Source organism: Nocardia yamanashiensis NBRC 100130 (assembly GCF_001613325.1).
In the GTDB taxonomy this organism is placed as follows: domain Bacteria; phylum Actinomycetota; class Actinomycetes; order Mycobacteriales; family Mycobacteriaceae; genus Nocardia; species Nocardia yamanashiensis.
In genome coordinates this window covers 335,078-392,153 of sequence record NZ_BDCD01000014.1, presented here as the reverse complement: position 1 = coordinate 392,153, position 57,076 = coordinate 335,078, and the positions used below count along the sequence as shown (strand labels likewise).

Annotated in this window: 54 protein-coding genes (2 of these 54 cut by a window edge); 35 read left to right on the top strand and 19 right to left on the bottom strand. The window is 69.1% G+C overall.

Going from position 1 to position 57,076, the window contains the following annotated elements; translation table 11 throughout:
- Window positions 1–290, top strand: the 3' portion of a protein-coding gene (locus tag NY1_RS16500; RefSeq protein ID WP_067713406.1) for an LppU/SCO3897 family protein. 256 nt of this gene lie to the left of the window's left edge; only the last 290 of its 546 coding nucleotides appear in the window; the start codon falls outside the window, past its left edge; its stop codon occupies window positions 288–290.
- A gap of 44 nt (window positions 291–334) precedes the next feature.
- Here NY1_RS16500 and NY1_RS16495 read toward each other — a convergent pair whose 3' ends face one another.
- On the bottom strand, window positions 335–1,303 hold the full coding sequence (locus tag NY1_RS16495; protein ID WP_067713404.1) for a quinone oxidoreductase family protein: 969 nt from the start codon (window positions 1,301–1,303) through the stop codon (window positions 335–337).
- Between the two features lie 83 nt (window positions 1,304–1,386).
- Between NY1_RS16495 and NY1_RS16490 the strand changes: the two genes are divergently transcribed.
- A complete protein-coding gene (locus NY1_RS16490; protein WP_067713401.1) occupies window positions 1,387–1,959 on the top strand; it encodes a TetR/AcrR family transcriptional regulator in 573 nt (190 codons plus the stop codon).
- 65 nt (window positions 1,960–2,024) lie between these two features.
- On the opposite strand, the gene NY1_RS16485 is transcribed toward NY1_RS16490, so the two are convergent.
- Window positions 2,025–2,429, bottom strand: a complete 405-nt coding sequence (locus tag NY1_RS16485) for a winged helix-turn-helix transcriptional regulator (RefSeq protein ID WP_067713399.1) — start codon at window positions 2,427–2,429, stop codon at window positions 2,025–2,027.
- A 112-nt stretch (window positions 2,430–2,541) separates the two neighbouring features.
- Here NY1_RS16485 and NY1_RS16480 point away from each other — a divergent pair, with 112 nt between their 5' ends.
- Window positions 2,542–3,690, top strand: coding sequence for an NADP-dependent oxidoreductase (locus NY1_RS16480; protein WP_067713396.1), 1,149 nt, complete (start codon window positions 2,542–2,544; stop codon window positions 3,688–3,690).
- Between the two features lie 259 nt (window positions 3,691–3,949).
- Here NY1_RS16480 and NY1_RS16475 read toward each other — a convergent pair whose 3' ends face one another.
- From NY1_RS16475 to NY1_RS16460, 4 genes are read right to left on the bottom strand one after another with little or no spacing between them, the layout of a single operon-like run.
- Window positions 3,950–4,582 carry an NUDIX hydrolase gene (locus NY1_RS16475; RefSeq protein WP_233434354.1) on the bottom strand — a complete coding sequence of 211 codons (633 nt, stop codon included), beginning with the start codon at window positions 4,580–4,582 and terminating at the stop codon, window positions 3,950–3,952.
- 28 nt (window positions 4,583–4,610) lie between these two features.
- Entirely contained in the window at window positions 4,611–6,017 is a 1,407-nt protein-coding gene (locus NY1_RS16470) for an adenylosuccinate synthetase (protein WP_084535019.1), read from the bottom strand.
- Window positions 6,018–6,065: 48 nt separating this feature from the next.
- Entirely contained in the window at window positions 6,066–7,055 is a 990-nt protein-coding gene (locus tag NY1_RS16465) for a hypothetical protein (RefSeq protein ID WP_067713391.1), read from the bottom strand.
- 5 nt (window positions 7,056–7,060) lie between these two features.
- Window positions 7,061–8,080: a hypothetical protein gene (locus tag NY1_RS16460; protein WP_067713388.1), complete on the bottom strand. Its 1,020-nt coding sequence runs from the start codon at window positions 8,078–8,080 to the stop codon at window positions 7,061–7,063.
- Window positions 8,081–8,244: 164 nt separating this feature from the next.
- Between NY1_RS16460 and NY1_RS16455 the strand changes: the two genes are divergently transcribed.
- Window positions 8,245–8,808, top strand: coding sequence for a DUF4334 domain-containing protein (locus tag NY1_RS16455; protein ID WP_067713670.1), 564 nt, complete (start codon window positions 8,245–8,247; stop codon window positions 8,806–8,808).
- Window positions 8,809–8,894: 86 nt separating this feature from the next.
- Window positions 8,895–10,154, top strand: coding sequence for an FAD-dependent oxidoreductase (locus NY1_RS16450; protein ID WP_067713385.1), 1,260 nt, complete (start codon window positions 8,895–8,897; stop codon window positions 10,152–10,154).
- Window positions 10,155–10,188: 34 nt separating this feature from the next.
- Here NY1_RS16450 and NY1_RS16445 read toward each other — a convergent pair whose 3' ends face one another.
- Window positions 10,189–10,815, bottom strand: a complete 627-nt coding sequence (locus NY1_RS16445) for an alpha-ketoglutarate-dependent dioxygenase AlkB (RefSeq protein WP_067713383.1) — start codon at window positions 10,813–10,815, stop codon at window positions 10,189–10,191.
- Window positions 10,816–10,981: 166 nt separating this feature from the next.
- On the opposite strand from NY1_RS16445, the gene NY1_RS16440 reads away from it, so the two are divergent.
- The gene (locus tag NY1_RS16440) at window positions 10,982–11,584 is read left to right on the top strand and encodes a TetR/AcrR family transcriptional regulator (RefSeq protein WP_067713380.1); all 603 of its coding nucleotides are present in this window, start codon (window positions 10,982–10,984) and stop codon (window positions 11,582–11,584) included.
- Between the two features lie 3 nt (window positions 11,585–11,587).
- Here the strand turns inward: NY1_RS16440 and NY1_RS16435 are convergent, their stop codons facing one another.
- From NY1_RS16435 to NY1_RS16425, 3 genes are all read right to left on the bottom strand, one after another.
- Complete coding sequence (locus NY1_RS16435) at window positions 11,588–12,484, bottom strand: alpha/beta fold hydrolase (RefSeq protein WP_067713377.1); 897 nt, start codon at window positions 12,482–12,484, stop codon at window positions 11,588–11,590.
- A gap of 6 nt (window positions 12,485–12,490) precedes the next feature.
- Entirely contained in the window at window positions 12,491–13,552 is a 1,062-nt protein-coding gene (locus tag NY1_RS16430) for a mechanosensitive ion channel family protein (RefSeq protein WP_067713375.1), read from the bottom strand.
- A gap of 107 nt (window positions 13,553–13,659) precedes the next feature.
- The gene (locus tag NY1_RS16425; protein WP_067713372.1) at window positions 13,660–15,111 is read right to left on the bottom strand and encodes an APC family permease; all 1,452 of its coding nucleotides are present in this window, start codon (window positions 15,109–15,111) and stop codon (window positions 13,660–13,662) included.
- Window positions 15,112–15,240: 129 nt separating this feature from the next.
- Between NY1_RS16425 and NY1_RS16420 the strand changes: the two genes are divergently transcribed.
- The 16 genes from NY1_RS16420 (at window position 15,241) to NY1_RS44560 (ending at window position 34,384) form a co-directional block, all read left to right on the top strand.
- Window positions 15,241–16,425: an ROK family transcriptional regulator gene (locus NY1_RS16420; protein ID WP_067713369.1), complete on the top strand. Its 1,185-nt coding sequence runs from the start codon at window positions 15,241–15,243 to the stop codon at window positions 16,423–16,425.
- Window positions 16,426–16,833: 408 nt separating this feature from the next.
- Window positions 16,834–17,469: a bifunctional pyr operon transcriptional regulator/uracil phosphoribosyltransferase PyrR gene (gene pyrR, locus NY1_RS16415; protein WP_084535017.1), complete on the top strand. Its 636-nt coding sequence runs from the start codon at window positions 16,834–16,836 to the stop codon at window positions 17,467–17,469.
- Window positions 17,466–18,431 carry an aspartate carbamoyltransferase catalytic subunit gene (locus tag NY1_RS16410; RefSeq protein ID WP_067713366.1) on the top strand — a complete coding sequence of 322 codons (966 nt, stop codon included), beginning with the start codon at window positions 17,466–17,468 and terminating at the stop codon, window positions 18,429–18,431. Before pyrR ends, NY1_RS16410 begins: the two co-directional genes overlap by 4 nt.
- A 70-nt stretch (window positions 18,432–18,501) precedes the next feature.
- The gene (locus NY1_RS16405) at window positions 18,502–19,857 is read left to right on the top strand and encodes a dihydroorotase (protein ID WP_067713363.1); all 1,356 of its coding nucleotides are present in this window, start codon (window positions 18,502–18,504) and stop codon (window positions 19,855–19,857) included.
- Window positions 19,857–20,357, top strand: coding sequence for a PH-like domain-containing protein (locus tag NY1_RS16400; protein WP_067713361.1), 501 nt, complete (start codon window positions 19,857–19,859; stop codon window positions 20,355–20,357). The genes NY1_RS16405 and NY1_RS16400 overlap by 1 nt, the downstream gene beginning before the upstream one ends.
- Window positions 20,354–21,469, top strand: coding sequence for a glutamine-hydrolyzing carbamoyl-phosphate synthase small subunit (gene carA / locus NY1_RS16395; protein ID WP_067713358.1), 1,116 nt, complete (start codon window positions 20,354–20,356; stop codon window positions 21,467–21,469). The genes NY1_RS16400 and carA overlap by 4 nt, the downstream gene beginning before the upstream one ends.
- A complete protein-coding gene (carB, locus tag NY1_RS16390; protein WP_067713355.1) occupies window positions 21,469–24,780 on the top strand; it encodes a carbamoyl-phosphate synthase large subunit in 3,312 nt (1,103 codons plus the stop codon). Before carA ends, carB begins: the two co-directional genes overlap by 1 nt.
- Window positions 24,781–24,782: 2 nt before the next feature.
- Window positions 24,783–25,607, top strand: coding sequence for an orotidine-5'-phosphate decarboxylase (gene pyrF, locus NY1_RS16385; protein WP_067713352.1), 825 nt, complete (start codon window positions 24,783–24,785; stop codon window positions 25,605–25,607).
- A 215-nt stretch (window positions 25,608–25,822) separates the two neighbouring features.
- On the top strand, window positions 25,823–26,656 hold the full coding sequence (locus NY1_RS16380) for a patatin-like phospholipase family protein (RefSeq protein WP_084535016.1): 834 nt from the start codon (window positions 25,823–25,825) through the stop codon (window positions 26,654–26,656).
- An 86-nt stretch (window positions 26,657–26,742) separates the two neighbouring features.
- Window positions 26,743–27,168 carry a VOC family protein gene (locus tag NY1_RS16375; protein WP_067713349.1) on the top strand — a complete coding sequence of 142 codons (426 nt, stop codon included), beginning with the start codon at window positions 26,743–26,745 and terminating at the stop codon, window positions 27,166–27,168.
- Between the two features lie 560 nt (window positions 27,169–27,728).
- Complete coding sequence (gene mihF / locus NY1_RS16370; RefSeq protein WP_033086940.1) at window positions 27,729–28,052, top strand: integration host factor, actinobacterial type; 324 nt, start codon at window positions 27,729–27,731, stop codon at window positions 28,050–28,052.
- 7 nt (window positions 28,053–28,059) lie between these two features.
- A complete protein-coding gene (gene gmk / locus NY1_RS16365; protein WP_067713347.1) occupies window positions 28,060–28,644 on the top strand; it encodes a guanylate kinase in 585 nt (194 codons plus the stop codon).
- 40 nt (window positions 28,645–28,684) lie between these two features.
- On the top strand, window positions 28,685–28,963 hold the full coding sequence (gene rpoZ, locus NY1_RS16360; protein WP_067713345.1) for a DNA-directed RNA polymerase subunit omega: 279 nt from the start codon (window positions 28,685–28,687) through the stop codon (window positions 28,961–28,963).
- Window positions 28,964–28,970: 7 nt separating this feature from the next.
- Window positions 28,971–30,191 (top strand): bifunctional phosphopantothenoylcysteine decarboxylase/phosphopantothenate--cysteine ligase CoaBC, encoded by a 1,221-nt coding sequence (gene coaBC, locus NY1_RS16355; RefSeq protein WP_067713344.1) that lies wholly within the window; start codon window positions 28,971–28,973, stop codon window positions 30,189–30,191.
- Window positions 30,192–30,391: 200 nt separating this feature from the next.
- Window positions 30,392–31,606 carry a methionine adenosyltransferase gene (metK, locus tag NY1_RS16350; protein ID WP_067713341.1) on the top strand — a complete coding sequence of 405 codons (1,215 nt, stop codon included), beginning with the start codon at window positions 30,392–30,394 and terminating at the stop codon, window positions 31,604–31,606.
- 105 nt (window positions 31,607–31,711) lie between these two features.
- On the top strand, window positions 31,712–34,384 hold the full coding sequence (locus tag NY1_RS44560; protein ID WP_157762279.1) for a primosomal protein N': 2,673 nt from the start codon (window positions 31,712–31,714) through the stop codon (window positions 34,382–34,384).
- A gap of 45 nt (window positions 34,385–34,429) precedes the next feature.
- Here NY1_RS44560 and NY1_RS16330 read toward each other — a convergent pair whose 3' ends face one another.
- Window positions 34,430–35,275 (bottom strand): SDR family oxidoreductase, encoded by an 846-nt coding sequence (locus tag NY1_RS16330; RefSeq protein WP_067713336.1) that lies wholly within the window; start codon window positions 35,273–35,275, stop codon window positions 34,430–34,432.
- Window positions 35,276–35,353: 78 nt separating this feature from the next.
- On the opposite strand from NY1_RS16330, the gene NY1_RS16325 reads away from it, so the two are divergent.
- A complete protein-coding gene (locus NY1_RS16325; RefSeq protein WP_067713333.1) occupies window positions 35,354–35,938 on the top strand; it encodes a TetR/AcrR family transcriptional regulator in 585 nt (194 codons plus the stop codon).
- A gap of 3 nt (window positions 35,939–35,941) precedes the next feature.
- Here NY1_RS16325 and NY1_RS16320 read toward each other — a convergent pair whose 3' ends face one another.
- Window positions 35,942–36,742, bottom strand: coding sequence for an ABC transporter ATP-binding protein (locus NY1_RS16320; RefSeq protein WP_067713330.1), 801 nt, complete (start codon window positions 36,740–36,742; stop codon window positions 35,942–35,944).
- An 89-nt stretch (window positions 36,743–36,831) separates the two neighbouring features.
- On the opposite strand from NY1_RS16320, the gene NY1_RS16315 reads away from it, so the two are divergent.
- The 6 genes from NY1_RS16315 to NY1_RS16285 all read left to right on the top strand — a co-directional run bounded on the left by NY1_RS16315 (window position 36,832) and on the right by NY1_RS16285 (window position 43,527).
- Window positions 36,832–37,518, top strand: coding sequence for an HAD family hydrolase (locus tag NY1_RS16315; protein WP_067713327.1), 687 nt, complete (start codon window positions 36,832–36,834; stop codon window positions 37,516–37,518).
- A gap of 119 nt (window positions 37,519–37,637) precedes the next feature.
- Window positions 37,638–38,324: a PadR family transcriptional regulator gene (locus NY1_RS16310; RefSeq protein ID WP_067713662.1), complete on the top strand. Its 687-nt coding sequence runs from the start codon at window positions 37,638–37,640 to the stop codon at window positions 38,322–38,324.
- Window positions 38,325–38,484: 160 nt separating this feature from the next.
- On the top strand, window positions 38,485–39,450 hold the full coding sequence (locus tag NY1_RS16305; RefSeq protein WP_439956014.1) for an esterase/lipase family protein: 966 nt from the start codon (window positions 38,485–38,487) through the stop codon (window positions 39,448–39,450).
- A 64-nt stretch (window positions 39,451–39,514) separates the two neighbouring features.
- The gene (gene def / locus NY1_RS16300; protein ID WP_067713321.1) at window positions 39,515–40,081 is read left to right on the top strand and encodes a peptide deformylase; all 567 of its coding nucleotides are present in this window, start codon (window positions 39,515–39,517) and stop codon (window positions 40,079–40,081) included.
- Window positions 40,081–41,004, top strand: a complete 924-nt coding sequence (fmt, locus tag NY1_RS16295; RefSeq protein WP_067713317.1) for a methionyl-tRNA formyltransferase — start codon at window positions 40,081–40,083, stop codon at window positions 41,002–41,004. Before def ends, fmt begins: the two co-directional genes overlap by 1 nt.
- Window positions 41,005–42,042: 1,038 nt before the next feature.
- Complete coding sequence (locus NY1_RS16285; RefSeq protein ID WP_084535015.1) at window positions 42,043–43,527, top strand: RsmB/NOP family class I SAM-dependent RNA methyltransferase; 1,485 nt, start codon at window positions 42,043–42,045, stop codon at window positions 43,525–43,527.
- Between the two features lie 65 nt (window positions 43,528–43,592).
- Here NY1_RS16285 and NY1_RS16280 read toward each other — a convergent pair whose 3' ends face one another.
- From NY1_RS16280 to NY1_RS16260, 5 genes are all read right to left on the bottom strand, one after another.
- Window positions 43,593–44,069, bottom strand: coding sequence for a GNAT family N-acetyltransferase (locus NY1_RS16280; RefSeq protein ID WP_067713311.1), 477 nt, complete (start codon window positions 44,067–44,069; stop codon window positions 43,593–43,595).
- 35 nt (window positions 44,070–44,104) lie between these two features.
- Window positions 44,105–45,670, bottom strand: a complete 1,566-nt coding sequence (locus NY1_RS16275) for a TROVE domain-containing protein (RefSeq protein WP_067713308.1) — start codon at window positions 45,668–45,670, stop codon at window positions 44,105–44,107.
- A gap of 367 nt (window positions 45,671–46,037) precedes the next feature.
- Window positions 46,038–48,116, bottom strand: coding sequence for an NAD(+) synthase (locus tag NY1_RS16270; RefSeq protein ID WP_067713660.1), 2,079 nt, complete (start codon window positions 48,114–48,116; stop codon window positions 46,038–46,040).
- Between the two features lie 104 nt (window positions 48,117–48,220).
- Window positions 48,221–49,012, bottom strand: a complete 792-nt coding sequence (locus NY1_RS16265) for a SigB/SigF/SigG family RNA polymerase sigma factor (RefSeq protein ID WP_067713657.1) — start codon at window positions 49,010–49,012, stop codon at window positions 48,221–48,223.
- A gap of 203 nt (window positions 49,013–49,215) precedes the next feature.
- Complete coding sequence (locus NY1_RS16260) at window positions 49,216–49,638, bottom strand: ATP-binding protein (protein ID WP_067713305.1); 423 nt, start codon at window positions 49,636–49,638, stop codon at window positions 49,216–49,218.
- A 136-nt stretch (window positions 49,639–49,774) separates the two neighbouring features.
- Between NY1_RS16260 and rpe the strand changes: the two genes are divergently transcribed.
- The gene (rpe, locus tag NY1_RS16255) at window positions 49,775–50,440 is read left to right on the top strand and encodes a ribulose-phosphate 3-epimerase (RefSeq protein WP_067713655.1); all 666 of its coding nucleotides are present in this window, start codon (window positions 49,775–49,777) and stop codon (window positions 50,438–50,440) included.
- 12 nt (window positions 50,441–50,452) lie between these two features.
- Here the strand turns inward: rpe and NY1_RS16250 are convergent, their stop codons facing one another.
- A complete protein-coding gene (locus NY1_RS16250; RefSeq protein ID WP_067713303.1) occupies window positions 50,453–50,899 on the bottom strand; it encodes a hypothetical protein in 447 nt (148 codons plus the stop codon).
- 461 nt (window positions 50,900–51,360) lie between these two features.
- Here NY1_RS16250 and NY1_RS16245 point away from each other — a divergent pair, with 461 nt between their 5' ends.
- The 5 genes from NY1_RS16245 to NY1_RS16225 all read left to right on the top strand — a co-directional run bounded on the left by NY1_RS16245 (window position 51,361) and on the right by NY1_RS16225 (window position 55,282).
- Complete coding sequence (locus NY1_RS16245) at window positions 51,361–51,987, top strand: riboflavin synthase (RefSeq protein WP_067713300.1); 627 nt, start codon at window positions 51,361–51,363, stop codon at window positions 51,985–51,987.
- Between the two features lie 89 nt (window positions 51,988–52,076).
- The gene (locus NY1_RS16240) at window positions 52,077–53,336 is read left to right on the top strand and encodes a bifunctional 3,4-dihydroxy-2-butanone-4-phosphate synthase/GTP cyclohydrolase II (RefSeq protein WP_067713297.1); all 1,260 of its coding nucleotides are present in this window, start codon (window positions 52,077–52,079) and stop codon (window positions 53,334–53,336) included.
- A gap of 37 nt (window positions 53,337–53,373) precedes the next feature.
- Entirely contained in the window at window positions 53,374–53,853 is a 480-nt protein-coding gene (gene ribH / locus NY1_RS16235) for a 6,7-dimethyl-8-ribityllumazine synthase (RefSeq protein ID WP_067713295.1), read from the top strand.
- 92 nt (window positions 53,854–53,945) lie between these two features.
- Window positions 53,946–54,449 (top strand): PH domain-containing protein, encoded by a 504-nt coding sequence (locus NY1_RS16230; protein ID WP_084535038.1) that lies wholly within the window; start codon window positions 53,946–53,948, stop codon window positions 54,447–54,449.
- An 89-nt stretch (window positions 54,450–54,538) separates the two neighbouring features.
- A complete protein-coding gene (locus NY1_RS16225; RefSeq protein ID WP_067713293.1) occupies window positions 54,539–55,282 on the top strand; it encodes a class I SAM-dependent methyltransferase in 744 nt (247 codons plus the stop codon).
- 6 nt (window positions 55,283–55,288) lie between these two features.
- On the opposite strand, the gene NY1_RS16220 is transcribed toward NY1_RS16225, so the two are convergent.
- On the bottom strand, window positions 55,289–57,076 hold the 3' portion of the coding sequence (locus NY1_RS16220; protein ID WP_067713290.1) for a gamma-glutamyltransferase family protein. Its footprint extends 180 nt past the window's final position; 1,788 of the gene's 1,968 nt are visible here — the last part of the coding sequence; the start codon falls outside the window, past its right edge; its stop codon occupies window positions 55,289–55,291.

Sequence of the window (57,076 nt, the reverse complement as noted above, 5' to 3'; positions counted from 1 at the left end):
ACAGCAAGGCCGACTGCGCCGCCGACTACACCTCCTACGAGGAGACCCTCAACGGCGGCACCACCGCCTTCCTCTGCCTGGCCCCGAACTTCAAGCAGGACAGCTGCTATCACGAGTCCATGCTCACCGGCTACCAGTTCGCCGAATGCGCCTCCAGTGAGGCCAGCTTCCGCGTCCTCACCCGCGTGGACGGTCAGGCCGACGAAAACCTCTGCGGCCCCGACACCGACAGCGTGATCACCCTCGCCGACCGCCCCACCACCTTCTGCCTGGGCAAACCGCAAGCCTGACGCACCGGCCGGACGTCGTCGCGACGGCGTCCGGCCCCCGGTGCCTAGGGGCGCAGCACGATGGTGCCCAGTGCCGCCCGCTCGCCCAGCCGGCGATGCGCCTCGGCCGCCTGCTCGAGCGGCAGTCGCAGGTCGGACAGCACGGTGATCCCACCGGTCGCCGCCCGTTCCAGCACCGCGCCCCGCGCCGCCGCGACCCCCGCGAGCCAGGCCGGACCGGCGCAGCCCACCAGCGTCAGGCCGCGGCCGATCACATCCATGGCGCTGAGCTGCGCGGGCGCCCCCGACAGCCAGCCGTAGCTGAGCATGCGCCCGCGCAGGGGCGTCATGAGATCCAGTAGCGCCGAAGCGGATTCGCCGCCGATCGAATCGAACACCACATCCACGGTCGTGCCCGCCAGTACTTCGGCGAGCCGCTGCGGCCAGTCGGCGGCGCGGTGGTCGATCACCTCGTCGGCCCCCAATTCCCGTGCCCGGTCGCCCTTTTCCGGCCCGCCCGCGGTGGCGATGACCCGCGCGGCCCCGAACTCCTTGGCCAGCTGCACCAGGTACCCGCCGATCCCGGTCGCCCCGGCTTCGACGAGCACCGTTTCGGTACCGGTCAGCGCGGCGCGTTCCAGCAATGGCAGAGCCACCGAGCCGCTCATGCTCACCGCGGCGGCATCCTCGGGCGAAACTGCCTGCGGCACCGCGACGATACCGTCCACCGGCACGCACACCAGTTCGGCATAGGTCCCGAAGGTGTTGCTGCCCAGCATGACTCGCTGCCCGATCCACGCCGAATCCACGCCCGCACCGATTTCGGCCACGATGCCCACCGCCTGCGTGCCGAAAACGAACGGCTTGTCCAAAGGAATCGGAAACGCCCCGGACCGCAGCATCGTCTCGGGATACAACACCGGGATCGCCTCGCTGCGAACCAGCACCTCACCGGCTCCCGGCCGCGGTGCGGGCACCTCACCGGGCACCAGCACATCGGGCCCACCGGTCGCGGTCAATAGGATTGCACGCATAGAAACCTCATAAGTTGACTAACGGTCAAGTTGTGCTCGCCAACATATTGACCGTCGGTCATGTTGTCAATGAAAGTGGTGCCATGGACCGCCCCAAGGAACGCGCCGACGCGGCCCGCAATCGCCAGGCAATCCTGCTGGCAACCCGCGCCCTGCTCGTCGAACACGGCGCCGAGGCGGTCACCATGGACCGCATCGCCGCCGCCGCGGGAGTCGCGAAGGGCACCCTGTTCAGCCGCTTCGGCAGCCGCGCCGGCCTCCTGCACGAACTCATCGCCGAAGGCGCGTTCGGCCTGATGGCCGCCATCGAATCCGGCCCACCCCCACTCGGCCCCGGCGCCCCCGCCGCCGACCGCCTACTCGCCTACTTCGACGCCATGACCCGCCTCATCGCCGACGACGTCGAACTGGTCGTCGCCTACCAGGCCATCCCCCCGCACCCTCGCCGCGACGAACTCCACGCCTTCTGGGCCACCCACATCGGCACCCTCCTCCGCGAAGCCCGCCCCGACCTCGACGCCGACACCGTAGGCGCCCTCCTGCTCGCCCCCCTCGGCGGCGAACTGGTACCCCGCATGGTCCGCGCGGGACAGAAGGAGCAGCTATTCGACGGAGTCCGCCAACTCGTGGAATCGGTCCTGCGACAACCGGGTTAACGGGTAGGTCGCCGTCCAGGATCCGCTGACAAGCCGCCGCGTTGTGTGCCGGTGGGTCGCGGATGTCAGTGCGCGGCTGCGTCGTCGTATGCCGTGCGTGCCGAAAGTACTTCTTCGATATGGGTTTCGGCCCAGGCTTTGATGGCCTGCATCACCGGCAGCAGGCTGCGGCCCAGTGGGGTCAGGTCGTAGTCCACCCGGACCGGCACGGTGGCGGTGACGGTTCGGGTGACGAGGCCGTCGCGTTCGAGGGTGCGGAGGGTTTGGGTGAGCATTTTCTGGCTGACGCCGGCGATGCGGCGGGACAGGTCGCCGTAGCGTTGGGGGCCGTCGGCGAGGGCGTTGAGCAGGAGGCTGACCCACTTGTCGCTGATGCGGTCGAGGAGGTGACGGGCCGGGCACTCGCGGAGGTAGGCGTCGTAGGCATTGCGGGCGTCGAGGCGCTGCTGGGCGGCGGTCTTGGTGGCCATGGCTCTCCTCGTCGTGCGATACGCACTCCGAAGTGCGTACTTCCCGCCGGAGAGTAGCACTCCCTAGGTTCGTTCGAGTAGTCGAAAGAATCCGTCGCGGAGGAGAATTCACGTGCGTGCCGTCATCATCCGGACCTTCGGTGGGCCCGAGGTCTTGGAGATCACCGAAGTCCCAGTTCCCGATCCCGGCCCGGGTCAGCTCCGGATTCGCGTCACCGCAGCCGCCGTCAACCCCGTCGATCTACACACCCGCTCCGGCGGACTGACCGCCGCCGGCCTGCTCCCCGCTCGCGACGTGATCGGCATCGGGTGGGACGTGGCGGGCATCGTCGATGCGATCGGCCCCGCGCTGCTCGACCCCGTCAGCGAGATTGGCGCGGTCGGTGAGATTGGCGCGGTCGGTGAGGGCAGCAGGGTCGGCGAGGCCCCAGCAGGCGGCGAGGCCCCAGCAGGCGGTGAGATCCCAGCAGGCGGTGAGATACCGGCGGGCGGCAAAACCTGGGCGGGTGGCGAAACCCGCACGGGCGGGACGGGATTCGCGGGTGATGAACCCACGATCGGCGGAACGGGATTCGCGGTTGGTGATGAGGTGATCGGCCTGTCGGACCGCCTCGATGTGCCGCTCGGTACCCAGGCCGAATATGTCGTGCTGGATGCCGCCGCTGTCGCACGGGCGCCACGGTCGGTCACCGCGCAGCAGGCCGCGACCATCCCGCTCAATGCCCTCACCGCCGCCCAGTCGCTGGATCTGCTCGCGCTCGAACCCGGTCGGTCGGTACTGATTACCGGCGCGGCGGGTGCGGTCGGCGGGTTCGCGGTCGAGCTCGCGGCGGCGCGCGGGCTGCGGGTGGTCGCGACCGCCGGTGCGGCGGACGAGGAGTCGGTGCGGTCGCTCGGGGCCGAATTCTTCGTGCCCCGCGGTGCGCGATTGGGTGAGGCGGTGCGCGCGCTGGTGCCGGGCGGCGTGGACGGAGCCGTGGACGCGGCGGTACTGGGTGCCGAGGCACTCGATGCGGTCCGCAATCGTGGTGCGTTCTCGGCAGTGGTCGGTGGCGCAGAACCGGTCGGATTGCGCGGAATCCGGGTGGCGAACACCTGGATTCGCGCCGACGCCACCCAGCTCGCCGACCTAGTCCACCTGGTCGACACCGGCGCGCTCACACCGCGCGTCGCCGACATCCTGCCCCTGGACCGGGTCGCCGACGCGCACAAGCGCGTCGCGGAAGGCGGGATGCGTGGCCGGATCGTTCTGGTGCCGTGAGCGAGTCAAGGGAGCGAGTGCCGTGACAAGTGCAGCGGGCGAGTGCCGTGTACAAGTGCAGTGAACTTGCGCCGGGAGTGCGCGCTGAGAAGGAGTCCCAGGAACGAACGCCGTGAACGAGCCATGGGAGCGAGTGCCGGGGAACCGGCCGCGCGCTTCTAGGCGATGCCGCTTCCCGGTTTCAGGCTTTCACGTCGGATGTAGCAGCCGGTTCTCGGTTTCGGTTGTCCACATCGGATGGTGCAGCCAGTTCCCGGTTTCAGCTGTCCAGTTCGGATGCTGGTGCGTTGGGTGGAGCGAAGGCCCAGACTGCTGCGGGGCGGCCGGTTGCCTTGACGCGGAGGCGGTCTCCGGTGCGGTCGAGGCCGGGGATTGCGGCGAGGGTGCGGTTGAGGTTGCCGGGGTCGGGGCGGGTGCCGTGCAGGGCGGTGCTGAGTTCTACCGCGCGGGTGGCGGGGAATTGGTCGCCGATGAGGGGGCGGGTGAAACCGAGGTCTTTCCAGAGCATTTCGGCGAGCCGGGTGCGGGCAGCGGTGACGATCTGGTTGTGGTCGAAGGCCAGGTGGGGGAGTTGGTCGAAGGGGATCCAGCTGGCGTCGCCGGGCTGGGTCACCACCGCCCACATGGCGATGGACAGGGTGGGGCCGCGCGGGTCGCGGTGCGGTTCGTCGAAGGTGGCGACCTGGCCGACCGCCGCGATGGCGTTCTCCGGCACGCCGAGTTTGGTGTGCACGGCGCGCCGGGCGGCGGCGGCCAGGCGTTCGCCGCGGTGGAGCAGGACGCCGGGCAGGGCGAGGTCGCCGGCGAACGGCTCCCATTGCCGGGGGGCGATGCCGACGGTGACGGTCGGGTCGTCGCCCCCGTAGCGCAGGGCGATCACATCGATGGACACGGCGGATTGTTGCTCCACAAGTAGTCGATCATGCCGTAGCCCGGGTCCGGATGGTGCGATCGGCCCGGTCCGGGCCGTGTCCGGTGAGCACCACCGGCACCCCCAGTGCATCTTCCAGGTAGGCCGGCACATCGTCCGGGAGATCCGCCAGCACCGGCGTCGCCCCGGCCAGCATGCCGGTGAGGCGCGCCTGGTGTTCCAGATCCCGCCACGGCCCGCACGCCAGCCGATCCACATAGCCGTCAGCGGTGAGATAGCCGACGGCCGTGCGGATTTCGCCGGGCGCAGCGACCGGCTCGGCAACGCGTTCGCTGGATCCCGCTCGGCCGGAGCGATTTCCGCAGCAGCCAGGCCGTGCCGGACGATCCAGGCCTGCCCCGTCGGTCCGTGGCGGACTCGCGTTCGCCGCTCCCGTGCCGACCATGTCGAGGTGATTGACCGCCAGTCCGTCGATCCCGCCGCACGCCTCGATCGCGTAGCGCAGCAGGATCGGGTCCAGGTGGCCCACCCGGAACGCTCCCTGGTATTCGCCGGTTCCATTGTGCCGCTCGGGAATTGCGAGCTCGGTGTCCTCGGTCGGGAACGGTCCTGCTCCGTGGCGGGTGAAGTAGGCCCGGGTGACGCCGAGGACGTAAGCGGGTGCGCCGATTCGCGCGAGCATGGCGCGCGCATTGCGCGGTTCGACGGTCGACCAGGTGGTGTAGGGGTGCAGCCCGCGCCATTCGTCCAGGAGCGCCCCCTGCGCGCCCTCGAACACCAGCCGGCCGTCGGTCGCGATCCGCCCGAGCTGATCGCCGGGCAGGATCGCGACCGCCCGCGCGAACTCGGTGTACACCTCGACCAGATCATCGATCGAATCGTGCCGGTGCCCGCTGCCCGCGAGCAGTGGCCGATAGTGCTCGGCGAGCGCGATCAGCTTGCGCCGCAGCACATCCGGGTGGCGGCAGTCGGCGACCCGTGGTGCGTCGTGTTCGAGTGCGTAGCTCGCCGTCTCTCCGATCCCGATACCGCACGAACCGTGCCGGGAAGCACCCCTCGCGTCCTCCCGGCAACGGTTGGCGGCCCCGTGGATGGGGGTGGTCAGCAGCGCCCGCTCGTCCACGGACAGCAGGGACAGCGGATCGGCGACGCCGAGCGCCGCCAGGGCGCGCGCCTCGGCGGCCAGGGCGATGGGCTCGACCAGCATGTGCCGCGACAGCAGCGTCGGCACCCCGGAGAACGTCCCGGACCCGAACTGCCGGAAGGTGTGATGCCGCCCGCCCGCGACCACATTGTGGGCCGCCTGCGCGCCGCCGTTGAATCGCACCACCGCGGCCACGTCCAGGCCCGCTTCGGGTGAGCACAACCAATCCACGGTCGCGCCCTTGCCCGCATCGCCGAAGCCCAGATCCACCACGATGAGGTGGCGGTCGCCGAACTCGTTGTCGCCGAGCATGCTGTATCCCTTCAAGATTCGCACGGGGGAGCGGATGTCGCCGCGTACCTAGTTCCCGAAATCGACGTCGTCGTCCACGTCCGCTGCGGCGGGCAACGCACCGGTGCTGCGGGTCCGCCGCGCCGCCCCGATGGGTGCGAGCGCCTTGCCGACCGCATCGGCTTCGCTGGTGGACCCGATATCGCGCAGATCCGCCAGCCCGGCCCCGAGATCGATCCGGTCCTCCCCGATGCCGATGGTCAGTGCGATGAGCTCGCACACCGCCGCCGGATCGTCGAGCCGCAGGAACCGTTCCCCGAGCAGCCCCTGCCAATGCTCGGCGATCTCCGGATCCCCGTAGTAGCTGGACTGATTGGGCAGGATGTAGTGCACGTGCCAGCGGTCGCCCAGTTCCCGGTACACCGATTCGACCGAAACATCCTGGCGCACATCGTCTCCGATGACGTCGCGAATGTGCCGGGCGCTCAGCCGCGGCTTGTTCAGTTCGTCGCCGACCAGGAACAGATATCCCTTGCGCCCGCGCTTGTCCCAGGCATCGGTGGCGGTGTGCCGGGCCATGAAATACGCGGCCAGCTCATAACTTTCGGACTTCTGCCCGCCCCCGCCGCCTTCCAGGAGGATCAGCCGCAGCTGCTCGTCCATCCGATTGTCGGATTCGAACTGCCCGACCTGCAACGGCACCCGGTCGCTGTCGGCATCGCCGATACCGCCGAACAGGATCTGCGGATCGTCGGCATAACCCTTGCGCCGCAACAGCCCGTGCAGCTTGCCCAGCTTCTCCTGCATGATCCGCGGCACCGCGCCCATCGACCCGGTGACGTCGAACAGCACCGCGATGGGCAGTGAATTCCCGTGGTCGTCGGAGTCGCGCGATTCCCGCATCGTCACCCCCTTGGGGTCGAGCGAGGGGTGCGCCTTCCACTTCTCCCACGGCACCGATCGCATATCGGCGGTGTAGCCGAAATCGTCGAGGCCGCGGGCGGCGCGGAAGGTGCGGGCGGCGTCGTAGGCGCTGTCGTCCCAATTGCCGTAACCCATTGCTATCACTGTCCTTTCGGGAGCTCGAAGGGCCGGAAGCGGCGCTGTCCGTAGAGCCGGTCGAGCAGGTCGTCGAATTCACCGAGCAGGTCCGCGGCCTCGGGCCGCAGGCTCGGATCGGATTGGGTGCAGCCCGCCGCGAAGGTGCGCATAGCCGCGGGCGCGCGGTCGCCGAGCATGGTGAGCAGCAGGCGATGCGCCTGGTACACGTCGGTGGCGGGGGAGACCGCGGTGCGGATCTCCGGTGGATAGTCGAGGGAGCCGAGCGTGGCGGCGGCGGGCCGGCCGGGGCGGGTCGCGAATGACCAGCCGGCCAGGACGACACCGTGCAGGCGCGGATGGATCAGCACGTTGGCCGGGCTGACGGCGGTGTGCACCCACCCCGCGAGCTGGGCTCCGGCGAGGCAGCGCAGCAGGCGGCGATGCATCCAGGCGTAGTCGCGCGGGTCCAGGCCATCGGGGTAGGCGGCTCGGATCTCCTCCAGGGTCACGAATTCCGTGGTGAGCGCGCCCAGCACATTGACCGTGCGCGGCTCGCCCGAATCCGCGTCGTGGTGATCGACGGTGTCCACCAGTTCGGGGAAGTACGGCAGCAGCCAGCCGTGCTCCCGGCCGACTTCCGCGATGTCCCGCAGGGCATTTCGCTCCCCGGCCAGCAGCCGGTTGGCCGCCGCCCGGCGCGGGATCTTGACGATCAGCCCGGCCCCGCTGCGGTACAGATCAGCGACGGACCCGCGGGCGTGCAGCCCGCCGACCGGATAGACCCCGCGAGTGCCTGTCACCCGCAGCGCGCCGCTCTCGGCTCGCGTCCACTGCCGGTACAGCTCGGCGAGCCGCGCGAACGCCGTCCGCGCCAGCTCCGCTTCGTCCGCGCTCACCCGATCCGGATGCACCACCGCCGCGAGCCGGTGATAGCGCCGCCGTCCGCGCTGCTGGGTTTCGGAATCGCTTGCGGCAGTGCCGAAGAGGTCTTCGGGTCGCCGGGCTTCCCGGATCGCTCGTGCCGTGTCTCGTACCGCCGTCATGGGTTTTAGGCTAGATGACTAAAAGCATCTCGGCTAGGGGTTTCGACCTACTTTTTGTTTTTGTGACGAAAACGCCCGGACGGCTCCGGAGCGGCTCGCGGTGTTGCACGCACCGGGCTAGTGTGAGAGAAATCTTGCCGTTCACTCTCAACAAGGAGGTCGGGATGGTGGCAGGCGAGCCGCGCACGGACAACGGGCAGCACTTGCGAGAACTGCTGGCGCAGGGCTGCACCCCGGAGCAGGCCTGGGAGTTCTACGACGCCCTGCCGCCGGTGCGGGTCGAGGACATCACCACCGGGCGCTGGCGCGGCGACGAACTCGACACCGGCCACCCCTGGAAGGGAGTGCTCGTCGAATCCGGCTGGTACGGCAAGCAATTCGATGATGCCGACAGCGTGCAGCCGCTGCTCTTCGAAGGCCCGGACGGCCGCGTGTTCCCCGTCGATCCGCGGCGGGTGCCGCTGTTCCTGGCGGGCAAGGTGCCGGTACCGGCCATCCGCCCGATCCGCCGCTCGCTCGGCGTCCTGCGCCCGCTGCTGGCGACCCGCACCCCGCGCGCCCGGCTGCGGAATCTGGAGTTCCGTGGAAAGTCCAGCGCCGCAATGATCTACGACCACCTGCCGATCATCGATATCTTCCGCGCTGTCGATGCCGACACCCTGCTGGGCGTGATGGATATGCGCGGCCTGCCCGATCCGTACTTCTTCGTGCTCTATCGAGACCGCTAGGTCTTCCCTGCGAACTCGGCTCGGGGACACCGGAATCGGCCTACCATCGAAACAGACGGCGGTAGTCGATTCCGGGAGGGGATCCGATGGAACGCACGACCTGTCTCGTCGCCGGGGGTGGTCCGGCCGGAATGATCGCGGGATTACTGCTCGCCCGTGCCGGAGTGGACGTCACGGTGCTGGAGAAACACGGCGACTTCCTGCGGGATTTCCGCGGTGACACCGTGCACCCCACCACCCTGGAACTACTCGACGAACTCGGCCTGACCGAGGACTTCGCGAAACTGCCACAGCGGCGGCTCAATACGGTGCAGCTGCCGATCGGCGGGCGCATGCAGACCCTCGCCACCTTCGACCACATACCCGGCCGTTACCGGTACGTCGCCCTGGTCCCGCAATGGGATTTGCTCGACCTGCTGGTCCGCGCCGCCGACGCCGAACCGGGCTTCCGGCTGCGCATGCACACCGAGGCCGTGGACCTGCTGCGCGAGGCAGGCCGGGTGACCGGCGTCCGATATCGCACCGAGGACGGCCGCTCCGGCGAGATCCACGCCGACCTCACCCTGGCCTGCGACGGCCGCGGTTCCGTGCTGCGTCAGGCCGCGGGCCTGGGTTCGCGGCACTGGGCCACCCCCTTCGACGTGTGGTGGTTCCGCATCCCGCGCCACGACACCGACCCGGCGGGCGCCGTCCCGGTCCTCACCGCCGGCCGGTTCGCCGTCATGCTGGATCGCGGCGACTACTGGCAGTGCGCGACCCTGCTCGCCAAAGGCGCCGACGCCGCACTGCGGCAAGGCCGTCCGGTCGGCGAGATCGTGTCCGGCATGGCCGAGGTGGCCCCCTGGCTGGCCGACCGCGTCGACGCCGTCCGCGGCTGGGACGAGGTCAAACTCCTCGACGTCAAACTCGACCGCCTGGATCGCTGGTACACCGACGGCCTGCTCTGCCTCGGCGACGCCGCCCACGCCATGTCCCCGGTCGGCGGCGTCGGCATCAACCTGGCCGTGCAGGACGCCGTGGCCGCCGCCCGCCTGCTGGCCCCGAAACTCCTGGCGCGCAATGTCACTCCCGCCGACCTGGCCAGGGTGCAGCGCCGCCGTACCCCGCCCACCGCGGTCATCCAGGGCCTGCAGCGCATCGCGCACGCCCGCGTCATCGCCCCCGCGCTGGCCGGCCGGCTCGATGTGTCCAACGCGCCGGGGACCCCGCTACCCATCCGGGTCTTCCGGCGCATCCCGCTGCTCCGCAGCCTGCCGCCGTTCCTCGTCGCCCGCGGCATCCGCCCCGAACACGCCCCGGACTTCGCCCGCCGCCCGGCCGGTCCACCGGCGGACCGCAACCCCTGACGGCCAACCGGCGGCGCGGCGTTCGAACCCCTCGTCAGCGAACGCCGCGTGGCCGGAACTGGATACTGATGCGCGGACCCACCGCCCGGCGCGTCTTCGGCACCGCGTGCTCCCAGGTGCGCTGGCAGGACCCGCCCATCACGATGAGATCGCCATGGCCCAGCGCGAATCGGATACTCGCGCCCCCGCCGCGCGGCCGCAGCAGCAGGGACCGTGCGGCGCCCACCGAGACGATCGCGACCATGGTGTCCTCGGTCCCGCCCCTGCCGAAATTGTCGCCGTGCCAGGCCACGCTGTCGTTGCCGTCGCGGTAGTAGCACAGGCCGGCCGTGGTGAACGGCTCGCCCAACTCCTCGAAGTAGTGCTCGCTCAACGCTTCTCGCGCCTGAGTCAGCACCAGATCCGGCAATTCCCGCCCCTGCTCGTAGAAACACAGCAGCCGCGGCACATCCACCACCCGGTCGTACATGGCCCGCCGGTCCGCGCGCCACGGCACCTCCGCCGCCAGCCGCTCGAACAGTACATCGGCCCCGCTCAACCAGCCGGGCAGCACATCGATCCAGGCCCCGTCTCCGAGTACCGTGCGCCGCAACCCGTCCAGCGGGCCCAGCTCGACCTCTCCGAACCCATCGAGCAACGATCCCTGCAATGGTGTCGACATGCCGGCGAATCTACCATGCTATCGAACAGGTGTTCGTATATCGGCGGGCTGCCCGGTGCTGCCGGGCCCGCTGCGCGCGAGTCGGCTGCTGTTGCGTGCAATGAGGTGATATGGGCGTACCATCAATCCTTTCCCGTTCGCCGACGACGCAGGAGTGGCCGGTCATATGCCCCGTTTGGTCGATCACGAGCAGCGCCGTCGCGAGATCACGACGGTCGCGCGGCGAGTCATCGCCGGTGGCGGATTGGATGCCGCGACCTTCCAGTACGTCGCCGCCGAGGCCGGCATCTCGGTGCGGCTCATTCAGTACTACTTCGGCAACAAGCGCGAACTCATGCTGGCCACCTTGCAGGCGGTGGTGGTGGACGCGGGGCAGCGCTTCGAACAGCGCATCGCGGCGTTGGGCCCGGAGTCCGATCCGCGTGCGGTGATTCGCGCTTTCGCGTCAGTGCTGCTGCCGATGGACGATCAGGCCCGCGAGGACGCGCTGGTGCTGTCGGCTTTCCATGCCGCCGCGCTGTACGGCTCGACGGTGGGCACGGAAGACACGGCGGGACCGGGGATTTGGCTGATGGGTGCGTTCGCGGACCAGCTGAAGCGGCATCGCGCCGGCGGAGAAGACGATGAATCTCCGCGCGCGGACGTGGATTCCGATGCCGAACTGCTCGTGTTCTCGCTCTCGGGCATCACCCAGGCGGTGCTGACCCGGCATAAAACGCCCGAACAGGCGGCCGAGTTGTTCGACCGCTTGCTCGATCGGCTGCTCTGAACCTCAGCGCGCGTGCGCGCGGACGAAATCGACCACCACATCGGTGAATTCGTCGTTCGCGTCACTGGCCGCGGTGTGCGCGGCGGCGCCGATCTCGGCGTATTCGGCATGCGGCGCGAGCGCGCGGAAGGCGTCGACGCCCTCTTGGCTGACCACATCGGAGAGCGCGCCGCGCACCAGCAGCGTCGGAATGCTCAGATCGCGCGCGGCGTCCTCGAGCGGCTGGGTGTGCAGATCCAGGGCCTCGCCCTCGCCCTTGCTCGAGCCCGACAGCATGGCCGGATCCCAGTGCCAGTACCAGCGGCCGTCCTCGCGCAGCCGCAGATTGCGTTGCAGCCCTTCGGGATTGCGCGGCCGGCGGCGATGCGGCAGGTAGGCGGCCACCGCGTCGGCGGCTTCCTCGAGGCTGGCGAAGCCCTCGGCATTGCTGCCCAGGAAGTTGATCACCCGTTCCACGCCGGCGTGCTCCGGTCGCGGCACCACGTCGACCAGCACCAGCCCGGTCATGAGCGCGTGCTTGGGATGCGCGCTGGCGAGCAGCCCGGTGAGCCCGCCCATGCTGGCCCCCACCACGATCCCGGGCTTGCCGAGCTGTTCCAGCACCGCGATCAGGTCCTCGACCATGGCCGCCCGGGTGTAGTCCCCGCTCGGCGCCCAGTCGCTGTCACCGTGCCCGCGCGCGTCCAGGAGCACCGCGTGCATCCCGGCCTTGGCCAGCGCCAGCCCGGAATCCTTCCAGGAATGGCGGGTCTGGCCGCCGCCGTGCAGGAACACCACCAGCGGCCCGTCCTGGGGTCCCCAGCTGTCGCCCGCGATGGTGATGTCGCCATAGCCGCGGAAGGTGACGCGGGCTGGCTCGGTGAAGTCGGCTTCGTTGCTCACCCCTCGAGCATCGCACATTGCGATTTACGGTGTATGAAACCCTGCCGCCAAGTGGGATTCGAACCCGCCGGCGCCCGCGAATTCCAGGGTCCGCACGGGGTAGGGTATCGCGATGCCTTCCTCGCGATAACGCCGGTGCAGGCTCTTGATGAATTCGCTGACCAGCAGATATTGGTCCTCATAATGCCGGGTGCGGAGCACGACGCGGAACTGGATGCCCGAATCGCCGAAGGTATGGAAGCGCACCCGCGGATCCGCGCCCGCGAAACCCACATCGAGTTCCTTCATCACCCGCCGGGCCACGTCCATGGTGACCTGCTCGACGTAATCCAGGTCGCTGGTGTACCCGGTACTCACCTCCACCACGACCGCCATGTCCTGATCGGGCCGGTGGAAGTTGGTGAGAATCGATTCGGCGAATTTGCGATTCGGCACGATGATGAAATTGCCCGGAATGTCCTGGATCGTGGTGGTTCGCCAGTTCACGTCGCTGACCCAGCCCGTCTCGCCGCCTTCGAGTTTCACGAAGTCACCGGGCTGCACCGTCTTCGAGGCCAGGATGTGCACGCCCGCGAACAGATTGGCGAGGGTGCCCTCCAGCGCGAGCGCGATGGCCAGCGCGCCGATACCCAGTGCACCGAGCAGCGGCGTGATCTCCACGCCCACCGTGTCCAGGGTGATCAGCAGCCCGAGCACGAACACGATCACCTTGGTGATGGTGGAGAACAGGCTCACCGACCCGGAGATGCCGGTGACCCGCTTGGCCACCGAGCTGACGATCTCCGCCGCCAGCCGCGCCACCGCATAGGTGATGGCCAGTAGCAGCGCGGCTTCCAGGATCTGCTTGACCGTGATCGGGGAGAACGGCAGCCCGGTCGGCAAGGCCAGGGCGAGGGTCAGCCCGGCCAGCGACGCGACCGGGACGGCCAGATCGCGGGCCAGGCCGAAGCCCATGCGGTGCACCGAGCGCTCGTTCCCCGCCGTCTTGGCGGCGATCCGGTCGACGAGCCGGCGGGCGAACAATCCGGCCATCGGCCCGATCACGACGAGTGCGGCGGCTATGGCCCAGACCAGCGGTTTGCTCATGGCGACGACTCCCAGCCTCGGAGGGCGGTGGATCCGGACAATCCAAGACAAAGCAATCGGACTGGATCATAACCCTCTGTTTGCTGACTGTTTGCCGAGGCGGTCGCTCAGGCGGTCGGCGCGGGTTCGGGTTCGGCGAACCGCTCGTGAATCTCCTTGGGGCCGAACGGCCAGGTCTTCTCCACCCGCGCCCAGACCAGGAAGGACACCAGGCCGATGCCGACCCATGCCAGGGACCATTCGATCGGGTGCACACCGGGATTCGCCTTGTCCGCGTACCCGTAGATGACCGCCCAGCCGATGGCCGCCACCACCGCGGGCAGCGGATACAGCAGCATCTTGTACGGCCGCGCCAGGTTCGGCTGCCGCCGCCGCAGCACCACCAGCGCCGCGATCTGCGCGAAGGCCTGCACGATCACCATGACCGTGGTCAGCAGCGAGATGAGCACCGCCAGCGGCGGATGGGTGGCCGAGGTGCCGATGTGCCGGGCGAAGACGAACCCGGCCGCGGTCACCACGCCCATCACGATCAGCCCGAGCACCGGGAACTCGTGCTTGGGATGCAGCCGCCCGAAGGACCGGAAGAACACCCCGTCGCGCGCCGCGTCGAACGGCACCCGCGAACCGCCCAGCAGTCCGGCGAACACCGAGGCGAACGCGGTCACCAGGATCAGCACGGTGACGACCTGCGCGGCTCCCTTGCCGATGGTCGTCTCGAGCACCGCCGAGGCCACCGACTGCGAGGCCACATTGCCCGGGTCGAGGAGGTCGTGCCAGTCGATCACGCCCAGCACGCCGATCTGCATGCACAGGTAGATGCCCATGACCGCGACGATCGCCGTCACGATGGAGCGGGGCAGCACCCGGCCCGGATCCTTCAGTTCCGCACCGAGATACGCGGAGGTGTTGTATCCGAGGTAGTCGTAGATGCCGATGGTCAGCCCGGAGGCGAAGCCCAGCCAGAAGGTATTGCTGCCCAGATCGATGGCGTTCGCGGGCCAGTCGAAGGCCATGCTCGCGTCGAAGTGGGTGAAGGCCGCCAGGATGACCGCCGCTACCGAAATGATCATGACCGCCCACATCACGACGGTGATCCGCCCGATGCTCTCGACCTTGCGCCACAACAGCAGCACCACCAGCGCCACCACCGCGAGCCCGACGATATCGCCCTGCCCGGTGGTCATGGACGGCCACAGATAGGTCAGGTACTGCACCAGGCCCTGCACTCCGGTCGACATGATCAGCGGAATGAAAAGTATTGCGGTCCAGACGAAAAGGAACGGCATGAGCCGTCCGCTGCGGTACTGGAACGCCTCGCGCAGGTACACGTAGGTGCCGCCCGCCCCGGGCATGGCGGCCCCGAGTTCGGCCCAGATGAGCCCGTCGGCCAGGGCGAGGATGGCGCCGGCGACGAAGCCGAGCACGGCGTGCGGTCCGCCGAACGCGGCGACCATGAGGGGAATCGTGACGAACGGCCCGATGCCGACCATCTGACTCATATTGATGGTGGTGGCCTGGAACAGGCCGATCTTCCTGGGGAGCGTGCTGGGGCCGGTCATGGCTTCCTCCGGTGGCGCAATGGGGGAGGGCGTATGGGTTTTGTAAAGTTAAATTCCTTTACTATTCCAGTCAAGGGGTCGGGCCGATTGTTTACAGTCGGCTCGACGGCGGAACGGGATCGGAGGGTCGTGGACGAAGTGCCTTGGAACAGGCAGCGTTTGCGCAGCAACAATGAATGGCTGCTGCTCGAACAGCTGCGCGCGGGCGGACCGGCATCCCGTGCGCAACTCGCGCGCGACACCGGCCTGTCCAAGCCGACCGTGTCCAGTGCACTGGCGGCATTGGAAGAACACGGCCTGGTCCGGGAGATGGGTACCGTCGCACCGGAACGCGGGCGCACCGCCGTGCTCTACGAACCCGATCCCACCGCCGGCTATGTGCTCGGCATCGATGTGGGCCGGGCGCGCCTGCGTGCCGCGGTCGCCGACATGTCGGGAAAAGTGCTGTCCCGCACAGACGTTCCCAATCGCGCCCGCAATGCCACAGCCCTGGCCCAGGTCGCCGTCGAGGCCGCCCGCGCAACCCTCGGCGACGCGGGCATTCCCGTCGACCGCGTCGTGCACGCCGCCCTGGGCAGCCCTGGCGTCTTCGATCCGCAGGACGGCCGCGTCCACTACGCCGTCAATCTCCCCGGCTGGGGCCGCGCCGGGGTGCTCGACGAGATCCGCGACCGCCTCGGCGGCCCCGACCTCTCCATCCACAACGACGCCAACCTGGCGGCCCTGGGGGAGTACGCCTTCGGCGGCGGCCAGGGCAGCCGCCTGTTCGTCTACGTCCTCATCGGTACCGGTCTCGGCGTCGGAATCGTCTCGCGCGGAGAGCTTTTCACCGGCGCCCACGGCGCGGCGGGCGAAGTCGGCTTCCTCCCCGCCGCTTTCGGCGACACCGATGCGGTCGCGCCGCGGCGCGGCGCGCTCGAGGAAGCCGTCTCCGCCGACGCCGTGGTCCGGGCCGCGCGCGAGCGCGGCATGACCGGCCGCCTCACTGCGAAGGCCGTCTTCGATGCGGCCCGCCGCGGCGATCCGATCGCGACGGAAGTGGTCCGCGCGGAAGGCGAACGGATCGCCTTGGTCGTCGCCGCGGTGACCGCCGTCCTCGATCCGGACCTGATCATCGTCGGCGGCGGCGTCGGCCGCAGCGCCGACCTCCTCCTCGACCAAGTCCGCGCGACCCTGCAACGCACTACGCCGCTCCGCCCGACCGTCGCCGCCAGCCACCTGGGCGACGACGCGGTCCTGCTCGGCGCGGTCGCCACCGCCCTCAAGATCGCCCGGCCCCTGGTCTTCGACCGCCGGACCCCGAACGGCCAGTGACCGCCGGCCCGCTCATGGTCGCGGTTGCCCGACTGCCGGATCCTGCCTGGCCGGTGACCGCCGGCCCGTAGGCGGTCGCGCTGTCCGCCCGCCCCTCCCTCGTCCTGCGGCCGGCTCTACGCGGCGACGCTGTCACGTCGAGAGCGGGTGTCGTGCTAGCCGGTGTCGGGTGTTGCGGTGGCTGCGGGCGTGAACCTGGCCACAGCCCTGGCCCCTTCGCATAGCTGCCAGGTAGCCGGTTACCGCCGGTAGGGCGGATTCCTGCTGGTCGCGGTGGGGGGGCGGGCGCGGCGGCGGGCCGGTTGCGGAGGGGGTGCGGCGGCGGGGCGGTGTGGCGGCGCTGCTAGGGTGACCACTCGAAAGACATCCTTTAACGGACCGTCCAGTGAGGCGGGGAAGGAGGTCGGCATGGCCGTGCCCGAAGACCGGGCCGCCAAGTCGAGCGCTGCCGAGCATTCGCAGCGGCACGATCCCGAGCGGGTCCTGTCCGGACGCGAACTGTTGTCGGACCCGGATGTCGGCCGCACCATCGCCCGGATGGCCCACCAGATCATCGAGAAGACCGCTCTCGATTCCTCGGATCCGGCTGTGCCGCGCGTTGTCCTGGTCGGAATCCCCACGCGTGGAACGACTCTCGCCAATCGATTGGCGCTCAAGATCGAGGAATTCGCCGGGGTGCGCCCCGCCGTCGGTTCCCTCGACATCACTCTTTACCGCGATGACCTGCGCAGCAAGCCGCATCGCCCGCTCGAGCGCACTTCGGTGCCCGAGGGCGGGATCGAGGACGCGCTGGTGGTGCTGGTCGACGATGTGCTTTTCTCCGGCCGCACGGTCCGCTCCGCCCTCGACGGGCTGCGCGACCTGGGACGGCCCCGCGCCGTGCAGCTCGCGGTGCTCATCGACCGCGGGCATCGGGAACTGCCGATCCGCGCGGACTATGTCGGAAAGAACGTGCCCACCTCGCGCACCGAGGACATCTCGGTGCTGCTGCGCGAGCACGACGGTCGTGATGGTGTGTATCTGCGTCAGGAGGGCGAACTGTGAGGCATCTGCTGTCGGTCACCGATCTGGACCGCGACACTGCCACCGGTTTGCTGGACGACGCCGAACGGTTCGAGCAGGCGCTGCTCGGCCGCGAGGTCAAGAAGCTGCCGACGCTGCGCGGGCGCACCGTCATGACGGTGTTCTTCGAGAACTCCACCCGCACCCGGGTCTCCTTCGAGGTCGCCGGTAAGTGGATGAGCGCCGACGTCATCAATGTGAGCGCGTCGAGTTCCTCCGTCTCCAAGGGCGAGTCGCTGCGCGATACCGCGCTCACCCTGCACGCGGCCGGCGCGGACGCGCTCATCGTGCGGCACCCGGCTTCCGGCGCGGCGCACCAGATCGCGCGCTGGTTCCACGAGATGAACGACGGCGCAAGCGGTTACGCGGGCCCCGGCCCGGCCATCATCAATGCCGGTGACGGCATGCACGAGCACCCGACCCAGGCGCTCCTGGACGCGCTGACCCTGCGCCAGCGCCTCGGCGACCTGGACGGCAAGCGCGTCGTACTGGTCGGCGACATCCTGCACAGCCGCGTCGCGCGCTCGAATGCCTTCCTGCTCAGCACCCTTGGTGCGGAAGTAGTGCTGGTCGCCCCGCGCACGCTACTGCCGGTCGGCGTCGAAGCCTGGCCGGTGCGGGTCTCGAACTCCCTCGACGCCGAACTCCCGGGCGCCGACGCGGTCATGATGCTGCGCGTGCAGGCCGAGCGCATGAACGGCGGCTTCTTCCCGTCGGCGCGCGAGTACTCGATCAACTACGGCCTGAACGAGCGTCGCCTGAAGATGCTCGACGAGCACGCGGTGGTGCTGCACCCCGGCCCCATGCTGCGCGGCATGGAGATCGCCCCGGCGGTCGCCGATTCGCCCAAAGCCGCTGTGCTGCAACAGGTCAACAATGGCGTCCACATGCGCATGGCGGTGCTCTTCCGCCTGCTGGCCGGAACCGACGAGGTGGTGGCGTGACCGGGTCAGGCCCGCAGACGGCAGCCTGCGTAACCACGGAGGGCCCCCGGGCACGCCGAGAGGAGACAGCATGAGCAAGATCCTGATCCAGAACGTCCTTCTGTACGGCGAGGGCGACCCGGTCGACGTGCTGCTGGCCGACGGCGAGATCCGCGAGATCGGCAGCGGGATCGCCGCGACCGATGCGGAGGTCATCGACGCCACCGGCCAGGTGCTGCTGCCGGGCTTCATCGACCTGCACACGCACCTGCGCGAGCCGGGCCGTGAGGACACCGAGACCATCGAATCCGGTTCCGCCGCAGCCGCTCTCGGCGGCTACACCGGTGTATTCGCCATGGCCAACACCAACCCGGTCGCCGACTCGGTGGTCGTCACCGATCACGTGTGGCGGCGCGGCCAGGAGGTCGGCCTGGTCGACGTGTACCCGGTCGGTGCGGTCACCGTGGGCCTCGAGGGCAAGCAGCTCGCCGAAATGGGCACCATGGCGGCGGGTGTCGGCAATGTGCGCATGTTCTCCGACGACGGCATGTGCGTCTACGACCCGCTGATCATGCGCCGCGCCCTCGAATACGCGAACACCCTGGGCGTGCTCATCGCCCAGCACGCCGAGGAACCGCGCCTCACCAAGGGCGCGGTGGCGCACGAGGGTCCGAACGCCGCCCGCCTGGGCCTGGCCGGCTGGCCGCGCGCCGCCGAGGAATCCATCGTGGCCCGCGACGCCCTGCTGGCGCGCGACGCGGGGGCGCGCGTGCACATCTGCCACGCCTCCACCGCCGGCACCGTCGAACTCCTGAAATGGGCCAAGTCCCAGGGGATTTCGATCACCGCCGAGGTGACCCCGCACCACCTGCTCCTGGATGATTCGCGCCTGGAGACCTACGACGCGGTCAACCGCGTCAACCCGCCGCTGCGCGAATCCTCCGACGTGGCCGCCCTGCGCCAGGCCCTGGCCGAGGGCGTCATCGACTGCGTCGCCACCGATCACGCCCCGCACGCCGAACAGGACAAGTGCTGCGAGTTCGCGGCCGCTCGCCCCGGCATGCTGGGCCTGGAGACCGCGCTCTCGATCATCGTGCAGACCATGGTCAATCCCGGTCTGCTCGACTGGCGCGGCGTCGCCCGGGTGATGAGCGAGAACCCGGCGCGCATCGTCGGACTCGACGATCAGGGCCGCCCGCTGGCTGTGGGCGAACCCGCCAACCTGACCCTGATCGATCCGAATGCCGAGTGGACGGTCGAGGCCAAGGAATTGGCCTCGATCTCCACCAACACCCCCTACCAGTCGATGACCCTGCCCGCGAAGGTGACCGCCACCTTCCTGCGCGGCCGGATCACCGCCCGGGACGGGGTGGCCGCCGCGCCGCGCGGTGGCGACGAGGTCTTCGCCGGTGGAGACCGGCGGGTGGGGAACCGAGGAGGTCCGTAATGGAGCGCACGCTGTGGGTGGTCGGGATGTTCGCGCTGTTCGCGCTGAGCATCTGGGGCATGTACCGGGCCTGGACCGGACGCGCCCGACGCCAGGCTTCCGCGATCGGTGAACTGCCCGCGGTGCCCGGCGACTGCGGGGCGCAGCTGCTGGAGCCGACCACCGGGATGTATCTCGGCAGCACCCTGGCCCCCAGCTGGATTCAGCGAATCACGGTGGGCGACCTGGGTTTCCGGGCCACAGCGGAACTCACCCGCTTCGAGCGCGGCATTCTGCTCGAGCGGGACGGGACGGGGCCGATCTGGATTCCGGAGGAATCCATTACGGCGGTCCGCGCCGAGCGCGGACATGCGGGCAAGGTGATGACGGCAGACGGTGTGCTGGTCATTCGCTGGAAATTGCCGACGGGAACCGAGGTGGATACCGGTTTCCGCGGAGACGACAAGACGGTGTACCCGGCCTGGACGGGTGCGATGACGGGAGACGAGGCAGAGGCATGAGCGGCGATACCGCAGTGATGGTGCTCGAGGACGGCCGGGTTTTCCGCGGTTCGACCTTCGGCGCCGTCGGACAGACATTGGGTGAAGCGGTTTTCTGCACGGCCATGACCGGCTACCAGGAAACCCTCACCGATCCGAGTTACGACCGGCAGATCGTGGTGGCCACGGCCCCGCAGATCGGCAATACCGGCTGGAACGACGAGGACGACGAATCCTCGAAGATCTGGGTCGCCGGATACGCCGTGCGCGACCCCTCGCGCCGCGTGTCCAACTGGCGCGCCAACCGCAGCCTGCAGGACGAGCTGGAGAACCAGAGCGTCGTCGGCATCGCGGGCATCGACACCCGCGCGCTGGTGCGGCACCTGCGCAACTACGGCTCCATGAAGGCGGGCATCTTCTCCGGCGAGGCCCTCGCCGACTACGAGGAGCTGCTGGGCCGGGTCACCGGCCAGCCCTCCATGCTGGGCGCGGACCTCGCGGGTGAGGTCTCCACGGACGAGATGTACACCATCGAACCTGTTGGCGAGCACCGCTTCACGGTCGTCGCGGTGGACCTGGGCATCAAGTCCAACACCCCGCGCATGTTCGCCCAGCGCGGCATGCGGGTGCACGTGGTGCCCTCCAATGTGACCCTGGACCAGATCAAGGAACTGAACCCCAACGGCGTGTTCCTGTCCAACGGCCCGGGCGACCCGGCCACCGCCGACGCGCAGGTGGCTCTGACCCAGGGCATCCTGGGCGAGAACCTGCCGCTGTTCGGCATCTGCTTCGGCAACCAGATCCTGGGCCGGGCGCTCGGGCGCGGCACCTACAAGATGAAGTTCGGCCACCGCGGCATCAATGTGCCGGTCATCGAACATCATTCGGGCCGCATCTCCATCACCGCGCAGAACCACGGCTTCGCCCTCGAGGGTGAGCGCGGCGAGGTGTTCGACACCCCCTTCGGCAAGGCCGAGGTCAGCCATGTCTGCGCCAACGACGGTGTCGTCGAGGGCGTGCAGCTGGTGAACGGCCGCGCCTTCTCCGTGCAGTACCACCCCGAGGCCGCGGCCGGCCCCCACGACGCCGCGTACCTGTTCGATCGCTTTGCCATGCTGATGGAAGGAGCCTGATGCCACGCCGTACCGACCTCAATCACATCCTGGTGATCGGCTCGGGCCCGATCGTCATCGGCCAGGCTTGTGAGTTCGACTATTCGGGAACCCAGGCGTGTCGCGTCCTGCGGTCGGAGGGCCTGCGCGTATCGCTGGTCAACTCCAACCCGGCCACCATCATGACCGACCCGGAGTTCGCGGACTCGACCTATGTCGAGCCCATCACCCCGGAGTTCGTGGAGAAGGTCATCGCCAAGGAGCGCCCGGACGCCATCCTGGCGACCCTGGGCGGTCAGACCGCGCTCAATACCGCTGTCGCGCTGCACGAGAACGGTGTGCTGGAGAAGTACAACGTCGAGCTGATCGGCGCCGACTTCGAGGCCATCCAGCGCGGTGAGGACCGGCAGAAGTTCAAGGACATCGTCGCCAAGGTCGGCGGCGAGAGCGCGCGCTCCAAGGTCTGCTACACCATGGCCGAAGTTCGGGAAACCGTTGCGGAACTGGGCTTCCCGGTCGTCGTGCGGCCCTCGTTCACCATGGGCGGCCTGGGCTCGGGCATGGCCTACAACCACGAGGATCTCGATCGCATCGCCGGCGGCGGCCTCGCGGCCTCGCCGACCGCGAACGTGCTCATCGAGGAATCCATCCTGGGCTGGAAGGAATTCGAGCTCGAGCTCATGCGCGACGGCAAGGACAATGTCGTCATCGTCTGCTCGATCGAGAACGTGGACCCGATGGGCGTGCACACCGGTGACTCGGTCACCGTCGCCCCGGCCATGACCCTCACCGATCGCGAATACCAGAAGATGCGCGATCTCGGCATCGCCATCCTGCGCGAGGTCGGCGTCGACACCGGCGGCTGCAATATCCAGTTCGCGGTGGACCCGAAGGACGGTCGCCTGATCGTCATCGAGATGAACCCGCGCGTGTCGCGGTCCTCGGCATTGGCCTCCAAGGCAACGGGTTTCCCGATCGCCAAGATCGCCGCCAAGCTGGCCATCGGCTACACCCTCGACGAGATCGTCAACGACATCACCGGCGAGACCCCGGCCTGCTTCGAGCCCACCCTCGACTACGTCGTGGTCAAGGCCCCGCGCTTCGCGTTCGAGAAGTTCCCGGGCGCAGACACCACGCTGACCACCACCATGAAGTCGGTCGGCGAGGCGATGTCCATGGGCCGCAACTTCTCCGAGGCGCTCGGCAAGGTGCTGCGCTCGCTCGAGACCAAGGCGACGGGCTTCTGGACGCTGCCCGACGGCGAGTGGACCGACGTGCAGGCCGTCCTGGACGATCTGAAGGTGCCCACCGAAGGCCGCATCTACCAGGTGGAGCGGGCGCTGCGCCTGGGCGCGAGCATCGAGGACACCGCCGCCGCCTCGGGCATCGACCCGTGGTTCGTGGCCGAGGTCGCCGCCCTGGTGGAGCTGCGTCAGGAGATCATCGACGCGCCGGTGCTGGACGAGACGCTGCTGCGCACCGCCAAGCACTACGGCCTCTCCGATCGCCAGATCGCTTCGCTGCGACCGGAACTCGCGGGCGAGGGCGGCGTGCGGGAGCTGCGCCACCGGCTCGGCATCCGCCCGGTGTTCAAGACCGTCGACACCTGCGCCGCCGAATTCGAGGCCAAGACCCCGTACCACTACTCGGCCTACGAGCTTGATCCCGCCGCGGAATCCGAAGTGGCGCCGCAGCGCGAGCGCGAGAAGGTCATCATCCTGGGCTCCGGCCCGAACCGCATCGGCCAGGGCATCGAGTTCGACTACTCGTGTGTGCATGCGGCGCAGACGCTTTCGGCCGCCGGGTTCGAGACCATCATGGTCAACTGCAATCCGGAGACCGTGTCGACCGACTACGACACCGCCGATCGCCTCTACTTCGAGCCGCTCACCTTCGAGGACGTGCTCGAGGTGTACCACGCCGAAACCGAGTCCGGCACCGTCGCGGGCGTCATCTGCCAGCTCGGCGGCCAGACCCCGCTCGGTTTGGCGCAGCGCCTGACCGATGCGGGCGTGCCGGTGGTCGGCACCTCGGCGGCGGCCATCGACCTGGCCGAGGATCGCGGCGAATTCGGCGATGTGCTGGTCGCGGCGGGTCTTCCGGCCCCCAAGTACGGCACCGCCACCACCTTCCCGCAGGCCAAGAAGATCGCCAACGAGATCGGCTACCCGGTCCTGGTGCGTCCTTCCTACGTGCTCGGCGGGCGCGGCATGGAGATCGTCTACGACGAGCAGTCCCTCGAGGACTACATCTCCCGCGCCACCGAGATCACCCCGGACCATCCGGTGCTGGTGGACCGGTTCCTGGAAGACGCCATCGAGATCGACGTCGACGCGCTCTGCGACGGCGAAGAGGTGTACCTGGGCGGCGTCATGGAACACATCGAGGAAGCCGGTATCCACTCCGGCGACTCGGCGTGCGCCCTGCCCCCGATCACTCTGGGCCGCAGCGATATCGAGGCCGTGCGCCGCTCCACCGCCGCGCTCGCCAAGGGCATCGGCGTCAAGGGGCTGCTGAACGTGCAGTACGCGCTCAAGGACGACGTGCTCTACGTCCTCGAGGCCAACCCGCGCGCCAGCCGCACCGTGCCGTTCGTGTCCAAGGCCACCGCGGTCTCCCTCGCCAAGGCCGCCGCGCGCATCGCACTCGGCGCCACCATCGCCGAACTCCGCAAGGAGGGCCTGCTTTTGGCCGAGGGCGACGGCGGCTACGCCCCGTTCGACGCGCCGGTCGCGGTCAAGGAGGCGGTGCTGCCCTTCCACCGCTTCCGCCGCCCGGACGGCAGCGGCATCGACTCGCTGCTGTCGCCGGAGATGAAGTCCACCGGCGAGGTCATGGGCATCGACGCCGATTTCGGCACCGCCTTCGCCAAGAGCCAGGCCGCCGCCTACGGTTCGCTGCCGACCGAGGGCACCGCCTTCGTCTCGATCGCCAACCGCGACAAGCGCGCCATGGTGTTCCCGGTCAAGCGCCTGCACGACTTGGGCTTCCGCATCCTGGCCACCGACGGCACGGCGGAGATGCTGCGCCGCAACGGCATTCCGTGCGAGCGGGTGCGCAAGCACTCCGAGGACGGGGCCACGGCGGATCAGCCGAGCATCGTGGACATGATCAAGGACGGCGACGTCGACATCGTGTTCAACACCCCGTACGGCAATAACGGCCCGCGCGTGGACGGTTACGAGATCCGCACCGCCGCGGTGGGCGCGAACATCCCGTGCATCACCACCGTGCAGGGTGCGGCGGCGGCGGTGCAGGGCATCGAGGCCACCATCAACGGCGGCATCGGCGTGCGGTCCCTGCAGGAACTCCACGCCACCCTGCGAGGCTGAGCATGACGAGTTTCGGTGTGCGGCTGCGGGAAGCGATGCGTGCGCACGGTCCGCTGTGCGTGGGCATCGACCCGCATCCGCCGCTGCTGCGGGCCTGGGGACTGTCCGAGGACGTGACCGGGCTCAAGGCATTCGCCGACGCCTGCGTCGAAGCCTTCGCCGGCCGCGTCGCCCTGGTCAAGCCGCAGGTCGCGTTCTTCGAGACCTACGGCTCCGGCGGGCTCATGGTCCTGGAGGAGGCCATCGGCGAACTGCGGGAGGCGGGCACCCTGGTGCTCGCCGACGCCAAGCGCGGCGATATCGGCTCCACCATGGACGCCTACGCCCACGCCTGGCTCGGTGACGGCCCGCTCGGCTCCGACGCGGTGACGGTGTCGCCGTACCTCGGATTCGGTTCCCTCGCACCGGCGCTGAACCTCGCGAAGGCCAATGGCCGTGGCGTGTTCGTCCTCGCCGCCACCTCCAATCCGGAAGCGGCGGAACTGCAACGCATCACCGGCCCCGACGGCCGCAGCATCGCCCAGCGCATGGTGGACGACGCCGCGGCCGCCAACGCCGGAGCCGAATTCGGTTCCGTCGGCGTGGTGGTCGGCGCGACCCTCACCGAGGCCCCGGACCTGTCCGCCCTCAACGGCCCGATCCTGATGCCGGGTGTCGGCGCACAGGGCGGGGGAGCGGACGACATCCGCAAGCTCGTCCCCGCGAGCGATCTCGGCGCGGTGCTGCCGAACGTCTCCCGCGAGGTGCTCAAGGCCGGACCGTCGGTCACCGCCCTCCAGGAGAAGGTGGCCGAACTGGCCGCCGAATTCGCCTTCCTGCAGGGCTGAATCGGTGTCGGCGGTATCGAATACGGCCGCCCGCCACCGCAAACGATCGCGCGGCAACGCCGCCGCGCACAGTGGAACCGCCTCGGACGCTCAGTGCGGCCGGGGCGGTTCCCGTTCCCGGGCGGCGTGTGGCCGGGCCCGCGCGAAATGCCCGCCCCGCCGATGAATCTCGCGGGGGCGGCGTCGGGTTCGTACGGCTCCGATACAGTGGTGATATGTCTACCGCGCTGCCGCCCAATGGAATCCGTCACGCACTGGTTCTCGGAGGGGGTGGCGCGGTCGGCCTGAGCTGGATGGCCGGGCTGGTCGGCGCGCTGCGGGAGGCGGGGATCGACCTGGCCGCGGCGGACCGGATCGTCGGCACCTCCGCGGGGTCGATCATCGGGGCGATTCTCGCCGACGGCGGCGATATCGGCCGGGTGCTGCAACCGCCGTCGGCGGACAGCCCGAAGATCAACTTCAGTATGGCCGCGTTCTCCGAGGTGCTCGGGATTCTCATGACGCCCGGAATCGGCGCGTCGGAAGCCTGGCGGCGAGCCGGTGCGCGCGCCCTGGAAATGGGCCTGGGCGATCCGGAGGAGCACGTCGCCCGGATGGCCGGGCTGATCGGCACCACCGAATGGCCGGACAAGGACCTCGTCGTCACCGTGATCGACGTGACCGAGGGCAAATTCCGCGCCGCCACCAAGGCCGACGGCATTCCCCTCGAGCGCGCCATCGCCGCCAGCACCTGCGCGCCGGGCGTCTTCCCACCCATCCCGATCGACGGCCACCACTACATGGACGGCGGCCTGCGCTCGCCGATCAACGCCGACCTGGCCGCCGGCGCGGAGGTCATCGTGATCGTCGAACCCCTGGCGCACCTGTTCCCGCGCGCCCCCAAGGACACCGAACTCGGCAGCGGCACAGTGTTTTCCATCGCACCCGAGGCGGACGCCATCGGCCCCAACGTGTTCGACCCGGCCCAGCTGCTGCCCGCCTATGAAGCCGGCGTGCGCCAGGGCCACGAACTCGCCCCGCGCCTGAAGGACCTCTGGCCGGCCGCCTGACCGGTCCGGAACCCGCTACACGGCAGCGGGTCTCACCATGCGGCTGATTACGCTGCACACCGAACCCCGGTGAAAGGTGTGACCCGATGTCCGACAACGAACTCGGCCTGCTCTCGTACGGCCAAACTCGTGTTCTGGTGGACGATTTCGCCACCAGCTTCCGCTTCTACCGCGATGTGCTCGGCCTGTCGCTCAAGGACGACCCGGCCGATGCCCCGCGCGCCGAAGACGGTCCCTACGCGTGCTTCGCGATCCAGGGCAACGACCTCGCGCTGTTCACCCGCGCCTACCAGGACGCCGCCATCGGCGCCCCGCACCGTGAGCGCGACGGCGTCGACGGCGTGGTGATCGTGCTGCGGGTCGCCGATGTGGACGCCGCCGCGCAGACCGCCGTCGCCCGCGGGGCCGAATTGGTGAGCGAACCCGCAGATCAGCCCGCCTGGGGCATGCGCGTGGCGCACCTGCGCGCCCCCGAGGGCACCCTGATCGAGTTCTGCCACTACGACGACTGACGGACTGTTCGCTCTGCGCGAAATCCGGGCCGCGCCGATTCCGGCCGCCGGGCCCGCTCAGCGCCGATTTCCGGCCGGTGGGGTCCGGTTTCGTCCAGGGAACTACACGCGTGTGTTTTCGTCGCTCCAGGAGCCTTCCAGGCGGCATTTCGTGTGGTCCAGGGGCTAGCCGTACGACCGTTTCGGTACTCGCCGGTCGCCCGCTGTGATGCGCGACACGCGGGGTCGTTTTTGCGCGACACGCCGATGAATCCAAGAAAAATCCAGGTCGCGTGATTACAGCTCGGTCACGGTTTCCGCACCGGCCGATCCGCACCTCTTCGAACCTGGGTTCGAACGTGAAAAACCCCTGGCCGCAAGGCTATTCGCGGCCCCCGGAGTAGGATCGGCGCAGCCGGTCGGAGGTGGCCCACCAGGTTGCCCGTTCGGCCGGGTCGTGCCCGGAATCACGCGCTGACCTGGGGGGTGGGTTCGCAATCGACAAGCGTCGTGGGTACGGTCGCTGAGACCACCGGGTTACCGGAGGTAGATCAAGCAATGAACGATGAGACGGAGGAACCGTGGCCCTTCCCCAGCTGACTGACGAGCAGCGCGCCGCTGCTTTGGAGAAGGCGGCTGCCGCTCGCCGCGCTCGGGCGGAGCTCAAGGAGCGCTTGAAGCGTGGCGGTACCGATCTGAAGACGGTCCTTGCCGATGCCGAGAAGGACGAAGTTCTCGGCAAGATGAAGGTGTCGGCTCTGCTCGAGGCTCTGCCGAAGGTGGGCAAGGTCAAGGCGGCCGAAATCATGAGCGAACTGGAGATCGCTCCCACTCGCCGCCTGCGCGGACTGGGTGACCGGCAGCGTAAGGCGCTGCTGGCCCGGTTCGACTTCAGCGCCGAATAATCCGAGGGTGGTCGAACACACTCGGAAGGGTCGACTGGTAGTCCTGGTCGGCCCCTCGGCCGTCGGTAAGTCCACCGTCGTGCGCTGCGTGCGCGAACGACTGCCCGAATTGGTATTCAGTGTGTCGGCCACCACCCGGGCTCCCCGGCCCGGGGAGGTCGACGGACGGGACTACCGCTTCGTCACCCGGGAGCAATTCGACGCCATGATCGAGGCGGACGAATTGCTCGAGTGGGCCGATATCCACGGTGGACTACAGCGGTCGGGCACCCCGGCCGCACCTGTGCGGGAAGCGCTCGCGTCCGGACACCCGGTCTTGATCGAGGTGGATCTGGAAGGCGCGCGCTCGATCCGCAAAGCCATGCCGGAGGGCCTGCTGGTCTTCCTGGCCCCGCCCAGCTGGGATGAGCTGGTGTCCCGCCTGACCGCACGCGGGACCGAATCGCCCGAGGTCATCGAGCGTCGACTGCAGACCGCTCGCACCGAATTGGCAGCTTGTGACGAGTTCGACATCGTCATCGTGAACGACGAGGTGACCAGCGCCTGCGAGCAGTTGGTATCGTTGTTCGTTAGCTCGAATTCGGGTTCTTGACCCGCATCCCATTCCGAACAACCCCGCAGGAGCCTTCCTAGTGAGTACGGACATCAAGACCGCGCCCGCCTACGACACTCCGGTCGGCCTCACCAACCCGCCGATCGACGAACTGCTGGAGCGGACTTCGTCCAAGTACGCGCTGGTCATCTACGCGGCCAAGCGGGCCCGGCAGATCAACGATTACTACAACCAGCTCGGCGACGGGATTCTCGAATACGTCGGTCCGCTGGTCGAGCCGGGTCTGCAGGAGAAGCCGCTGTCGGTGGCCATGCGCGAGATCCACGCCGACCTGCTCGAGCACTCCGAAGGCGAGTAGTTCCGCGGTGACCCGGATCGTCGTCGGAGTCGGCGGCGGAATCGCCGCTTACAAGAGCTGCAACCTCGTGCGCCGGTTTACCGAAACCGGGCACGAGGTTCGTGTCATTCCCACCGAGTCGGCGTTGAATTTCGTCGGCAAGGCCACCTTCGAAGCGCTTTCGGGGCATCCCGTGCACACCGGCGTGTTCGCCGATGTGCCGGAGGTGCCGCATGTGCGCCTCGGCCAGGAGGCCGATCTGGTCGTCATCGCGCCCGCCACCGCGGACCTCATGGCCCGCGCCGCGCAGGGCCGCGCCGACGATCTGCTGACCGCTACCTTGCTGACCGCGCGATGTCCCGTGCTGTTCGCCCCGGCCATGCACACCGAGATGTGGGAGCATCCGGCCACCCGGGCGAATGTCGCGACGCTGCGGGCACACGGCGCGGTCGTGATGGAACCCGCATCGGGACGACTGACCGGTACCGACACCGGACCGGGCCGCCTGCCCGAGCCGGAGGAGATCTTCGGTCTGGCCCGCCTGCTGCTGGAACGCGCCGACGCGCTGCCGCGCGACCTCGAGGGCCGCCGCATCGTGGTCTCGGCCGGCGGCACCCGCGAACTCCTCGACCCCGTGCGCTTCCTGGGCAATCGCAGCTCCGGCAAACAGGGCTACGCGCTCGCCCGCCTGGCCGCCCAGCGCGGCGCCACGGTGACGCTGATCGCGGGCAATACCGCCGGACTGGAACCGCCCGCGGCCGTCGAGGTGGTCAATGTGACCACCGCCGAACAGCTCAAGGTCGCGGTCGACAAGCACGCCCTGGGCGCGGACGCGGTCATCATGGCCGCGGCGGTGGCCGATTTCCGCCCGGTGAACGTGGCCGCGGCTAAAATCAAAAAGGGTGCGGGAGAACCGGATTCGATCGCACTCACCAAGACTCCGGACATTCTGGCCGGTCTGGTGCAAGCCCGTCGCGACGGGCAGCTACCGGGCACCGCGATCGTCGGCTTCGCCGCCGAGACCGGGGACGAGCACGCGGACGTGCTCACCCACGCCCGGGCCAAACTGGCCCGCAAAGGCTGCGACCTGTTGGTGGTCAATGCCGTCGGCGAAGGCAAAGCCTTCGAAGTCGACACCAATGATGGCTGGCTGCTCGGCGCCGACGGCACCGAGATCGCCCTGGACCACGGTTCCAAGGCATTGCTGGCCAGTCGAGTGCTCGATGCACTCGGTCCCTTGCTCCGCTGAAGCCTCGGCATCGCAGGGTTCGGACACGCCGGGAAAACCATCCCGGCAACTGTCTGAGTCACAATCTGTTCGGCACGGTGGGCGGCTCGCCCCTGTGACGAACATATTGGAATAGTCTGAGACAAAGGGTTGTGCGGTCGCGCCGAGGCGCTACTGTCGCAGGCCGATACGAGAAACCCGTTGAGGGAGAGGGAACAACTGTGCGCACGTCTGGCAGCCGCCTATTCACCAGTGAGTCCGTGACCGAGGGTCATCCGGACAAAATCTGTGATGCCATCAGCGATTCCATCCTCGACGCGTTGCTCGCGGCCGATCCGCGCAGCCGTGTCGCCGTGGAGACGCTGGTGACCACCGGCCAGGTGCACGTGGCCGGCGAGGTCACCACTTCGGCCTACGCCGACATCCCGACCATCGTTCGCGAGAAGGTCCTGGAGATCGGATACGACTCCTCGGCAAAGGGTTTCGACGGCGCGTCCTGCGGCGTGAACGTGGCCATCGGCGCGCAGTCGCCGGATATCGCCCAGGGCGTCGATCATTCGCACGAGGCCCGCGTGGGCGGCGAGGACGACGACATCGCGCGTCAGGGCGCCGGTGACCAGGGCCTGATGTTCGGTTACGCCACCGTCGAGACCCCCGAGCTGATGCCGCTGCCGATCTCCTTGGCGCACAAGCTGTCTCGCCGCCTGACCGAGGTCCGCAAGTCCGGTGTGCTGCCGTACCTGCGCCCGGACGGCAAGACCCAGGTCACCATCGAATACGACGGCTCGATCCCGAAGCGGCTCGACACCGTGGTCATCTCGACCCAGCACGCCGCCGATATCGATCTCGACAACCTGCTCACCCCGGACATCCGCGAGAAGGTCGTCGACTCGGTGCTGGCCGAGCTGAAGCTCCCCAATCCCCTCGACACCTCGAACGTGCGCCTGCTGGTCAACCCGACCGGCAAGTTCGTGCTCGGTGGCCCGATGGGTGACGCCGGCCTGACCGGCCGCAAGATCATCGTCGACACCTACGGCGGCATGGCCCGCCACGGCGGCGGCGCCTTCTCCGGCAAGGATCCGTCGAAGGTGGACCGCTCGGCCGCCTACGCCATGCGCTGGGTCGCCAAGAACGTCGTCGCCGCCGGCCTGGCCGAGCGCACCGAGGTCCAGGTCGCCTACGCCATCGGCAAGGCGGCTCCGGTCGGCCTGTTCGTCGAGACCTTCGGCACCGAGCAGATCGACCCGGCCAAGATCTCCGCCGCCATCGCCGAGGTCTTCGACCTGCGTCCCGGCGCCATCATCCGCGATCTGGATCTGCTGCGTCCCATCTACGCCCCGACCGCCGCGTACGGCCACTTCGGCCGCACCGACGTCGATCTGCCCTGGGAGCGCACCGACCGCGCGGACAAGCTGCGTGCGGCCGCCGGGCTGTAATTGACCCACACCGAATCCTCGACGGCGGGAGCGGAAACCCTCTGGGACTCCGCTCCCGCCGTCGTCGGTACGGTCACCCCCCACCCGGCGCGCCCCATCGCCCGGGTGCTGCCATTGCTCGAACCCGCCCACCTGGACCGGGATTTCGACTACCTGGTCCCCGCCGAGTTCGACGAGATCGCCCAGCCCGGCGTCCGCGTCCGAGTCCGCTTCTCCGGCCGCTTGGTGGACGGCTACCTCCTCGAACGCCTCGAAAAGTCCCCCCACACCGGCAAACTCATCCGCCTCGACCGCGTGGTCTCCGCCGAACGCGTCCTCACCCCGGAGATCCTCCGCCTCGTCACCGCGGTGGCCGCCCGTTACGCCGGCACCCGGGCCGACGTCCTCCGCCTGGCCATCCCCCCACGCCACGCCAAAGTCGAAGCTGAAGGCATCGACCAGCCCCCCAAACCCGCGAAGCGCACCCGCGCCGCCAAGAAGCGCGCCTCCACGCCCGACACGCTCGCGCGGATCGATTCCGATTCCCCCGATCCGGCCGCGCCCGACCAGGATTCGCGGCTACGGGCAGCGCCGGTCGACCTCGCCTCGATCGATTCGTCCGAGAGCAGGGACGCCGGCGCCGGAGCTGAGCATGCGGCCACCGGAGCCACCGTGCCGGACGAGGCACTGGTACCCGCCGCGAGCCCCAGCACGGCAGAGGTTCGGTCGCCGCTCGAATCTCAGGAGTCGACGCCAGGGCCTGAAATCGTTGACGGCGAGCAGGATTCATCGACAGCCGTCGCACCCGCCACCGCGTTGCAGCCCGGCTCGGACGCCGAGCGCGACGCGTCCCCTGCGCCGGTGGCGACGTCGGGACCGGTGGCATCCGGCGGGTCGACAGAGGACGGTCAGGGCGAATCTTCGGTGGACGAGTCGGCCGGCGTGCGTGATGCCGTTGCCGCGCAGCCTGTTTCCGAGCTGTATCCCGCGTGGGGACGGTATCAGCACGGGCATTCGTTCCTGGAGGCGCTGGAGCGGGGGCGGGGGCCGCGGGCGGCTTGGCAGGCGTTGCCGGGGGAGGATTGGGCGCGGCGGCTGGCGGAGCTGGCGGCGGTGACGGTGCGGAGCGGGCGCAGTGTGGTGATCACGGTGCCGGATCAGCGGGATCTGGATCGGGTGCTGACGGAATGTGTTGCGCTGGTGGGGGAGTCGGCGGTGGGGCTGGCCGCCGGGCTGGGGCCTTCGGCGCGGTATCGGCGGTGGTTGTCGGTGTTGCGGGGGACGGCTCGGGTGGTGGTGGGGACGCGCAGCGCGGTGTTCGCGCCCGCGCAACAGCTCGGGCTCATCGTCATCTGGGACGACGGGGACGACACGTTCGCCGAACCGCGCGCGCCGTATCCGCATGCGCGCGAGGTCGCCATGCTGCGGGCGCACGAGACGGGGGCGGCGTTCGTCGCGGCCGGGTTCGCGCGCACGGCGGAAGTGCAGGCGATCGTCGAATCCGGTTGGGCGCACGACCTGCTGGCCGACCGTGCCGAGTTGCGCGCCGCCACGCCGCGGATCACCGCGCCCGGCGACAGCGACGCGGCCTTGGAACGCGACCCGATCGCCAAGGCGATCCGGATTCCGGGCGCGGCCTTCCTGGCGGCCCGGCAGGCGCTGAACGAAGGGCTGCCGGTGCTGGTGCAGGTGCCGCGGCGCGGATACATCCCCGCACTCGCGTGCTCCAAATGCCGGACGCCCGCCCGCTGCCGGCACTGCAACGGCCCACTGGCCTTGCCGGACAACACGACTCAGGCCGCCGGCGGTAGATCATCCGGTCGCCGTGCCCCCACCCGGGGCGCGGCGGAGGCCGTCCGGCGCGGCTTCGAAGAGGCAGGCAGGCGCGGCAATGCGGACCCGGCCGCCCCGGCGCTGGACGGCACCGTCGGCGTCGCGCCCGAACCCGCGGTCCCGGCCCGTGCCGAGGCGGCGCAGCGCAGGTCCATGGGAGTTGCCGCCGGCGTGGGCCGGGGCGCCGGGGATGTCGCGCACAGCCCCCAATGCCGCTGGTGCGGCATCACCGAGGCGGCCTTCCGGTGCGGGCACTGCGGTTCCCGAGCCCTGCGGGCCGTCGTGATCGGCGCGGCCCGCACGGCCGAAGAACTGGGCCGGGCATTCCCCGGCGTACCGGTGCGCGGCTCGGGCGGGTCCGCGATCCTGGACACCGTGCCGCCCGGCCCGCAGGTCGTGGTGGCGACCATCGGCGCGGAACCCCCGGTGGCGGGCGGCTACTCGGTGGCCCTGCTGCTGGACGGCTGGGCCCTGCTCGGCCGCGCCGACCTGCGCGCCGCCGAGGACGCCCTGCGCCGCTGGATGTCGGCCGCCGCCCTGGTGCGCCCCAAGGGCCGCGTCTTCGTCATGGCCGATGCCGGCCTGGCGACGGTACAGGCCCTGGTGCGATGGGATCCGGTGGGACACGCGCGATTCGAACTGGAGGGGCGAACCGAGGTGCGCTTCCCGCCCGCGGTGCGTTTCGCCGCCATCGACGGCACCACCGAATCCATCGCCGAATTGCTCGGCGAGGCAAAGCTTCCCGACTTCGTGGAAGTCCTCGGCCCCGTACCCCTGCCCCCCGGCGCTCGAAAACCCTTCTCCTCCGGCGATTCCCCCGCCGAGGTGGAGCGCATGATCCTGCGCGTGGACAAGTCCGAGGGCGCCGCCCTCTCCCGCGCCCTCACCGCCGCCCAAGCGGTCCGCAGCACCCACCGCTCCGACGCCCCCCTGCGAGTGCAGATCGACCCCATCGACATCGGCTGACGATTCCGGGGCGATCGTCCGCCAGTGTGGGCCGCTGTGCGGAACTCAGCGGAAAGCACCGATGACGCGCTGCGCCCATTCGGCGTAGCTGGTCGCCGGTCGTCCCAGTACCCGTTCGATGTCGCCGCTGACCTGCTGCTCTTCAGTGGTGGGCGTGCCGAGGATGTCGAGGGTGTGGTCCGCGACCGACTCGGGCATGAAGCGCAGCATGTTGCCGCGCGCCTGTTCGCGGGTCAGGTCGAGGAAGCGGAGCGGTTCGCCGAGTGCGGCTTCCAGTGCGGCCGCCTGTTCGCGCGGGGTGATCACGGCGGGACCGGTGAGGGTGTAGACCTGTTCGTCGTGCCCGTCCTCGCGCAGAGCGGCCGCGGCGACGGCGGCGATATCGGCGGGATCGACGAGCGGCAGGCCGGTGTCACCGAACGGTGCGGCGATCGTGCGCTCGGCCCGGACGGGTTCGATCCAGGCGAAGGAATTGGAGAAGAAGCCGCCCGGCCGCACCACGGTCCATTCCAGATCCGAAGCCGCCAGGGCCTTTTCGAACTCCAGGGTGCGGGCGTACCCGTCGCTGCCGGCCCGGGTCACCGCGCCCTGCGAGGAAACGAACACCACACGCCGAATCCCTGCCTGCGCAACGGTTTCCAGCAACTCCGCCGGGGCGGGACCGGTCACCAGTTGCGGTCCGGTGATCAGCAGGAAGAGCGCCTCCGCTCCCGTCACCGCCGCACCGAGGCTGTCCAGATCGCCGATATCACCCCGGCGATGTTCCACGCCCGCGGGCAGATCCACCGGCTTCTCGCCCCGCGACACCGCGACCACCTTCTCACCCGCCGCGGCGAGGTCCCGCACCAGCGCGCTGCCGATATTGCCGGTCGCACCCGTTACCACGATCATCTGTCCCACTCCTGAGTTAGTTGGCTGACTAAGAAGAACCATAGAGCCCTCGACCGGGCATTGTCTATAGTGAGTCGTATGACTAACTCAGGCTCTGGCGTGGCGACCCCGAAAGCTGGTAAACGCGAGCGCCTGGCCGCGGCCGCCGCCCAGGTGTTCTACGAACGGGGAGTGGAGAAGACGACCATCGCCGATATCGCCCGCGTGGCGGACGTGCCGGTCGGCAATGTCTACTACTACTTCAAGACCAAGGACCAGCTGATCCAGGCCGCCATCGGCGCGCACGCGCGCACCCTGGAAGAGATCATCGCCACCCTCGAACGGGTGGACTCACCGGCGGAGCGGCTCAAGGCGCTGGTGCGCGGCTGGGTCGATCAGCGCGATCAAGCCGCCCAATTCGGCTGCCCCTCGGGGACTTTGGCCACCGAACTGGACAAGCGCGACGACGGCCTGGAACAGGAACTGGCCATCGTGATGCGCGGCCTGGTCGATTGGGTGCAGACCCAGTTCGCCGCCATGGGCCGCGCGGACGCCCGCGAACTGGCGGTCGCGCTGGTGGCGTCGTATCAGGGAATCTCCCTGCTCACCAACACCTTTCGCGATCCGGACATGATGGCCGCCGAAGGCCGCCGCCTCGAAGCCTGGATCGACACCCTGGCCTGAACCTCAGAGCTGCACGGCCCGTGCGGCATTCGCGCTCCAGCGCCCGTCCGTCCGGGTGATCCGCACCGGATGATCGAAGGTGGCGCTGATGTGCTCGGTGGTCACCACCTCCTGCACCGGCCCGGAAACCACCGCCTGCCCCTCGCGCAGCAGCAGCGCGTGCGTGGTCCCCGGCGGCAGCTCCTCCAGATGATGCGTCACCAGCACCGACGCCAATTCCGGATGCGCGTGCTGCAACCGGTCCACCCGCTCCAGCAACTGTTCGCGCCCGGCCAGATCCAGCCCCGTCGCGGGCTCGTCGAGCAGCAGCAACCGCGGGCTCGGCATGAGCGCCCGCGCGATCAGCGCCCGCCCGCGCTGCCCCTGGGAAAGGATGGGCCACTGCGCGTTTCGCCGATGCGCCAGCCCCAGCAGCTCGATGAGCCGATCCGCCTCGGCCAATTGCGCGGCGCTCGGCTCCCAGCGCGGCACCAGCTCGGCGGTATTCGTCAGCCCGGTCAGCACCACCTCGTGCACGGTGAGCGGACTGCGCGGCGCGTGCCGCGGATCCACATGCCCGATGGCCGTGCGCAACTCCCGCATATCGACCCGCCCCAGCCGCTTGCCGAGCACCTCGACACTGCCGCTGGTCGGATGCTCGAACGCGCCCAGCATGCGCAGCAGTGTGGTCTTGCCCGCCCCGTTCGGGCCCAGCAGCGCCCAGTGCTCGCCCGGGTACACCCGCAGTGAAACATCCTGCAGGATGGGCTTTCCGTCGCGCACGACGGTGACCGAGCCGACCTGGAGCACGGGGGAGTTCGTCATCGCTCCACCGTAGCAAACTCCTCAGACAAGTTGAGGAGTGCCGGTTATTTCACCGGATCGCCGGACGGCCGCTGTGTAGGGTGGCCGGTATGGCGATCGAGGCGGTGCTCTTCGACTACTCCGGCACGTTGTTCCGCTTGGAGGAAGCGGAATTCCACAATGCCGCGCTCACCGACAACGACGGCCGGCCCCTGGACACCCACGAGGTCACCGAGATCATGCAGGCCATGACCGCTCCGGTCGGGCAGTTGGTCCAGCTCGACGCGGACGGCCAATACGCTTGGGAGCGCAGGGATCTCAGCCCCGAACTGCATCGCACCGCGTACCTGCAGGTGCTCGAGCGCTCCGGCGTCCCCGCCACCGCGGCGCGGCAACTCTACGAGCGCCTGCTCGATCCGCTGGCCTGGACGCCCTACCCCGACACCGGCGATGTACTGCGCGCCCTGCACGAGGGCGGCCGCGCGGTCGCGGTGGTCAGCAATATCGCCTTCGATCTGCGCCCGGCCTTCGCCAGCCGCGGGTGGGACCGCTATGTCGACTACTTCGCACTGTCCTTCGAAGTCGGTGCGATGAAACCGGACCCGCGCATCTTCCAGGCCGCGCTCGACAAGCTCGGCATCGCGCCCGCGAAAGCGCTCATGGTCGGCGACAGCATGGAGGCCGATGGCGGCGCGACTGCGCTCGGCTGCGAGTTCGCCCTGGTCGAGCCCCTGGAAACGGTCGACCGCCCCAATGCCCTGCGTGACCTGCTGTTCGCGCGCGGCTTGCCCAACTAACAGTCCCGACTGATCGGTTCGTGTCCCAGTTCACTCTTGTCATGGATAGATTGCCGATATATCGTCGATAGCAGCAAATGCAACGACGAGCCTTCGAAGGAGGCATCACCATGGAACACATGGACAACATCGAACGGGGCCGCGGCCCCTGGCGGCGACCGCGTGCCGAAGAGTCGCAGGGCCCCGAACATCCGCGCTTCCGCCGTGGCCGTGGACCGCAGGGTCCGCGCGAACACGGCCGTCACGGTCACGGCCGTGGCTTCGGTCCGGACTTCGGACCCGGTTTCGGTCCCGGCGGATTCGGCGGCCCGGGCCAGCCGTTCGGCCGGGGACGCGGTCGCGGTGGCCGCGGCCGGCGTGGCGATGTGCGCGCGGCGATCCTGCTGCTCCTGCAGGAACGCCCCATGCACGGCTACGAACTGATCCAGCAGATTCGCGAGCGCAGCCAGGACGTCTGGCGGCCCAGCCCTGGGTCCATCTACCCCGCGCTGTCCCAGCTCGAGGACGAGGGCCTGGTCATCATCGAGAAGGTGGCCGGTCGCAAGACCGCCAAGCTCACCGAGGCGGGCACCACCTACCTCGAGGAGAACCGCACCGAACTCGGCGATCCCTGGCAGGACGTCAAGGACGGCGTCGGCGATCAGGCGCTCGACCTGCGCGGTCTGATCGGCCAGCTGATGGGCGCGGCCGCTCAGGTCGCCGCCGTCGGCAACAAGGAACAGGCCGAGAAGGCCGCCGAGGTGCTCACCGAGGCGCGCCGGGCGCTCTACCGGATCCTGGCCGAAGACGACACACCCGAAAAGTAGTGGGACGCGAATACGCCACCCCGCCGGGCGATTCGGCAAACTTCCAGGGATGATTCATGACATGGGACAACAGGGCCCCGTGGCGAATTGTGACATGGGACAAGGGAGTCGGGCGAAACGGACGCGAGTGCGTCGGTTCGCACCGGCGGGGGTTATGGCAATGGCGGCCGTCATCGGGGCCGCCGCACTACCGAGCGGTTCGGGCCCGGCGGGCGCCGAACCGGGCGCGATCGCCGGAGCGTCGGTGGTCACCGTGCCACTGCATCAGGGCCCGGTGCAAACCGATCACCTGGGCGCCTCGAAATATCTGAAGGACCATCCGGACGCGGCGCCCCAGGGCGCCAACGACTTCGGCTGCAAGCCCAGTGCCGAACATCCGCGCCCGGTCGTGCTGGCGCACGGCACCGACTCCTCGGCCTATTCCGACTGGGCGGCACTCAGCCCGCAACTGAAGGACGCCGGCTTCTGCGTCTTCGCCCTCAACTACGGCGGCAAGGCCGGTAAGACCAGCTACGGCACCGAGGACATCTGGGCCAGTTCGGCTCAGGTCGGCGAGTTCGTCGACCAGGTGCTCGCCGCTACCGGCGCGGCGCAGGTCGATATCGTCGGTTTCTCCCAGGGCGCCAGCGTGACTCGCTACTGGATCAACAAACTGGGCGGCGCGCCCAAGGTCGGCCAATGGGTCGGCGTGGCCTCGCCCAGCTACGGCGGCGTCATGTACGGCCTGGTGCCGGTGGCCTACGCGGCGCCGTTCATCTTCACCGTCGTGGAGATCGCGACCTCGACCGCCGCCATCCAGCAGGCCGCCGATTCGCCCTACATCAAGGCGCTGAACGCCGGCGGCGACACCGTGCCGGGTGTGCGTTACACCACGCTCGGCAGCCGGGTGGACGAGATGATCCAGCCGTTCGACAACATCGCGCTCAAGGGCGCGGGGGCGACCAATCTGGTGCTGCAGAATCTCTGCCCGGACGATCTGACCGGTCATTTCCACATGGTCTACGACCCGTTCGTGCTGCGGACCGTCGTCAACACCCTCGATCCGGAGCACGCGGTGGCCCCGGTCTGCACGCCCGTGCAGCTCGGCACCGGCATCAAAGAAGTGGTGGAAGCCGCGCACTCCTGATCGGCGCGGCCCGCGATGTCCGTAAAATGAGACGACCGTATTCATTCATGACCGGGAGTCGCCCGTGACCATCCAGCCTGTCCGCCTGTTCGGCGATCCGATCCTGCGCGCTCGCGCGGCGGAGGTCGAGACCTTCGACAAGGAGGTGCGCCAGCTGGTAGCCGACCTCACCGACACCATGTACGAGACCGGTGGGGTCGGGATGGCGGCGCCGCAGATCGGGGTCGGGCTACGGGTGTTCGTGTACGACACCGGGGACGCGGCCGGGCATCTGGTGAATCCGGTGTTCGAGGTGCTGGGGGAGGAGACCCAGACCGGGCCGGAGGGCTGCCTGTCGATTCCCGGTGTGCGCGAGGACGTTACGCGGCCGAACGCGGTGCTCGCGCGCGGCGTGGACGTGGACGGCAAGCCGGTCGAGTTCCGGGCCGAGGGGCTGCTGGCGCGCTGCGTGCAGCACGAGACCGATCACCTGGACGGGATCCTGTTCCTGCAGCGGCTCGATCCGGCCACCCGCAAGGAGGCGATGCGGACGCTGCGTGAATCCTCCTGGTTCACCGCGGGAGTCACCACGCTGCCCGCCTCCGAGATCAGTGGCCGGCGCAAGGCCGCGGCGCAGGAACGGGGTCGCTGATGCGTCTGGTTTTCGCGGGCACGCCCGAACCGGCGGTGCCCTCGCTGCGGCGGCTCATCGAATCCGCCAATCACGATGTGGTCGCCGTGGTGACCCGGCCGGATGCGGTCTCCGGGCGGGGCCGCAAGGTGACCCGGTCGCCGATCGGCCTGCTGGCGGACGAGCACGGTATCCCCGTGCTCACCCCGCGCCGGCCGTCGGAGCCCGAATTCATCGCCCAGCTCACCGAATTGGCGCCCGACTGCTGCCCGGTGGTCGCCTACGGCGCGCTGCTGCCCGAATCGGTGCTGGCGATTCCGAAGCACGGCTGGATCAACCTGCACTTCTCGCTGCTGCCCGCCTGGCGCGGCGCGGCCCCCGTGCAGTCGGCCATCCTCGCCGGTGACGAGATCACCGGGGCGGCGACCTTCCTGATCGAGAAGGGCCTCGACACCGGCCCCGTCTACGGCACCATGACCGAGACCATCAAGGTCACCGACACCGCGGGCGTCCTGCTGGATCGCCTCGCCCACAGCGGCGCGGTCCTGCTCGAATCCACCCTCGACGGTATCGAAGCCGGTGCGCTGCAAGCGGTCCCGCAATCCACCGAAGGCATCTCCTACGCCCCCAAGGTGGAGGTCGAGGCCGCCCACATCCGCTGGGACCAGCCCGCCCTCGCCATCTCGCGCCGCATCCGCGCCGTCACCCCCGCCCCCGGCGCCTGGACCGAATTCGACGGCAAACGCCTCAAACTCGCCCCCGTCGAAATGCTCGAGGAAACCCTCCCCACCGGCACCGTCGACGTCCGCAAAACCGGCGTCTACCTCGGCACCGCCACCACCGCGGTCCGCCTCACCGAAGTCCAGCCCCCCGGCAAACGCATGATGCCCGCCCTCGACTGGGCGCGCGGCGCCCGCCTGCAACCGGGCGCGGTGTTCGAGTGAACCGCCCGGAACTCGAAACCCACCGACGATCAGTCGTGGTGTTCGAGTGAGCCGCCCCGACCGGGGGCAACCAATTGACCAGCGACGTATCGGCGGCCGCGCGGCGCTCGGTGATCTCACCGGGCGCACCCGCGGAGAACCGCGCCGCACCCCCTCCGGCGGTTCCCGCCGCGAGGACGAATCCCGTGATCGAGCGAGCCGCCAGGCGGCCGCCCCGAGTGGAAAGGCGCTGCGGTGACCCAAGATCGACGTGAGCCCACGGATCCGGCCGACCACCGGAACAACACCGGCGACACCCCGAACCCCCGCCCCCGCAAGGGCTTCGGCGGCGTCCGCCCCGCCGCCGCGACCAGCAAGGGCGACCCCATCGCCCGCGATACCGACCGCCGCAGCTCCGCACCGCGTGGTGACGACCGCCGCGGTTTCGCGCCGCGTGGTGATGATCGGCGTGAGTCTGGTGCGCGCGGCGACGATCGTCGTGGCTTCGCGGCAGGCGGTGATGATCGCCGGGGTTCCGCACAGCGTGGTGACGACCGCCGGGGCTCCGCGCCGCGCGGTGATGACCGCCGCGGCTCCGCGCCGCGCGGTGATGACCGCGGCGACTTCGCATCTCGTGGCGGCCGTGACTTCGCCGGCTCTGGTTCCGGTGAGCGAAACTCCGGGAATCGTGGAGGCTTCGGCGGCTCGGCCGACGATCGGCGCGGTGGTGGGGATCGTGGGGGATATGCGCCCCGCGAGGGCAATCGGTCCGGCGGGGGTTTCGGGCGGTCCGAAGCTCGGCGCAGTGGCGACCGGCCAGGCGCCGGTGGCGGCTCGGACCGTCGCGGGGACGGGAACTGGGGTCGCCGTGACCGGGACGAACAGTCCGGCGGGCGTGGGGGTTTCGACCGCGGCGATTCCGGTGTCGACCAGCGTGGCGGCCGCGGTAACGACCAGCGTGGCGGTCGCGGTGGCGACCGTGAAGCGACCGGTAATGACCGGAATCCTGATGCCCGCAAGGGGTTCGGGGCGCGTGGCGGGGACCGGAAGGCCGGTGCCGTGGGTACTGGACGGGGCGGCCGCGATCGTGATGACCGGCAAGGGTTCGTTTCGCGTGGGGATCGGCGGGGCAGCGATGAGCCTCGCGGCGCCGGAGGAAAGCAGGGTGGCCGGGGGACCGGCGGGGCTCGGCAGCAGGAGCAGGGCGGCGATCCGGTGCGGACCGTGGCGCGGGATGTGCTGCGGGCGGTGCGGGAGCGGGACGCGTATGCGAATCTCGTGCTACCGGGGTTGCTGCGGGAGCGACGGATCAGTGGGCGGGATGCGGCGCTGGCCACCGAGTTGACCTATGGGGCTTGCCGGTCGCAAGGCCTGCTGGATGCGGTGATCGAGGCGGGGGCGGGACGGCCGGTCGCGGAGATCGACGGGAACCTGCTGGATGTGTTGCGACTGGGCACATACCAGCTGCTGCGGACGCGGATCGGAGCGCACGCGGCCGTCGACACCTCGGTGGCGTTGGTCCGGGCCGAAGCGGGCGTGGGCAAGGCCGGGTTCGTGAACGCGGTCCTGCGGCGCGTCTCGGAGAAGACCGAAGCGGAATGGGTCGAACAGCTCGCGCCGCGGGATCCCTTGGGGCACTTGGCGTTCGAATACGCGCATCCGGAGTGGATCGCGCAAGCGTTCGCGGATGCGCTGGGGGAGCGGGCCGCGGAGTTGAAGGACGTGCTCGAGGCCGATGACGCGCGGCCCGCGGTGCATCTGGTGGCGCGGCCCGGTGAGATCAGCGCCGAGGAACTCGCTCTGGTGACCGGTGGCGAGGAAGGCCGCTGGTCGCCGTACGCGGTGTATCTCGACGGCGGCGACCCGGGCAAGCTGGAACCGGTGCGGGAAGGCATGGCGGCCGTTCAGGACGAAGGCAGTCAGCTTGTCGCACTGGCCGTTACGCGCGCACCCCTGCAAGGCGCGGACGGCGGCCGCTGGCTCGACCTGTGCGCCGGCCCCGGCGGCAAGACGGCCCTGCTGGGTTCGCTAGCCGATATCGACGGCTTCCACGTGGACGCCATCGAACCGGCCGAGCACCGCGCGGACCTGGTGCGCCAGGCCACCAAAGGCATGCCGGTCGACGTGCACGTCACCGACGGCCGCGACAGCGGCCTGCCCCCCGGCTTCGACCGCATCCTGGTCGACGCCCCCTGCACCGGCCTGGGCGCCCTGCGCCGCCGCCCGGAAGCCCGCTGGCGCCGCCAGCCCTCCGACGTCCGCGACCTGGTCACCCTGCAGCGCGAATTGCTCGATGCCGCATGGAATCTGGTCCGCCCCGGCGGCGTGGTCGTCTACTCGACCTGCTCCCCGCACCTCCCGGAAACCGTCTCGGTGGTAGCCGACATGGTCCGCCGCACCGGCGCCGAACAACTCGACACCCGCGACCTGGTCCCCGGCGTCCCCGACCTCGGCGACGGCCCCGGCGCCCAACTCTGGCCGCACCGCCACGGCACCGACGCCATGTTCCTGGCGGCCCTGCGCAAGCCCCTCGAAGCCGAATAACCAAGGCGGAGATACCGGCCCGTGCCCGGTCCCCTCGAGGGCCGGGCACGGTGCCGTTCGTGGCGCTATCGCAGCTCGAGCCTCATGTTCACCGAGTCGAGTCCTGCCGCGAACCCGTCCGGTTCGACACCGGTCGCCTGAAATCCCATGCGCTCGAAAAACGGCCGGGAATGCTGGCTGGTCACGAGCAAGAGGTGCGAGGCAGTGCCGTCCGCGCGAATCCGGCGCAGCCGTTCCCGGAACAGGTACGACCCGATGCCCGAGCGATGGCGGGACCGTTCGACCATGCCCCAGCACAGCGAGGCGCTCCCGTCGGCCCGCACCACCCAGCCACCGCAGCCGACGACCTCGCCGCCAGCCTCGACGACGTAATAGGCGCACCGTGGATCCTCGAGGAAGGCGGCGAACTCCGCGATCTCGTCCGGCGCGAAGAACTCGGGCGTATTGCCTTCGATCAGTCGAAGGCAATACGCCTTGTCCGCGGCGCGATAGTCCCGGATCCGGAGGGCGGGCTCCTGTGATCCCGCGGCACGATCTGCCATGCATCCGAACCTACCCGGCCGCTTCGGCAGCCCGGCTAGAAGGGCCAGCCGGTATCGCGCCCGCGTTCGAGCAGCGGAATCAGGTCGAATCCCTTGTCGCTCAATCCACCGAAGGTGTGGCGGTTCGCCCCGCCGGCCCCGTGACCGTGCTGGTAGCCGGCCAGATTCCAGGTGTACAGCGGCACGGACGCCGGAACGGCCGAACCCGGGTCGCCGCCGACGGCCGTCTGCTCGTCGGTGAGAACGATGACTCGGTCGTGCCGGTCGAACGTATCCCGCACCGACCGTGCGGTCGAGGTCCCGCCGCCGATGAAGAAGCCGTCGCTCTGCCACCGGCCGACCGCCCGCAGCAGGGACTCGCCGGGCTGCAGCGGAAAGCGCAGCGTGTGGTTGGAGTAGGAGATCAGATCGGCATGCGCGCAGCGGCGTGCCAGCGCGAGCCCGAACACCACGGCCGCATCCCAGCGCTTCAGCGTGCCATCCTTGGAGAACCCCGTGCGCATCGAACCGGAGGTGTCCACCAGGATCAGGGTGCGCCCAGCGAGTTCCGGGATGGCGGCGACCGCGGCGTCCAGCGCCTGCTCGAGCGGGTAGCTCCAGCGCAGTGACGGCGCCGCCCGGTAGGCCGACAGGAATCGCATCGGCAATTGCCGGGACGTGGCGACCTGCTCCGGATCCGCCAGGCGCGCGGCGACTTTCGCCGCGGCCTCGTCCCCGACGCCCGCCTGGTCGAAGTTGCGCAGATTCCGCAGCAGGGCGGCGTATCCCATGGACGGGATGATCGACTCCCAGAGTTCCTTGGTCCAGCGGCCGTTCACCAGCGACGGGATCGCCTCCCAGGTGACGCCCGCCGTCGAGAGATGCGCGGCGAGCTCATCGGAGCGAGCCATGCCACGGATCGTCTCCGCGTCGTGCGCCCGCAGAGATGCGTTGGCCCGCAGCACCTTCAGTGACTCCGGGACACCCTCGGCCACACCGATACGCTGCTCGATCGCATGCTTGAACAACGCCGACTGCCGATCGCTCCGCGGCTGCGCATGCGTCAGCTGAATGACGTCGGCGAACCGCACACCACGAGAATCGCTGTCCCACTTGAGATACGACTTCTCGTTGTACAACCGCGCGGCCGCATCGGCGACACCGCGCTTCACCGGCTTCGGCAGCTGCTTGCCGTAGCGCCCGATCCAATAGGAAAGGAACTCCCCGGGCTCGTCGGCACGCTGCAGCACCGTGTTCACGATGCCGCGGCTCCCGGCCTGCCCGGCCTCGACACTCGCCTTCGCGGCCTCGGCGGCCAGCACCAGCGCTGCCGACCGCATGTTCGCCTCCAGCCGCAGCCAGCGCGCGAACCGGGTCAGCCACTCGAGATCGGTCGGCGCGACCTCGCGAACGAGCGCCACGAACCGCGAATCACGCTGTCCCGCAGCCTCGTAGAAGGTGTTCTCGCCAACCATGTTCGTGACGGCGAGCAGAAAAAGTTCGGACTTCGCGTCCCGTGCGTAACCGGCCCCGCCCTCGTGCGTGGCGCCGGTCGCGCTGGAATCGGTCCGGATCGGCCCCTGCGCGACCGCGCGGACGCCGCTGGTATTGAACTTCGCCATGGCAGTCCCCCCTTTGTTTTTCGTAGCGAGAGAGCACATGGCCGGAGCGTTCGCGGGAGTCCTGAGAAATAGTCGGTGAGGGAATTTTGCCAACTGCTCTACCAGCTGAGCTACGGAAGCAGAGCCCCCTGCGGGATTCGAACCCGCGACCGGTTGATTAACAGTGAAGTATCCCCCACCTGCGCACCAGGACTCGATGCGAGGATGGAATCGCCCGGGCGTCCGGGCGTTTCACGCTCTGAAGTTGTGCTCCCGAGAAATAGCCGTCCAGGGTACGGAATCTCATCGCAAATGTGAAGTAACCCTGGACTTCCGCACCGGAAGTAGTGCCGACAGTATCGGACGACCGATCAGTCTCTCAAACGATTTACGGCCGCGATTCCGGCATCGAGACGTCCGGTACGTTGCGGGCCAGTTCGTCCAGCCAGGCGGCTGCCGAGGCGTCGCTGGGGGCGCGCCAGTCGCCGCGGGGGGAGAGGGAGCCGCCGGAGCCGACTTTGGGGGCGTTGGGGAGGGTGGAGCGTTTGAATTGGCTGGTTTGGATGAAGCGGCGGAGGAATTCGGCCAGCCAGTGTTTGATGGTGGGGAGGTCGTATTCGTGTTGCTGGTCGGGGGTGACCAGGTCGGGCCAGGAGCCGCGGGTGCGGTCGGACCAGGCGTGGTGGGCCAGATAGGCGATGCGGCTGGGGCGTTCGCCGAAGCGGAGCAGGTGGTAGAGGTGGAAGTCCTGGAGTTCGTAGGGGCCCACGGTGGCTTCGGAACTCTGGATGGGGGCGGTGCTGTCGCCGGGGATGAGCTCGGGGGAGATCTCGGTGGCGAGCACGGATTCCAGGACGCGGGAGGCTTTCTCGCCGAGGCCGTCGGTGTCGATGGTCCAGGCCACCAGGTATTTGATGAGGGTTTTGGGGACCGAGGCGTTCACGCTGTAGTGCGCCATGTGGTCGCCGACGCCGAAAGTGCACCAGCCGAGCGCCAGTTCGCTGAGGTCGCCGGTGCCGATCACCAGGGCATTGTGCATATTGGCCAGGCGGAACAGGTGCGAGGTGCGTTCGCCGGCCTGGACGTTCTCGTAGGTGACGTCGTATTGCGGAATGCCCTCGGCGGCAGGGTGTTTCAGGTCCCGCAGCATCTGGGTGGCGGACGGGCGGATATCGATTTCGTGCGGCGTGGCCCCGACCGCGACCATGAGTTCGCGCGCGTCGGCGAGGGTGCGTTCGCCGGTGCCGAAACCGGGCATGGTGTAGGCGAGCACATTCGCGCGCGGAAGCCCCAGGCGGTCCATGGTTTTGGCGGCGACGATGAGCGCGACCGTGGAATCGAGACCACCGGACACGCCGATCACGACATGCTTGGACCCGGTGGCCTGCAACCGGGTGGCCAGCCCCTCGACCTGAATGCTGTGCACCTCGGCGCAGCGCTCGTTGCGGCTGATCGGATCGGCGGGAACATAAGGGAAGCGCGGGATTTCGCGCTCCAGCGCCACCGGTCCGGACGGAATCGGCAATTCCAGTTCGATGCGCCGGAATCGCGCCAGCCGCTCCCGATGATCGTGCACATTGTCGGCGAAACTGGTCATCCGCAGCCGATCCGCCGCCAGCCGTTGCAGATCCAGATCGGCCGTCACCAGCTGCGGATGATCGGCGAACCGTTCCCCCTCGGCCAGCAGATTCCCGTTCTCACAGATCACCGCCTGCCCGTCCCACGCCATATCGGTGGTCGACTCACCGTGTCCCGCCGCCGAATACAGGTAGGCGGCCAGATAGCGCGCGGAATGCCCCGTGCACAGCGTCCGCCGATAGTCCGCCTTGCCGACCACGATATTGCTGGCCGACAGATTCACCAGCACGTTCGCCCCGGCCAGCGCCGCGAATCCACTGGGCGGCAACGGCACCCACCCATCCTCGCAGATCTCCAGATGCGCCACGAACCCGGGCAGATTGGCGGCGGTGAACAGCAGATCGTCCCCGAACGGCACCCGCTGTCCGGCGATCTCGATCTGATCGTCGAGTGCTTCGCGCGCCGCCGCGAACTGCCGCTTCTCGTAGAACTCGCGATAGTTCGGCAGATAGCTCTTGGGTGCCGCCCCGAGCACCCGCCCGCCCGCGATCACGATGCCGCAGTTGAACAACCGCCCCTGCGCGCGCACCGGCGCCCCCACCACCAGCACGGTGCCGATCTCCGTGCTCTCGGCCACTATCCGCCGCAAGCCGTCCTCGATCGCGGCGTCCAGGGCATCCTGCTGGAACAGATCGTCAGCCGTATAACTGGACAATCCGAGTTCGGGGAACACCGTGAACACCGACCCCGCCTCGGCCGCGCGCCGCGCCAGCTGGATGGTCTGCTCGGTATTGAACGCCGGATCGGCCACCCGCACCGGCGGCACCGCCACCGCGACCCGCGCGAACCCATGGCGATAGAGCGACTCGAACGGTAGTTGCTGGGACAACACCGACCCCTTTGCGTTCCGGCGAGGTGATCATGGTTGTGCGCAATCTACGATACCGACCGCCCCGACCGCATCGTCGGCGCCGCCGGACCGTCCCGGCGGACTCACTCGCGCGCCGATTGCTCCCGCAGCCGCGCAAGGGTTTTCGCCAGAATCCGCGAGACGTGCATCTGCGAGATCCCCATCTGCTGCGCGATCTGGGTCTGCGTCATGGATTCGAAGAATCGCATGGTCAGAATCCGCCGCTCGCGTTCGGGCAGCCCGGCCAGCAGCGGCCGGATCGCCACATACTCCTCGACCCGATCGAACTGCGATTCCTCCTCACCGAGCGTATCCAGCAGCGACGCCTCGGTATCCCGCCCCACCGACACCGCGTCGATGGAACTGGGCTGGTACGCATTCCCGGCGATGACCGCCTGCGTCACCTCGTCGGCGTCGATGCCGAGCTGGGCCGCGATCTCCTTGGCCGTCGGCGAGCGCCCCAGCTGCTGTGACAGCGCGTCGATGGCCGCGCCGATGCGCAGATGAGTTTCCTTGACCCGGCGCGGGACTCGCATGGCCCAGGTGTTGTCCCGGAAGTACCGCCGGACCTCGCCCATGATGGTCGGCACCGCGAACGACAGGAAGTTGGACCCGCGCCCGATATCGAACCGGTCCACCGCGTGCACCAGCCCGACCCGCGCCACCTGGGTGAGATCGTCGAACGGCTCACCGCGCCCGCTGAACTTGCGCGCGATGTGATCGGCCAGCGGAATGCAGCGATGGATCAGCTGCGAGCGCAGCGCCGCCCGCCGCGCCGAATTCGGTTCCGCCGCCGCCAGTTCCTCGAACAGCAGCGCCACATCGTCGTAGCCGGAGACGCTGCGCGCGACCTCCTCGGCTTCCTCGGTGTCGATGGTCTCCTCGGCGGCGTCCTCGTCGCCGTTCTCTTCGCCATTGCCGTTGCCGGCCTCGGCGGCCGGGCTCTCGCCGCCGGTCCGATCGGGCTGCGGCGCCGCGTCTTCCGCGCCGCCGTTCACGCGCGCGTCGGCCTCCCGATCCTCGGACGGGTCGGGCTGGGGGGTATCCGGTGAGGTGAACACGATGTCCTCGTCGGTCACTACGCCTTCCCCCGGCCCCGCCGGAATTCCACTGTCGTCGGATATCCGGCGCGCGCCGGATCGAACTCACCTTGGGTGGCGGTCACTTCGTCGGACAGCGTGCGCAGCACATGCCAGCCGAAACTGCGCTGATCCGGTAGGCCTTCGGCGCTCGCGATCCCGCTGACCTGGACCAGTAGTTCGGTATCGCCGACGGTGAACCGGCACTGCAGCGTGGAGCCCGGGACGGCCAGCGCGATGAGCGTGGAGGCCGCCTCGTCGACGGCGAGCCGGATATCGGCCACCTCGTCGAGGGTGAAATCGCTGAGCAGCACCAAGGTTTCGGCGAGTCCGCGCACGATGGGCAACTGGGAGACGGATGCGGCGACACCGATCTCGACCGGGGTGGCGCGCAATCCTTGTTCCGCCGAAATATTGATCACCCTGAGAAGGCTACCCATTCCACTGCCTGGCAATCAGCGCATTCGCGGTGTTCGCCTCCGTGCCGCGTGTGCTATCGGGGCCGATACACTTCGGCCTGTGTGCACCTCATCCTCCCCGTTCACCCGGCCCGCGCCGATGATCGCCCCGTCCATCCTGTCCGCGGATTTCGCGCACCTCGCCGATGAGGTGCGGGCCATCGCGGGGGCCGACTGGGTGCATGTCGATGTGATGGACAACCACTTCGTGCCGAACCTGACCCTGGGCCTGCCGGTGGTCGAAAGCCTGTTGAAGGTCACCGACATTCCCCTCGACTGCCATCTGATGATCGAGAACCCGGAGCGCTGGGCGCCGGCGTACGCGGAGGCGGGCGCCTACAACGTCACCTTCCACGCCGAGGCGACCGACAATCCGATCGCGGTGGCGCGCGATATCCGCGCCGCGGGCGGCAAGGCCGGGCTCTCGGTCAAGCCGGGCACCCCGATCGAGCCGTATCTGGAGATCCTGCGCGAGTTCGACACGCTGCTGGTGATGAGCGTCGAACCCGGTTTCGGCGGGCAGTCCTTCATTCCCGAGGTGCTGCAGAAGGCGCGCGTGGTCCGCAATCTGGTGGACTCCGGTGCGCTGCGCCTGGTGGTGGAGATCGACGGCGGCATCAAGATGGACACCATCGAGCAGGCGGCCGAGGCGGGCGTGGACTGCTTCGTCGCGGGCTCGGCCGTGTACGGCACCCCGGATCCGGCCGCGACGGTGGAAGCCTTGCGGCAGAAGGTGATCGCGGCCGAGGCCGCCACCGCCGAGTAACCCGGCCCGCCGTCAGCGCCCGAGCAGGGCCTCGACCACCGATTCCAGCGGCGGCACCGCGGACACGGCCTCGGGCGACTGGATCCAGGTGCGGTATCCGGTCCGCTCGTCGTCGGCGGAGGGGAGCACGACCTGCGCGCCGGTGCAGGCGACGGTGGCGTATAGCCGGAACAGGGCGGCGGACACGGATGTGCTGAGCGTGTCCGCGCGGGCCGGGCCGGTGATGAAGGTCCAGCGCCGGGCCCGGGGATGATGTACGACGGGCCCGGCCAGTTCGGCTTGCGCCAGCCGCTGCTGGACGCGCTCGCCGAGTTCGGCCGGCATGGTGATGGCGCCGTAACGGCTGCCTATGTCGAGCAGGATGTGGCGTGAGGCTGGATCTATCGATGCCGGCAGATGAAATTCGCGTCGATACTGGACACAGCGAACTTCGAGTGTCGAATCGAGAAGCGTGGTCACGCTGCACTCCCAATTGTGTTGTGGTCCACCTGGATCCGGCCCGATCGGGCCCAACCTTCCTGCGCGGAACGACTGGGGAAGTTGAACGGTAGGAATCAGCTGCATAACAATCTTGCGACCATTTTCGCCGATGCGCAAGATTTTGGTGTAGGCGAGTCGGAATTGGGTACAACTGCACGATTGCGCACCTGTCGGTCAATTCGCCGAGTCGAGAAATTCCGACATTTCAATCGGGCGATCCGAGTAATTCGGACAATCTTGCGTCCGCCGGTTCGGTTCTCGCATTATTGCGCTCCCAATGGTTCCGAACGCTCCAGTGAACAAGGCCGCATGTCGCCTACGACCGGGCGTCGTTAGGCTGGTGGGGACAGCCGCCGCGCCGGGGAATACCGCCGCCGGTACGCGCTGTTGGCGCAAGCGGCGGGCCCGGTGGTCGGGCCGTGACGACGGAGAGGTTGGGCATGTTCACTGGCATCGTGGAGGAGCTGGGCGAGATCGTCGCCTCCGAGCAGCTGGCCGACGCGGCGCGGCTCACCATTCGCGGGCCGATCGTCACCTCCGATGCCATTCACGGCGCTTCCATCGCGGTGAACGGCGTCTGCCTGACCGTGGTGGACGAAAAGGTCGAGGGCGACACCTTCACCGTCGACGTCATGGCCGAGACCCTGAACCGTTCCAGCATCGGCGGACTCGGCGTCGGCTCCCGGGTGAACCTGGAGCGCGCGGCCGCCGTCAACTCCCGTCTCGGCGGGCACATCGTGCAGGGTCACGTCGACGGCACCGGCACCATCCTGTCCCGCACCCCCTCGGAGAACTGGGAGGTCGTGCGAATCTCCCTGCCCGACAACCTCGCCCGCTATGTGGTCGAGAAGGGCTCCATCACCATCGACGGCATCTCGCTCACCGTGTCCGGCCTGGGCATCGCCGCGGAAGCGGCCGCCGACGGCAGCAAGGACTGGCTCGAGGTTTCCCTCATCCCCACCACCCGCGCGCTCACCACGCTGGGCACCGCGCCGGTCGGCACCACCGTGAACCTGGAGGTGGACGTCATCGCCAAGTACGTCGAACGGCTCACCCAGCGCGGCTGATCCGCGCTCGCGCCGGAGGCGGCGCAAAACGGGCAGGGCCACTGCCTTACTGTAAGTGGGCACCTAATTCGAGATGGAGCACAACAGACGTGACCAGGTTCGACACCATCGAGCGCGCAGTCGCCGACATCGCGGCCGGTAAGGCCGTCGTCGTTGTCGACGACGAGGGCCGGGAGAACGAGGGCGACCTCATCTTCGCGGCGGAGAAGGCGACTCCCGAGCTCGTGGCCTTCATGATCCGCTACACCTCCGGTTACATCTGTGTGCCGCTCACCGGCGCCGACTGCGACCGCCTGGGCCTGCCGCCCATGTACGCGGTCAATCAGGACCGGCACGGCACCGCCTACACCGTCGCCGTCGACGCCCGCGAGGGCATCAGCACCGGCATCTCGGCCGCCGACCGCGCCACCACCATGCGCGTGCTGGCCGATCCGAACGCCAAGTCCGACGATCTGACCCGCCCGGGCCACGTGGTTCCCTTGCGCGCCAAGGACGGTGGCGTGCTGCGCCGCCCCGGCCACACCGAGGCCGCGGTCGACCTATCCCGGATGGCCGGGCTCAGCCCCGCCGGCGTCATCTGCGAGATCGTGTCGCAGAAGAACGAGGGCGATATGGCGCGCACCGAGGAGCTGCGCGTCTTCGCCGACGAGCACGACCTCGCGCTGATTTCGATCGCCGACATCATCAAGTGGCGGCGCCGCCACGAGAAGCACGTCGAGCGCGTCGCCGAGGCCAAGATCCCGACCGAGTACGGCGACTTCCGGGCCATCGGCTACAAGTCCGAGTACGACGACTCCGAGCACGTCGCCCTGGTCATGGGCGATCTCGCGGGCCCCAGCGGCAAGGGCGAGAACGTGCTGGTGCGCGTGCATTCCGAATGCCTCACCGGTGACGTGTTCGGTTCGCTGCGCTGCGATTGCGGCCCGCAGCTGAACGCCGCGCTCAAGCTGGTGGCCGACGAGGGCCGCGGCGTGGTGCTCTACATGCGCGGGCACGAGGGCCGCGGCATCGGGCTCATGCACAAGCTGCAGGCCTACCAGCTCCAGGACGTCGAGAACCTGGACACCGTGGACGCCAATACCGCCCAGAACCTGCCTGCCGACGCCCGCGACTACGGCACCGGCGCACAGATTCTCGCGGACCTGGGCATCACCTCGATGCGCCTGCTGACCAACAATCCCGACAAGCGCGCGGGCATCGAGGGTTATGGGCTGAGCATCAGCGAGCGGGTGCCGATGCCGGTGCACGCCAATCACCACAATCTGAACTACCTGCGCACCAAGCGGGATCGCATGGGCCACGACCTGGTCGGCCTGGACGATCTCGACCTGGGCGAGACCGCGCACTGACACGCACACCGACGATTACCGGGAAGGGCGGAAACCGATGAGCGGTACCGGCGTACCGACATTCGAGCTCGCCGATGCCAAGGACCTGAAACTGGCCCTTGTCTCCTCGCGCTGGCACACCGAGATCTGCGACGCGCTGCTGGCCAACGCGGAGAAGACCGCGCGCGAGGCGGGCGTCGCCGATATCACCGTGGTCCGCGTCGCGGGCGCCATGGAGCTGCCGGTGGTGGCCCAGGCGCTGGCCCGCACCCATGACGCCGTGGTCGCCATGGGCGTCGTGATCCGCGGGGAGACACCGCATTTCGAGTACGTGTGCGATTCGGTGACCGCCGGCCTGACCCGGGTCTCCCTCGACGAGGGCACCCCTGTCACCAATGCCGTGCTCACCGTCAACACCGAACAGCAGGCTCTCGATCGCGCCGGCCTGCCCGGTTCGGTGGAGAACAAGGGCGAGCAGGCCGCTGCGGCCGCACTGGACGCCGCCCTGACCCTGCGCGAGCTGCGTCAGCTCGCCTGACCATGCCAGTCGTCCGGATCTGGAAGCGGGGCGGCGGTTCCGAGGAACCGCCCCGCGACCCTGCCGCCGAACCGAAGGCCGGTAACCCCGAAATGCCAACCGCCAAGCCGGAATCCGCCGCCCCGAACCCCGCGCCGCCGGAATCCGCGAGCACCGGCGAATGGGACCTGGAGATCCGCCCGCACCAGTCGGTGCTGACCGCCCGGATCGTGGCGGCCGTACTGGCCGTGGGATTCACCCTCGCCGGCGTGTTCCTGCGCGTCGGCTCCACCGGCGTGAACTTCCGGATCTCCGATCAGATCGCCATGGCGGTCTTCGGCTTCCTGCTGGGCGGCGCCGTGCTGCTGCTCACCCGCCCGCGCGTGCGCGTCGGCGCGCAGGGCGTCCAGGTCCGGAATATCGTCGGCGACAACCTCTTCCGCTGGCCCGATATCCGCGGCATCTCCTTCCCGGACAAGAAGTCCTGGGCACGCCTGGAATTGGTGCACGAGGAGTACGTCCCCCTCCTGGCCATCCGCCGCAACGACAAGCTCCGCGCCGCCGAGGCCATGGACCGCTTCCGCGAACTCGGCGCGAAATACACCGGCCACGAATAGGCCCCTCTTCCAGCGGGGAGGAATCGATCGGCCCGGAATCAGGACCGATCGAGCGCGATCAGCCGGGCCCGATCCAGCATGATCGGTTCATGCTCGACTACGACGCCGAAGCCGCGAACTACGACCGCACCCGAGGCGGCGAGGAACGCGCCGAAGCCGCGGCCGCGGCGGTGCGTACCCTCTTGCCCCGCAACACGCGGACGGTGGTGGACGTGGCGTGCGGAACCGGAATCGTCAGCGCCCGGCTGCACGCACCGAACCGCACCGTGCTCGGGGTGGATCTCTCTGCGGGCATGCTGGCGTACGCGCGCCCGCGTCTGCGGGGCGCCGCGGTCCGCGCGGACGCGACGCGATTACCGCTGGCCGACAGCACGATCGATGCGGTGATCTTCATGTGGCTGCTGCATCTGGTGGATGCCGAGACCGCCGACCGGGCGGTGGCCGAGGCGGCGCGGGTATTGCGACCCGGCGGCGTGGTGGTGGCGACCGTCGACAAGAACCTCGCCATGTACGCGGTCCCGAGCGATCTGTCCGCCGTGCTCGAACCGGCGCAGCGCGCCGCGCTGCCCGAGAACACCGACGCGTGGGCCGCGTTCACCGCTTCCGGCCATCGCAACGGCCTCGACAGCGATGGGGAAACCAGCTATGTCGGGCACGGCCAAGGCTGGTCGCCGCGGCAACTGCTGCGGAAGATCCCGCAGTTCGACTGGTACCGGGGTTTGGATAACGCTGCCGCCGAAGACCTTTCGGCCAGGGTCGCGGCGTTGCCCGAACCGGATCGGGCTCGTCCCGATCCGGTGTACCGCATCGCCCGCCTGCGCAAGGCGGGCTGAACGGAACTAGTGGTTGTCGCCGAGTACCGCGCCTTCCCGGCGTGGGTCCGCGCCGCCGACCCAGCCGTTCGGTTCCCGGGCCAGGGCGGACAGGCCGCTGGATTGCGGTGTGACGGAGACGGTGTGGCCTAGTTTTCGCAGGGCTTGGACGAGGGCGTCGTGGTCGCCGTTGTCGGTGGGGTCGATGGCGGGGTGTTCGCCGCCGACATTGGTGGTGGGGGAGTTGCCGGCGCCGAAGGAGACCATGGAGACGGCCTGCTGGGGGTTGAGGCCCCAATCGAGCATGGCCACCAGGGTTTTGACGACGAATTGGATGATCACCGCGCCGCCGGGGGAGCCGGTGACGTAGGCGAGCTGGCCGCGGGCGCCGTCGCCGGAGCGGTCGAAGACCATGGTGGGGGCCATGGAGCTGCGGGGGCGTTTACCGGCGTCGATGCGGTTGGCTACCGGCAGGCCGTCCTTGCCGAGGGGTTCGGCGGCGAAGTCGGTGAGCTGGTTGTTGAGGACGAAGCCGTCGACGACGTGGAAGGAGCCGAAGGCGGATTCGACCGTCGTGGTCATGGACGCGGCATTGCCGTAGCTGTCGACCACGGAGATGTGGCTGGTGCCGTGCTCGGGCGGTTGCGGGCCGGTGCCGAGCGGGACCGGGCCGAAGTCGCCGGGCTGGGCGGTGCCCATACTGCGGTTGGGGTCGATCAGGGCCGAACGGGTTTTGAGATAGTTCGGGTCCAGCAGCGTCTGGGGTGAATTGCCCGGCAGCGGAATGAAATCCGAATCGGCGACGTATTTGTCGCGGTCGGCGTAGGCGAGGCGCTCGGCCTCCGAGATCAGGTGCACCGCTTGGGCTTTGGGCTTACCGCCATTGCGCGCGGTGTTCGAGTCACCGGCCACGTCGTCCGGCGGCAGCGCGGACAGGTCGAAATTGGCGAGAATGCCCAGGGTCGCCGCGACCGCGATACCGCCCGAGGACGGATTGGGCATACCGCAGATCTCATGGGTGCGATACGGCGCGCACACCGCGGTGCGCTTCTTCGCCTGATAGTTCGACAGATCCGCGAGCGACACCAGACCGGGGGTGCGCCCGCCCGCCGTGGTGGCGACGGCGTCGACGATATCGGCGGCGATGGCCCCGGTATAGAAGGCATTCGCCCCGTCGGTCGCGATGGCCCCCAGCGTCTTGGCCATGGCCGGATTGCTCAGCGTCGTCCCCGCCGTCTTCGCGGTTCCGTCCGCCTGCAGGAAATACGCCTTGGCGTTCTCGTCTCGCGCCAGGTCGGCGGCGGACTCGGCGATCTGCCCGGCCAGCCGCGGACTGATCTGGAATCCCTGATCCGCGAGGGAGATCGCGGGCCCGAACAGATCCTTCCACGCCTGCCTACCGTGTTCGCGATGCGCGAGCTCTAGCAGCCGCAGCGCCCCCGGCACCCCGATGGACCGTCCGCTGGCGCGCGCATTCGGTTGCGGCGCAGTGCGATCGGCGTCGCTGACCCAGCGCAGGTAGTCGTTGTTCGCCGCCGCCGGCGCGGTCTCGCGGCCGTCGTAGGCGTCCAGGGTCTTGGAATTCGCGTCGTAGTACAGCAGGAACGCCCCGCCCCCGATCCCCGACGCCTGCGGCTCCACCAACCCCAGCACCGTCTGCGCCACGATCAGCGCGTCCGCCGCCGTCCCGCCGTCGCGCAGCACCCGGCAGGCCGCTTCGGTGGCGAGCGGATTGGCCGTGGAGACCGCGAAATTGGCGGTGTGCACCGGTTTCATCCCGGTGCGATAGCCCGAGGCGATCTCGGGCCGCTGACT

Excerpts from the sequence above, each read along its gene's own strand:
- NY1_RS16495 (WP_067713404.1), bottom strand. The coding sequence starts at position 1,303 with ATGCGTGCAATCCTATTGACCGCGACCGGTGGGCCCGATGTGCTGGTG.
- NY1_RS16490 (WP_067713401.1), top strand. The coding sequence starts at position 1,387 with ATGGACCGCCCCAAGGAACGCGCCGACGCGGCCCGCAATCGCCAGGCA.
- NY1_RS16485 (WP_067713399.1), bottom strand. The coding sequence starts at position 2,429 with ATGGCCACCAAGACCGCCGCCCAGCAGCGCCTCGACGCCCGCAATGCC.
- NY1_RS16470 (WP_084535019.1), bottom strand. The coding sequence starts at position 6,017 with ATGCTCGGCGACAACGAGTTCGGCGACCGCCACCTCATCGTGGTGGAT.
- NY1_RS16465 (WP_067713391.1), bottom strand. The coding sequence starts at position 7,055 with ATGGGTTACGGCAATTGGGACGACAGCGCCTACGACGCCGCCCGCACC.
- NY1_RS16460 (WP_067713388.1), bottom strand. The coding sequence starts at position 8,080 with ATGACGGCGGTACGAGACACGGCACGAGCGATCCGGGAAGCCCGGCGA.
- NY1_RS16455 (WP_067713670.1), top strand. The coding sequence starts at position 8,245 with ATGGTGGCAGGCGAGCCGCGCACGGACAACGGGCAGCACTTGCGAGAA.
- NY1_RS16450 (WP_067713385.1), top strand. The coding sequence starts at position 8,895 with ATGGAACGCACGACCTGTCTCGTCGCCGGGGGTGGTCCGGCCGGAATG.
- NY1_RS16445 (WP_067713383.1), bottom strand. The coding sequence starts at position 10,815 with ATGTCGACACCATTGCAGGGATCGTTGCTCGATGGGTTCGGAGAGGTC.
- NY1_RS16440 (WP_067713380.1), top strand. The coding sequence starts at position 10,982 with ATGCCCCGTTTGGTCGATCACGAGCAGCGCCGTCGCGAGATCACGACG.
- NY1_RS16435 (WP_067713377.1), bottom strand. The coding sequence starts at position 12,484 with ATGTGCGATGCTCGAGGGGTGAGCAACGAAGCCGACTTCACCGAGCCA.
- NY1_RS16430 (WP_067713375.1), bottom strand. The coding sequence starts at position 13,552 with ATGAGCAAACCGCTGGTCTGGGCCATAGCCGCCGCACTCGTCGTGATC.
- NY1_RS16425 (WP_067713372.1), bottom strand. The coding sequence starts at position 15,111 with ATGACCGGCCCCAGCACGCTCCCCAGGAAGATCGGCCTGTTCCAGGCC.
- pyrR (WP_084535017.1), top strand. The coding sequence starts at position 16,834 with ATGGCCGTGCCCGAAGACCGGGCCGCCAAGTCGAGCGCTGCCGAGCAT.
- NY1_RS16405 (WP_067713363.1), top strand. The coding sequence starts at position 18,502 with ATGAGCAAGATCCTGATCCAGAACGTCCTTCTGTACGGCGAGGGCGAC.
- NY1_RS16400 (WP_067713361.1), top strand. The coding sequence starts at position 19,857 with ATGGAGCGCACGCTGTGGGTGGTCGGGATGTTCGCGCTGTTCGCGCTG.
- carA (WP_067713358.1), top strand. The coding sequence starts at position 20,354 with ATGAGCGGCGATACCGCAGTGATGGTGCTCGAGGACGGCCGGGTTTTC.
- carB (WP_067713355.1), top strand. The coding sequence starts at position 21,469 with ATGCCACGCCGTACCGACCTCAATCACATCCTGGTGATCGGCTCGGGC.
- pyrF (WP_067713352.1), top strand. The coding sequence starts at position 24,783 with ATGACGAGTTTCGGTGTGCGGCTGCGGGAAGCGATGCGTGCGCACGGT.
- NY1_RS16380 (WP_084535016.1), top strand. The coding sequence starts at position 25,823 with ATGTCTACCGCGCTGCCGCCCAATGGAATCCGTCACGCACTGGTTCTC.
- NY1_RS16375 (WP_067713349.1), top strand. The coding sequence starts at position 26,743 with ATGTCCGACAACGAACTCGGCCTGCTCTCGTACGGCCAAACTCGTGTT.
- NY1_RS16330 (WP_067713336.1), bottom strand. The coding sequence starts at position 35,275 with ATGATCGTGGTAACGGGTGCGACCGGCAATATCGGCAGCGCGCTGGTG.
- NY1_RS16325 (WP_067713333.1), top strand. The coding sequence starts at position 35,354 with ATGACTAACTCAGGCTCTGGCGTGGCGACCCCGAAAGCTGGTAAACGC.
- NY1_RS16320 (WP_067713330.1), bottom strand. The coding sequence starts at position 36,742 with ATGACGAACTCCCCCGTGCTCCAGGTCGGCTCGGTCACCGTCGTGCGC.
- NY1_RS16315 (WP_067713327.1), top strand. The coding sequence starts at position 36,832 with ATGGCGATCGAGGCGGTGCTCTTCGACTACTCCGGCACGTTGTTCCGC.
- NY1_RS16310 (WP_067713662.1), top strand. The coding sequence starts at position 37,638 with ATGGACAACATCGAACGGGGCCGCGGCCCCTGGCGGCGACCGCGTGCC.
- NY1_RS16305 (WP_439956014.1), top strand. The coding sequence starts at position 38,485 with ATGGCGGCCGTCATCGGGGCCGCCGCACTACCGAGCGGTTCGGGCCCG.
- fmt (WP_067713317.1), top strand. The coding sequence starts at position 40,081 with ATGCGTCTGGTTTTCGCGGGCACGCCCGAACCGGCGGTGCCCTCGCTG.
- NY1_RS16280 (WP_067713311.1), bottom strand. The coding sequence starts at position 44,069 with ATGGCAGATCGTGCCGCGGGATCACAGGAGCCCGCCCTCCGGATCCGG.
- NY1_RS16275 (WP_067713308.1), bottom strand. The coding sequence starts at position 45,670 with ATGGCGAAGTTCAATACCAGCGGCGTCCGCGCGGTCGCGCAGGGGCCG.
- rpe (WP_067713655.1), top strand. The coding sequence starts at position 49,775 with ATGATCGCCCCGTCCATCCTGTCCGCGGATTTCGCGCACCTCGCCGAT.
- NY1_RS16245 (WP_067713300.1), top strand. The coding sequence starts at position 51,361 with ATGTTCACTGGCATCGTGGAGGAGCTGGGCGAGATCGTCGCCTCCGAG.
- ribH (WP_067713295.1), top strand. The coding sequence starts at position 53,374 with ATGAGCGGTACCGGCGTACCGACATTCGAGCTCGCCGATGCCAAGGAC.
- NY1_RS16230 (WP_084535038.1), top strand. The coding sequence starts at position 53,946 with ATGCCAACCGCCAAGCCGGAATCCGCCGCCCCGAACCCCGCGCCGCCG.
- NY1_RS16225 (WP_067713293.1), top strand. The coding sequence starts at position 54,539 with ATGCTCGACTACGACGCCGAAGCCGCGAACTACGACCGCACCCGAGGC.